A 56,335-nucleotide genomic window follows, 5' to 3' on the forward strand; every position below is an offset into this window, starting at 1 on the left:
CGCGACGCCCAGGAGCATAGCGCCCATCTCGAGGGCGGCCCCATAGGCGATCCAAGCGTATCCGGCGCCGTTGAAGTGGAGTCCGTCCCGGAGGCCGAGATACCCGGGCGTCGCCATGAATGCTGCGGCGTCACCATGCTCGGCGACCCAGTCCTTCTTGGCCTGCTCGATTGCGAGACCGGATTCGTATCCATCTTTCCCGGGACCGGCCACGCCGTTGTTCGGCGGAGTGCCCATGATGAGGGTTTGAAAAGATCCGACATCCTTCCCCAGTCGGGACATCAGGAGATCCAATCCAGCTTTGTACTCGGAATAGGTGCGATTGGAGGTACTGTCCGCCTCGCCCTGGTTCCAGAGAACGATCTCGGCACGGCCTCCGGCGGTGCCTTGCAGGGTTCTGATCGCTTTGTCGTACAAGCCGTTTTTCTTGAAGCTGTCCCAGTAATCCTGGCCGTTATTCCTATCGGCCAGTGCGGTCCCCCCCACCGCAGCGTTGGTGTACCCGATCGGAATGTCACCAATTCTTTCCCTGAGGTACGCCGTGAACGCCGTCGCCCCCAGGTGCGGGGCGCCCGTATTGAGCAGATAAGTCCCGTCCGCCATGGTCCTGGCGCTAGGCTGCCACAGCCAGCCGACCATATTGGATTGGCCGATGGCCAGAACCGAAATGCCGACGGCGAGCGGTTCGGTTTGCACGGTCGAGCCGGTCGCAACCGAGATCTCGTAATGATCGCCCTGCGGGACCGTGATGGAGCCGCCGAGCCTGCACGTGCCGATGATCCTGCCGTCGGCGTCGCGGATCGTCGCGACCGAGGAGGCGTTCGCGCCGAGATAGCCCGACTTTAGCGTGAACGTGCCCACATAGGAGCCATCGGCCAGCTTCTCACGCTGGATGAACTGGCCACGTCCGCCCTGAAACTTTACGTCGTCGGGCGTCAGCTCGGTGAGCTTGGTGTTCTGGAGCGTGATCTTGTCCCCGCTCGGCATCGTGATCACCACCGCGGATCCAACCTGCCGCGAGCAGGACAGGAACGTGTCCCAGTCGGCGATCTGCGAGCGGTCGAACTGCAGAATGTCGTGCGCCTCGCCCTTGGCGGCGAAGTCCGTGATCACGTCCCGCCCGAACCGGTCCTTGAAGTTGAAGATATCGGAGCCCGCGCCGCCCGACAGCGTGTCGTTCCCCCGGCCACCTTCCAGAAGATCGTCGCCGCCGCCGCCCTTCAGCCAGTTGTTCCCGGTGGAGCCCACGAGGGTGTCGGCTCCGTTACCGCCTGTGACGTTCTCGATGCCGACGATCCGCGTTCCGTTAACCTGTAGTTCGACCCGCAAATCGACGCTAACGCCGGTCCCCGACCGATTGGATAGCGTGTCGACGCCAGCGCCGCCGTCATAAACATCGCCCAGAAGGTCGCCGTATAGGGAATCGTTGCCGTCGCCGCCCAGCAGCGTGTCGCGTCCGCCGCCGGCGTCGAGCACATCGTTACCGGTTCCGCCGTCCAGCAGGTCGTCGCCGAGGCCGCCGCCCAGGCGATCATTTCCTCCATTTCCGAAAATGACATCGTCGCCGTCCCAGCCAAGAATCCGGTTGGCAGCGTCCGATCCGACGATCGTGTCGGCATAGCGCGTGCCGCCGACATCTTCGATGTTCCTAACGATCATTCCGCCGGCCTGCAGGGCGACGTTCAGGTCTATGCGCAAGGCGGACGTGGACTGGTGGAGGTCGAGCCGGTCGACTCCCGCGCCGCCGTCGACAGTGTCAATCCCTTGGCCAGCGACGATCCGATCGTCGTCGCTGCCGCCGTCGAGACTGTCGTTCCCTTTTCCGCCGATCAGGACGTCATTGCCGGCCTCGCCGCGGAGAACGTCGTCGCCTGCGCCACCGTCGAGACGATCCGCGCCCGATCCGCCCGTCAGATGGTCGTTCCCGCCGCCGCCCTTGAGGGTGTCGCCGGCATCGGGCTGAGTCACGATGCCGACGCGGGCCGCGGCGTTCAGCCCGTCGCCGATCGCAAGAGCCGAACGCAGCAGCTTGGGTGCGTGCAGGACGGCGATCTCGATCCCGTCGTCCTGAGGATCGGCAGTCGCCCGTTCGGCCTTACGGGCTCCCACAACGCTGCCCGCATCGATGATCGTCGGAGTGGACGCGGTTACGGCGGTCCACGGGGTGTCTTGTTCAAAGGCAGGGCTAACTGAATGAATTGGTGACTTCGCGATCTGCGCATTCGGCAGAGACATAATTTCCTCCCATGTGCTCTTTTTTTGTTCAGACATCATTTCATGGGCAGTCGATTTAGCTAGATAGGACTGACCTATACTTCCGTTTCATATCGAACTACGAGCATGTCAAAAGATCATCATCTCAGGTTGCGGTCACGGGAACCCAGCCAACACTGCAACTGCGCAAGCGCCATAGATCGTTCGAGCAACGCCTCCGTAACGGCGGCGCCGCCGCCGACACCTCCTTGGGCGCCCGCTCACATCATCAGGTTCGACGCGGTCACACCCGCGCCCGTAACCTTGATGCTGAGGTCGGCCTTTCCGTCGGACGTCCAGTCCACGGAGAGCATCCCGGTGGAGGCGTCGAACGCGACGGAGCCGTGGCCGGCAACCAGGGACCGGCCGTCGAAATGAAGCGCGACGCCGGTTTCGACGGCGATGCGCGACAGGTCGATGCGGTCGCCGGCCTCGAAGTCCCGGATCCAGTCGCGCCCGCCGGCGGCCGGTCCGGCGGCGTCGTCGGCGCGGAACACGAAGACGTCCTCGCCCGCACCGCCCCAGAGCTGGTCGGCGCCGCGTCCGCCCCAGATCGTGTCCGCCCCGGCGCCGCCCCGCAGCGTATCGTCGCCGTCGAGACCGAACAGCGTATCGGCCCCACCGCCGCCCGTGATCTCGTTGGCGAGGTCGTTGCCGGTTCCGGCGAAATCGCCCTGCCCCGCATAGGCTAGCCGCTCGACCGCGTATCCGAGCGTGTAGGCGCCCAGGCTGGTCCGCACCGTGTCGACGCCTTCCCCGGCTGTCTCCCGCACGACGTCACCGACATTGTCGACGAAGTAGCTGTCGTTGCCGGCGGCGCCCACCAGGGTGTCGGCGTCCAGCCCGCCGTCCAGCGTATCGTCGCCGCTGAGCCCGAAGAGTTGCTGGCCGCCGCTGATACCGGTGAGCTGGTAGTGGATGGACGCGCCGTCGAGCTTGGAGAGGTCGTAGTTGCGTACCCGGATGATCACGATGTCGCCCACCGTGGCGTCCGTGACGTCGCCAAGGTCGTCGATCACGAACACGTCTTTTCCGGCGCCGCCGGTCATGAAATCGGCGCCCGCGCCGCCGTCGAGGTAATCGTCGCCGGCGTCGTCCTGAAGAATGTCGACGCCGGCGCCGCCCAACAGCGTGTCGTCGCCATCCAGGCCATACAGGAAGTCGTTGCCCGCGCCGCCCGTAATGCGATTGTTCAGCGCGTTGCCGACGCCGAGGAACTGCCCCGAGCCGGTGGAGACAAGGTTCTCAAGATTGTCGCCGAGCACGTAGGTGCGTGCGGCGGTGCGCACGGTGTCGACGCCTGCGCCGGCCGCCTCCACGATCACGATGTTCTCATCCACCACGTAGGTGTCGTTTCCAGCGCCGCCGTGAAGAGTTCCACTTCCGGCGGCCGTCAGCGTGTCGGCGCCGCCACCGCCCGCCAGGGATGTCTGGCCCTGCTGCAGCGCAAGGTCGAAGACGTAGCGCACGCCGGAGGCGCGCAAGGCGGCGAGATCATAGTTCGCCACCGAGATGACGACGAGATCCTCGGCTGTCGCGTCCGCGACGACGTCGCCTAGGTTGTCGACATAGAAGGTGTCGCGTCCGGCGCCGCCCCGCATGGTGTCGGCTCCGAGGCCGCCATTCAGCACGTCCGCGCCGTCGCCACCGTCGAGGCTGTCATCGCCGGCGCCGCCCTTGAGCGTGTCCGCGCCTGCGAGGCCGATCAGCGTATCCGCGCCCGCGCCGCCCGTGATGGCGTTGCCGAGCTCGTTGCCGGTTCCCGCAAAGGCGCCCTTGCCCGTGAAGGCGAGGTTCTCCAACGCCGCGCCCAACCGATAGGCTGCGAGCGAGGTGACGACTTTGTCGCGACCGCCATTGGCGGTTTCGATGATCACGTCGCCGAGGTCGTCGACCACGTAGATGTCGTCGCCCGCACCGCCCAGCATCGTGTCGGCTCCGACACCGCCGTCCAGGAAGTCTGCGCCGCCGCCGCCGTCCAGTCTGTCCGCTCCCGCGCCACCGTAAAGCGAGTCCGCGCCAGCCAAGCCAACCAAAGTATCGGCCCCGGAGGAGCCGGCCAGGCGGTCCTCCTCGGCCGTGCCGGTGAGCAGGCCCGGCGTCTTAGTCGTCTCGGACCCGGCGACATTATCGACCAGCAGGCGGATGGCCTTGTCGACATAAAGCCCGGCGTGATCGGTGACTCGGACCACGAGGTCGTAGAAGCGGCGGTTTTCGTAGTCGAGCGTCGCATTCCCGGCCACCCGGATCGCGCCCGTGGCGGGATCGATCACGAAAGGGCCGTCATAGGGCAGGCCCTGGCTGGTGCGCAGCGCATACGCGAAGGTCTCGCCCTTGTCGGCGTCGACGCCCGCCGCCGTGGCGACCAGCGTTCCGGCGACGCTGTTTTCGGCCACGCGTCCGCCCGTCAGCGCGATGTCGGTCGGAATGGCGTCGTCGCCGTCGGCGAAACGCAGGACCTCAATGTTGCTGAGCCGGTCCGTGCCGTCCGAGGAGGCTCCGGCGCGCAGGTCGCGGACGATCCACTCCTTGTTGAAGGCGTCGTAGCGGATGTCGTAATTGGCGCGCGCGCCGGAGAACACCGCCATGTCAATGCCGCCGCGGCCATCGATGACGTCGTCGCCCTTGTCGCCGTAGAAGCGGTTGTCGGAGTCGTCGCCGCGAAGCTTATCGCCGTAGATGGACCCGTTGACGCGGGAGAAATTCGTGATGACGTCTTCGCCCTGTCCCAGCGCGTATCCGCCCGCGAGATCCACGATGACACCCTGCGTGGCGTTGCCGTAGCTCACCGTGTTGCGGCCGGCGCCGCCGTCAAGGGTGTCGTCGCCGCTGTTGCCGCGGATGGAATCGTCGCCATCGCCGCCGCGGATGACGTCGTTCCCGGCGCCGCCATACAGCGAGTCATTGCCGGCGGCCCCGTCCAGCGTGTCGTCGCCATAGGCTCCCCAGATGATATCGGCCTCGTCAGTGCCTGTTATGCTGTCGTTGTTGGCGGAGCCCAACAGGATCGACTGCTTGCGGTCGTCGAACTGCAGCACACTGACATGCGAAACGATGTCGACCGCACCGGCGTTGTCCGTCACCTCGATCCAGCCGTCGCCTGTGCTGTTGCTGTTCAGCGACCAGGTGAAATCGCTGTAGCGGCCGTCGAACACCACGGTGTTGTTGCCCGAGCCGCCGTCGATGGTGTCGGCGCCCTTGCCTCCCGCGAGCGTGTCGTTCCCGTCCAGACCCTTAAGTATGTTGGCTTCATCGTCGCCGCGAAGCTGGTCGTTGAAGGCGGTGCCTTCGACGATTTTGAAGTTGAACAGCCTATCCGCGCCCTGACCGGTGGCGACGCCAGCCCCGAGATCAAGCGTAATGGCCTGCTCGGCCGTCGCATAGCTCACGGTGTTGTCGCCCGCACCGCCGTCGAGGGTATCGTCGCCCGCATTGCCGCGCAGGTAATCGTCGCCGTCGCCGCCGCGTAGAACATCGTCGCCGCCGCCGCCGTACAGTGAATCGTCACCGCCACCGCCGTCGAGCGTGTCGTCGCCATAGGCGCCCCAAAGAAGGTCCGCGGCGCCGGCGCCAGTGAGCACGTTTGCGTCCTGGGTACCCAGGAATACGCGGAGGTCGCGATCCGCAAAGCGCAACAGCTCGACGTTGGACAGCCTCGCCGAGGCTTGCGCGTCGGACCGATCGATCACGTCGATCCACCCGGGGAGATCCAAGGCGCTGTTGAGGGTCCAGCGGTAGTCAGCGAAGTTTTTGGAGAACACGGCCGTGTCGAACCCGGCGTCTCCAGATATTTTGCTCGCCCCTGAGGCGACCTCGAAGACATCGTCCCCGTCGCCTCCCGACAACGTGTCGCGTCCGCCTCCACCAGCGATCCGGTCGCGACCGGCCGTGCCGACATGGTTTTCCGCGTCCGTTGTTCCGGTCCAGACCGTTGCGGGCGTCCAGCCGAAGGTGGAGGCGCTCACGACGCCATCCGCAAAAACCAGCGAGCCGACGTCGACCAATCGGTCGGTCCCGTCGCCGGCCGCCAGCCCGAGACCCTTCACCGAGAGGCTGCCGTCCAGGTTCAGCGTGACCAGATAGTTGCTTCTAGCGAAGCCATAGCGGGCCGTGTTGAAGCCGGAACCGCCATCCAGGAGGTCGTCCCCGGCGCCGCCGTCCAGTACGTCATCGCCGGCTTCGCCCACGAGAGTGTCGGCCCCATCACCTCCTGTCAGAGTGTCCGCGCCATCGGCTCCGCTCAACCAGTCGTCGCCACCGCCGCCGCTGATGACGTTGGCGACCTGATTGCCGACAATCGTGTCGGCGCCAGCGCCCCCGATGGCGTTTTCGACCAGCGATCGCAGATCTCCCTGGTAGAGATCAGCGTTGTAGACGTTGGCTGAAGCCGATGCCGGGTTCAGCTTGCTGGCGTCCAGAACGGCAAGCAAAGCCGTGTCGACTATGGAGCCTTCGCCGGCGCGCAGGTCTACCCGTGCGCTCTTGCTGAAATTCGAGAAGTCGTAGGTGTCGTTGCCGCCGCCGTCCCAGATGGTGCGGAAGATGCGCGGCCCCGCGAGGCTGTCCTGGGCGACGCCGTTGATGGACATCACGCCCGTCGTCTCGTCGAACCTGTAGAACGTGTCGCTCGATTGAGCGGAGAAGTTCGCGCCGTAGATGTGTTGGAGCGCCGCGATGTCATCGCGCATCAGACTCTGCGGAGAGCTGGACGCCTCGAGGGTGGAGGAATGGGCGGAGCCGTTCACTTTGGAACGGTAGGTCATCACCGACCATTCCTGGCTGTCATGCGCCGACGGCAGCCCCGCAAAGCCGTTCTTTGGCTCGTGGCCATGCTTCAACCCCAGAGCGTGGCCGATCTCGTGCAGAACGGTCTTGTAGTCTGCCGCGCCCGCAAGGGCCTCGCCGAAGCGATCCGGCGCGAACCAGACGTCCCCGGCGCTGCCCAGCGGCCCGGGATAGAAGCCCCAGCCCGTGCTCGGCCGCCCGTCATCGAGCGGCGGCATCGCTCCGCTGAGCCCAAACAGCATCGTGGCGTCGCCCTGGTGGGCGCCCGTGACCTCGGTGAAGGAAAGGTCGACCACCGAGGATACGCTTGCCAGCGCTTTGCGGACCATCGCCTGCTCGGCCGCATCGAGCGGCGCGAAGGCCGTTGGCTCCGGATTGGAGCCGTAATCCTTGAACGCTGTCGCCGACAAAGGGAACGCGAACGTCATGGCGTGCGCCGCCCAGCCATAGCCGCTCAACAGACCATTGATGTCGTCCATCAAGCCCGGTTGCGTTGAAGCCGGCACGGTGACGAAGGCTGTCATGGCGAAAGATCCTGAAAGATACTGGATCTATTCCAAGGCCATTCACCGCCGAGACGCCATCGACGAGAAGTTGCAAAATTCAAGACTGCCGTGCGTCGTTAATTCGATGAACGCATGCAGCATTCCGCCGGGTTAAATTTATTCGATTGCGCTCGCGGAGGTCGTGGCCATGAGCATCCGTCGATCTGTCTGACCTGTTCGCCAAGCTGCGCGAACTGCTCACGGGGAGAGCCGCGCGAACCTCTGTTCGGTTCATGGTCGGGGCGCAGCCCACTGCGCTCTGGCGCTGTCTGTCCAAACGGGCGGCCAACGATGCGCGAATCCGGCCGTTTCCAGCCTGCGGCCGAGCGAAATCAACCCTGGTTCAGAGCCCGGGCGACCGATCAGCTGGACGCCGAACGGGAGTTCGCCGGCTTGGCGGGGCGTCGGCAACGTGAGCACCGGGTAGCCCACCAGCGAGGGCAGGAAAGTGATCGCCAGGTAGTCCACGATGCTGTTCAGCGAAACGCCGTCGATGGCGAGCACGTCCGCCTCGGCGTTAGGCCAGGGCTGGACGGCGGCGGCCGGGACGACCAGCACGTCGTGCTCGGCGAAAAAGGCCGCGAACCGGCGATAAAGTAGCGCGCGCGTGGCTTCGGCCTCGAGATAGTCCTGCGCCGCGATCCCGTCGCCGGCGGCGATGTTCCATGCCGCCGTCGGGCTGAGCTGGTCGGCGAAGCGCTCCCGCAGTCCCCCGAACGCGTGGCGTATGTGCGCGGCGCGCAAGGTCTTGAAGGCCGCCACGCCGCCGGAGCAATCCGGCGAGGCCGTTGAGATGGAACGGTTCAGCGCCTCCTCCAGCGCCGAAACCGCTTCCCCAAACAGCGTTCGAACCTCTTGCGAAACCGGCGCCGCGCCGCCCAGATCAGCAGTTGCGGCGAGGTGTGGCGGTTGCGCAAAAGCCGCCTCCGAGACGCGCAGGGAGGTCGGATCGCGCGAATCCGGGCCGGCGACGGCGGCCAGCATCAGGGCGCAGTCCTCGACGGTGCGCGCCATCACGCCGTGGGTCGCCAGCGTGTCCCAGGCGAGCGCCCGGCCGGGCGACGGGATGCGGCCCGGCGTCGGCCGGATCGACGCGACGCCGCAAAAGCTCGCCGGCGTGCGCACCGAACCGCCGAAATCCGTGCCATGCGCCAGCGGCGCGAGGCCGGCCGACACCGCGACGGCCGAGCCGCCCGACGAGCCGCCGGATGTCAGGCGCTCATCCCAGGGATTGCGGGTCGGGCCGCACAGGGCGTTGCGGCACAGCGCGCCGAAGCCGAACTCCGGCGTGTTCGTCTTGCCCAGGATCACCGCGCCGGCGGCCCTCAGCCGCGCGACCACGAGATCGTCCTGAGCCGGAACATGCTCGGCGAAGAGGGCCGAACCATAGGTGGTGCGCAGCCCGGCCGTATCGGTGAGGTCCTTGATGGCGACCGGCACGCCGTGCAGCGGTCCACGCGCGTCGGCCGGGGTCGCGTCTCGCATCGCCGCTTCGGCCAGCGCCAGCTCGGCGTCCACCGTGATGAAGGCCGCCAGCGAGGCGTCGATCCCGGCGATGCGATCGAGATGGGCGCGCGTGACCTCGACGGATCCGATCGCGCCCGCGCGCAAGGCCCGGGCGAGCGTCGCCGCGGAGGCGAAGGGCGAATCTGCCGCTTTCATGCGCAACGTCGAGCCATCGCGCGGCGGGGCGCCTTCAGGACAGGCGCCGAACCTGGGAAGCAGTAGCCAAACAACCCACAAGTCGCTGTCATTGTTAGGCTACTCCCCAATCGGCATGCAATTTGCTGAGCCCCGTGCAAGCCCGATGCCGGATCTAACGCCATGTCCGCCGCTCTCCAAAGTCCCGCTCCCACCGCCGGCCGCTCGCTGGTGCTGGACGCCATTACGCACCGCTATGGCGACAGTTTCGCCGTCAAGGACATCAACCTCGACATCCGCGGCGGCGAGCTCGTGTCGCTGCTCGGCCCGTCCGGCTGCGGCAAGACCACGCTGCTGCGCATCATCGCGGGTTTCGTCGCCCAGACGGAAGGTCGCGTCATCGTGGGCGACGAGATCATCGATGATCTGCCGCCGAGCCGGCGCGCCGTCGGGATCGTGTTCCAGAACTACGCCCTGTTTCCCCACATGACGATCGCCGAAAACGTCGCCTACGGGCTCGCGGCGCGGGGCGTCGACAAGGCCACGCAGCGCGCCGAGGCGCAGCGCATGCTGGACCTCGTGCAGCTCGGCGCGATGGCGGAGCGGCTGCCGCGGCAGCTCTCGGGCGGCCAGCAGCAACGCGTGGCGCTGGCGCGGGCGCTCGCCATCAAGCCGTCGATCCTGCTGCTGGACGAGCCCTTCGCTGCGCTCGACAAGAACCTGCGGCTCGACATGCAGATCGAGGTCAAGCGGCTGCAGCGCCTGTCCGGCATCACCACCGTGCTGGTCACGCACGACCAGGAGGAAGCGCTGTCGCTGTCGGACCGCGTCGCCGTGCTGAGCCAGGGCCGGCTGGAGCAGTTTGCATCTCCGACCGCGATATACGACACGCCCGAAACCCTGTTCGTGAACACCTTCGTGGGCAGCGCCAACCTGCTGCCGGGCGTCGTTCTCGGCCCGGACGACGGGGGCACCCGCGTGCGTCTCGACGCCGGCGCGGACCTGATCGCGCGGGCGAGCCGCATCGCGCCCGGCGAGCGCGTGGTCGCCTGCCTGCGGCCCGAGCACCTGCGCATCGAGGCCGGCGAGGAGGGCTTCGCGGGCGTGGTCGAGATGGCGCTGCCGCTCGGCTCGCACGTGGTGCACGACGTGCGCACCGCCGGCGGCGCCTCCGTCAAGGTTTCGGAGCTCCGCCAGGCTGGCGGCGCGCTGCTCGCCACGGGCGCACCCGTTCGCATCCGCGTGCCCGCGCCCGGCCTCGCCAGCATCTTTCCCCAAGCCGCCTGATCCCACCCGCATCCGAGGACAGCCACGATGTTCACCAGACGCCATCTCCTGCAAACCGCGCTCACCGTCGGGGCCATGAAGGCCTTCCCGGGCATCAGCTACGCCCAGGCCCGGCCGCTCGTCTTCGCCACCTTCACGGGAAGCTGGGAGGAGGCGCACAAGGCCGTGCTCGTGCCGGCTTTCCGCAAGGCCAACGGCGACGCGAACATCGTGCTCGACCCGATGCTCTCGGTGGACCAGATCGCCAAGGTCAACGCCGCGCGCGCCAATCCGCCGATCGACGTCATGCTGCACGATCCGGGGCCGGCGCTGGTCGCCATCGGGCAGGACCTCGTCGAGCCCTACCCCGTCGAGAAGAGCGCCTACTTCAAGGACCTGATCGGCGAGGCGCAGGAGGCGACGGGCCCTGCCCCGTTCTTCCAGGTCGTGGGCCTCACCTACAATCCCGAGACCGTGAAGACGGCTCCGACGAGCTGGGCCGACCTCTGGAAGCCCGAGTTCAAGAGCCGCGTCGGCATCACCAACCTGAACTCGACGCTGGGCACGGGCTGGCTGGTCGAGATCGCGAAGATGAACGGCGGCTCCGAGACCAACATCGACCCGGGCTTCGCCGCGCTGGAGAAGCTGAAGCCGAACCTCGCCGCCGTGGCCGCCAACCCGGGCGCGCTCGCGACGCTGTTCCAGCAGGGCCAGGTAGACATCTCGCCCGGCAACTTCAACGCCATCCAGATCCTCAAGGCGCGCGGCGTGCCGGTGGAGTTCGTGGCCCCCAAGGAAGGCGCCATCGCGTTCAAGACCACGATCCACGTGGTCAAGAACTCGCCCAACCGGGACCTCGCCTTCAAGCTCATCGAGGCGGCGCTGTCGCCCGAGGTGCAGGCGACCCTGATGGCCCCGCCCTATCTGATCGTGCCCACCAACACCAAGGTGAAGATGGAGGGCGAGATCGCCAAGGTGCTGGCCAAGGACATGGCCGAGCTGAAGGCGAAGTTCGTGTTCCAGGACTGGGCCGCCATCAACAAGCAGCGCTCCGCCTGGATCGAGCGGTTCAACCGCGACATCAAGATCTGACGCGCCACGATGGCGCCCGTCCGGGGAAAGCCGGACGGGCGCCTCGCCATCGAGAGATCGCCCATGAAGCCCGCGCGCAAGCCCATCGACATTGCGGCCTACGACCTGCGGCTCGCGCTGCCGCTGGGCGCGTTTTTTCTCGTCTTCTTCGTCTCGCCGCTGGCCGTGCTCGCCGTGCTCAGCCTGCAGGCGGACCCCAAGGGCAGCGCCTACGGGCTCACGCAATACGCGGCGTTCCTGGGCGACCGTTTCAGCTTGGGCGTGCTGGTCGCGACGCTGTGGCTGGGCGTCAAGGTGACGCTGCTGTGCCTGGTCTTCGGATTTCCTGTCGCGTGGCTTCACGCGCGGACGCGCAGTGGCGGTTTGCGCGGCGCGATCATGCTGGTGGTGCTGCTGCCGCTGCTTACCAGCGTTGTGGTGCGCACCTTTGCTTGGATCGTCATTCTGGGCCGGCAGGGCATCGTTAATGCGACGCTGTTGTCGCTTGGCGTGATCGATGCGCCGCTGCGGCTTCTCTACACGGATGTGGGCGTCGTCACCGCGCTCGCGCAGGTGCAGATGCCCTTGATGGTGCTGCCGCTCACGGCCGCGCTGGCGCGCATCGACCCGAACCTCGCCGATGCGTCTGCGGCGCTCGGCGCCGGCGCGTGGCGCACTTTCTTTCGCGTCACCCTGCCGCTGTGCCTGCCCGGGATCATCGCCGGCTGCATGCTGACTTATGCCGCGTCGATCACGGCCTTCATCACGCAATCACTGATCGGCGGTGGGCAGATGCTGTTCATGCCGATGTACATCTACCAGCAATCCTCGACGCTGCAGAACTGGCCGTTCGCGTCCGCGATCTCGATCATCTTCCTGGTGGCGGTGCTCGTGGTGGTCTCCCTGTTCAACACGCTTGGTCGCCTGTCGCGCGGCTACGCCAACGCCTGAGGCCGGGATGGCTCGCCGCCGCGTCACCGCCGAAGCCATGAGCTTCAACCTCGTGATGGCCGCTTTCGCGCTGGTCTCGCTGATCGTGCTCGCCGCGCCCACGCTGGTGGTGCTGATCGTCTCATTCACGAGCGGATTTTCGCTGCGCTTCCCGCCACAGGGCTATTCGCTGCGCTGGTATGTGGCGCTGGCCGACGCATGGCAACTGCACTTCGCGGCCCGCAACAGCCTGTTCGTGGCCGCCTGGGCGACAGCGCTGTCGGTGGTCCTCGGCGTCGCGGCCGCGCTGGGCGTGGCGCGTTCCAAGACCCTGACGGCGCGGCTTCTGGATAGCGTGTTCATGTCGCCGCTGGTGCTCCCGGCGCTCGCCTTCGGGCTCGCCGGGCTCATGTTCTTCAGCCTCATCGGTTTGCCCGTGTCGCCATTGACGCTGGTGATCGGCCACACGGTGGTGTGCGTTCCCTTCGTGGTCCGAAACACCGTCGCGGCCTTGGCCCAGATGGAGCCGTCACTGCTGGAATGCTCGGCCAGCCTGGGCGCCGGCAAGATCTACACGTTCCGGCGCATCACGCTGCCGCTGATCCGGCCCGGGATCATGGCGGGCGGGTTCATCGCGTTCATGTCGTCCTTCGACAACGTTCCGGTGTCGTTGTTCCTGCGCGACGCCGCCACCGACATGCTGCCGATCCGCATGTGGCAGGATCTGGAAGGCAAGCTCGACGTCACGATCGCAGCCCTCTCTGGCGTGCTGATCGTCCTCACGGTGGCGGTGATGATCGCCATGGAGCGGTTGACCGGCCTCTCGCGCCGCCTCGCCTCGTGATCAGACGCCCCGAAACAGCGACACGCCCCAGGGCGTGAACTTCAGGGGAAGATGGTAGTGCTCCTCCACCCGCGTCACCACGAACCGGAACGGCACGACGTCCAGGAAGGAACCCTGCTCGGCCGGGTAGCCGTTTTCGCGCATCCAGTCGCCGACATGGAAAACGCACTCGTGCGGGCCGGCCTCCACGCCTTCTCCGCGCATGACGGGATGATCCAGTGCGCCATTGGCGCCGAGCCGGCCCTCGGCGATCCTGCGGCGCTCGGGCTGGAGAGCGTAGAGCTCCACGAAAAGCCCCGTCGCGGGCGCCCCCTTGGCGATGTCGACTCCATGCAGGGAAATTCCACCAGCCATTGCGCCCTCACTCGTCGCCGCGAGGCCGCATGATAGCCGCCCGGGATGGCGCCACGCTACGGCCAAGCCTCGGCCCGGCTCTGGTGGCGATGACCTTGCTGCAGGCCATCATCGCGCTCGCGGTGTTTGCGCCGGGCGTGGTCGCGCCGCGCACGGGCCTGGCTCCCGAGGCGCTGGGCGCCTTCGTGGCGGCCGTGTTCGGGGTCGGCATGGTGTCGTCGTGGCATGCCGGATCGCTGGTGGCGCGTTGGGGGCCGATGCGCCTCGGCGCGCTATGCTGCCTCGCGGTGGCGCTCGGCATGGCGGCCTGCGCCGGTCCGGGCGTCGCGGCGCTCATGTGCGGCGGCGTGCTGGTAGGCCTCGCATTCGGCCCCGACACGCCGGCGAGTTCGGCCCTGCTGGGGGAGCTCACGCCGCCGTCACGCCGCCCGCTGGTGTTTTCCGTGCGCCAGACCGGCAACCAGATCGGCGCCATCGCGGGTTCGCTCACCCTGCCGACCCTCGCCATCGCGGTGGACCCCCGCTGGTGCTACGCGCTGGTCGCGGCCGTTGCGCTCGGCGTCTTCGGGGTGTTCGCGGCGCTCGGCCCGCGCTATGCGATCGCCGCCAGGGCGACGCCGCGTCTCTCGATGAGGTCGGCCTGGGAGCTTCTTTCCGCAAAGCCGCTGCTGCTGCGCCTCGCGATCGCCGCGATGGCGTTCGGCGCGCTGCAACTCTGCCTCAACGCCTTTTTCGTCACCATGGCGGTTCGCGAATGGGGCGTCGAACACGTCACGGCCGGCGCGACCCTGGCGGTGGCCCAGTTCGGCGGCCTTCTCGGCCGGCTGGGCTGGGGATGGGCGGCGTCAAACATCTGGTCGCCGCGTATCGTGCTGGTCGGCGTCGGCGCCGCCATGGCGGCGTTGGCCATCGCGCTCGGGATGGCGGGCGCTTTGCTGCACCCCATCGCGCTGGCCGCACTGGCGGCCGCGCTAGGCCTCACGGCGAGCGGCTGGAACGGTGTATTCGTGGCGGAAGTCGCCCGGCTGGCTCCGCGTGGGCGAATCGCCGAAACCACCGGGGCCGCCATGACGGCGGCCTATGCGGGGCTGCTGGCGGGCCCGTTCCTGATCGCCGCCATCGCGCAGATCGCGAGCGTGGCGGCGGCCTTCGCGACGCTGGGAGCGCTCTGCCTGATGGCCGCCATCTCGATCCTGGGAGTTCGCGAATGACGCCGATTTCGGCTTGCGCCACCGTGGCGGCCGTCCGCTCCGGCCAACGCTCCGCCATCGCGGTGGCCGAGGAGGCGAACGCGTCCATCCTGGCAAAGGCGGCGCTGAACGCCGTGGTGGACTTCGACCCCGCCGAGGGTCTGCGCCGCGCTGCGGCCGTCGATGCGCGCCTCGCCGCCGGCGAGGACTTGCCGTTGGCTGGCCTGCCCGTGGTGGTGAAGGACAACATCTGGGTGGCGGGCCGCCGGGTCACGCAAGGTTCGTTGCTCTTCCGGGATTTCACCCCTAGCCGTGACGCCATCGTGGTCAAGCGGTTGGTCCGCGCCGGCGCGGTGGTGGTCGGCATGGGCAACACGCCCGAATTCGCCTGCAAGGGGCAAACCACCAACCGCCTCTATGGCGCGACGCGCCACCCCGCCGATCCGGCGCTCACGCCCGGCGGATCGTCCGGCGGCTGTGCGGCCGCGGTGGCGGCCCACCTCGTCCCGGCCGCCATCGGCACCGATGGGGGCGGCTCCGGCCGGCGCCCACCCGCGCATTGCGGCGTCGTGGGGTTCAAGCCGTCTTTCGGCGCCATACCGTATGGCCCGGGTTTTCCCGAACCCTTCACCGGCATCGCCGTGATCGCGCCGATCGCCCGGGACGTGGCGGACGCGGCGCTGCTGTTTCGAGCCCTGGCAGGTGAGGACCCGCGCGACCCGCAATCGGTCCCCATCGCGCCGGACGGCCCCGTGGATGCCGGCGCCCTGCGCATCGGCGTGTCGCGGCGGTTCGGCTTCGACGCGCCGATCGACGCGGCCGTGCTGGACAGCCTCAAGGCCGCCGTGGAGGCGTTCGCCGCCGCGGGGCTGCGCGTCGAGCCGCATGACCCGACCTGGCCCGCCGGCGCAACAGAGGATGCGCTGATGCCGTTGCAGTTCGCCGGGCTGGCGGCCATTCACGGCGAGGCTTACCGTCGCTCGCCGGAGCTGTTCGACCCGGACGTGGCGGCGCAGATCGAGCGCGGGTTTGCGTTCGACGGCGTCGCGGTGGCGCGGGCGCGGTGGCTGAGCCACGACATCGCGGCGGCCGCCGCTGCGAGCTTTGCCTCCGTGGACATCCTGATCGGCCCCACGGTTCCGTGCGCGGCCTGGCCAATCGACCGGCTCGGGCCGGAATTCATCGGCGGCGTGCCGGTGGCGCCGCGCGCCCATGCGGTCTTCACGCCGTTCTTCAATCATGCGCTAACGCCGGCCTTGTCGATCCCGCTTGGCAGGACGCCCGAGGGGCTGCCGCTCGGCCTGCAGATCGTCGGCCCGCGTGGCGGCGATTGGCGGGTGCTGCGCGTCGCCGCCGTGCTGGAGCGCGCGCTGGCCGAAGCCGGCCGGTGGAGCGGGCTGAGGCCATGAGCGCAGCTTTGGACCGCGTGCGCCGGCCGGCCGCGGAGGCGTCGCTGACGCATCAGGCCGTGCTGGAACTGCGCCGGCTCATCGTCGGCAACGTGCTGGCGCCCGGCTCCATCCTGAACGAAACGCAGCTGGTGGAGCGCCTCGGGGCCTCGCGGACGCCGGTGCGCGAAGCGCTCAAGCTCCTGGCCAGCGAAGGGCTGGTGGTGCTGCGCCGCAACCGCGCCGCCATGGTGGCCCCGCTGGACGGCGACGCCCTACGGCACCTTTTCGAGGTGGAGAGCGCCATCGAGGCGTTCGCGGCCGGGCTGGCGGCTGAACGGCGCTCGGGCGCGGCGGTGCAGAGGCTGGAGCGCCTGCAGGCACGCATGGAAGCCGCGGAGGCGGCCGGCGACCGCGACGGCTACATCACGCTGAACCAGCAGATCCATGCCGCCATCGTGGCGGCGAGCGGCAATCCGGCGCTCGCCGAAACGCATGGGCGGCTGATCGGACGACTGCAGCGCGCGCGCAATCTCGCGCTGGCGCAACAGGGCCGGGTCGAGGAGTCCATTCTCGAACACCGTGACATCCTCAAGGCGCTGCGCGCGTCGGACGCGCGCGCGGCGCGCGAGCTCATGGGCCGCCATGTGGCGCGAACCGGCGACATCGTGGCCATCATCTGCGGCGGAGCTCGCCTCGCGCCCGTATCTGCGGAGCGCACGTGACCATGCTTCTGCTGAACCCGAACACCACCGAGGCGCTGACGGACCGCATGCTGCGCGTCGCCGAAGCGGCGGCCGCCCCCGGCGCGCGGATCGAAGCCGCCACAGCCCCGCGCGGCGTGCCCTACATCTCGACGCGGGCCGAGGCCCAGATCGCCGGCGCGGTCGCGCTCGAAATGCTGGCGGAGAAACGGGATAGCGTCGACGGCGTCATCATGGCGGCTTTTGGCGACCCCGGGCTGCGTGCCGCACGCGAGATGCTGACGGTTCCAATCGTCGGCATGGCGGAAGCCGCGATGCTGACCGCCTGCATGCTGGGACGGCGTTTCGCGATCGTGACCTTCGCGCAGGCGCTCGAGCCCTGGTTCGAGGAATGCGTCGCCGACCACGGCCTGTCCGCTCGCTGCGCCGGCATCCAGTGCGCCGATGGGGTCTTCTCGAGCATTGACGCAGTCCAGGCCGAGATGGAGGAGAGGCTGGTCGCCACGGCGCGCGCCTGCCTGGATCGGCTAAGGCCGGACGCCATCATCCTCGCCGGCGCGCCTCTCGCCGGCTTGGCGCCGGCGATCCGCGACCGCGTTCCGGTTCCGCTGGTGGATGGCGTGATCGCGGCCGTGAAGCAGATCGAGGGGCTGATCGCCCAGTCGCCCCGCAAGGCGCAGGCTGGGTCATACCGCAAGCCCGCCGGCAAGCAGTCCACCGGCCTTTCGCCCGCGCTGGAGAGTTGGCTGCGGGACGCGTAGCCCGTTTACGTGCCCAGGCCGCTCCGGCGTAGCCTACGCCCGCCGGAGCTTGTCCCTGTTTAGACTGCGAGTGGGCGCTTCCCGCGCGTTCCTCAGGCCACTTCCTCGAGGCCGCGACGCGCCGGCTCGATGCCCCAGAGCGCCACAACGACGATCTGGATCGCCAGCAGCGCGATCATGAAGAATGTGACGCCGCTGACCCCGTAGCCCTTGAACAGCGCCACTACGATGAACGGCGACACCACGGTCGCGCCCCGGCCCAGCATGTTGCAGATGCCGTTGGCCCGCAGCCGCACCTCGGTGGGGAACAGCTCGGGCGTGTAGACGCCGTAGAGCAGCGCCACCAGCACGTAGATGGCGAGCAGCAGCACGAAGCCGGTCGGGATCAGGAACACCGGATCCACCGCATAGGGGTACAGCGCGCCGAACAGGATCGTCACCAGCGACGCCCCGATAATGGTGGGCTTGCGGCCCAGCCGGTCCGCCAGCACGGCCCCGAGCGCGCAGCCGATCGGAGCGGCGAACGAGATCGCGACCGTGTAGTTGAACGACCGCACCAGCGTCAGTCCCTGTTGCACGAAGAAGGTCGGCAGCCAGGTCACGAAGCCGAAGATCAGCGTGTTGATGACGATCAGCACCACCGACCCCACGACCATGCGGGGCAGCAGCTTGGGGCCAAACAGATCGCTGGCCGCGACGGGCGCAACCGGAGGCGAGGCCGGGAGGACGGGGCGCTCGGTGACGCCCGATTCACGCTCGATGGCTGTGACGAGCGCCTCGGCCTCTTCGGCCCGGCCGCGCGACTCCAGCCAGCGGGGCGATTCAGGCATCGACTTGCGCATCTGCCAGACCACCAGCGCGCCGATACCGGCGAGCGCGAACATCGGCCGCCAGCCCACAAGCGGGATGATCACGGCGCCGAGCAGCGTGGTGACCGGCAGGCCGGACACCACCACCATGGCCATCAGCGACAGCCATCGCCCGCGCCGCGACGGCGGCACGAACTCCGACAGGGTCGAATAGCCGACCACGATCTCGGCTCCGAGGCCGAGCCCCATCAGGAAGCGAGCCGCGATCAACCAGTCCATGGTGGGGGCCAGCGCGGCCGCAAAGGACGCGATGCCGAAGATCAGCAGGTTGGTCTGGTAGGTGAAGCGGCGGCCATAGCGGTCGCCCAGGAAGCCGGCCACGAAGGCGCCGATCGTCATGCCCAGGAACGTCATGGAGACGAACTGGGCGTTCTGCGCCAGCGTCGAGAAGCCGCTCGACACCGTGGAGCCAAGCACGCTGGTGCCGACATAAAGGTCGTAGCCGTCGAAGAACATCCCGGCGCCGATCAGCGCGAAGATGCGCTTGTGAAAACTCGAAATCGGCAGGCGGTCGAGCCTTGGGCCCGACTGCACGGACGCCAGTGGCGGATGCGGCGCAATGGTCATTGTGATTCCCTCCCCTCGCCCCGGCGGATCTCCGCCGCCTGGTGCGTCGTTTTCGGCGTTAGTCGAGCATCGCCACGATGTCCTGCGGCGAGATTGGATGATGGGCGACGAAGGGCGCCGCCGGTCCGAGCGCATCCTGGATGGCCGAGATCACGCAGGCGGCGGCCGGAATGGTCCCGCCCTCCCCGGCGCCCTTGACGCCGAGCGGATTGCGCGGCGACGGCGTCTCGATGTGGTGGACTTCGATGCGCGGCATCTCAGTGGCGATCGGCAGCAGGTAGTCCGCGTAGGTGGTGGTCAGCGGCTGCCCCTCGGGATCGTGCAGCATGCGCTCGAACAGCGCGTTGCCGATGCCGTGCACGACGCCGCCGATGATCTGGCCATCCACGATCTGCGGGTTGATCAGCCGGCCGCAGTCGTGAACCACCACGTAGCGCACCACGCGGGCGTCGCCGGTGTCGGGGTCGATCTCGACCTCGCAGGCGTTGGACCCATACGCGAAGGTGAGCCCCTGCGACTCGAAATAGGCGGTGGCGGCGAGGTCCGGCTCCATGCCGTAGGGGGTGCTCATGCCGGCATTGCCCGCAAGCGCGCGCGACACCTCCGCGAGCGTCACCGACATGCCCGGCACGCCTTTCACCTGGATCGCGCCGTCGATGATCTCGAGGTCCTGCTCGCCCGCCTCCAGGCGGTTGGAGGCGAAGCGCAGCGCCTTGGCGCGCACCTGCCGGGCCGCCATCTCGACCGACGACCCGGCCGTCACCGCGATGCGGCTCGCGATGGTGGAGATGCCGAGCGGAAACTTGTCGGTGTCGGCCGCATCCACGATCACGTCGTTGATGTCGACGCCGAGCGCGTCGGCGGCGATCTGGGCGAAGACGGTGCGGTGGCCCTGGCCCTGGCTCGACGCGCCGGTCGCGATCACGACCTTGCCGGCCGGCGTCACGCGCACGGTTGCGCCCTCGAAGGGGCCGAGCCCGGTGTCTTCCACGCAGGACGCCATCCCGAGGCCTAGCAGCTTGCCCCGACGGCGGGCGGCTTCGCGTCTCGCCGGAAAGCCGTCCGCGTCGATCTTGGCGAGTGCGAGATCGAGCGCCTGGCGGTAGTCGCCGCTGTCATACGAGATGGGCGAGCCATCCCGCGCCTTGCCGCCGGTCTCGTACGGCATCTGGTCGGCGCGCACGAAGCTGCGGCGGCGAACCTCCTCGCGCGGGAGCCCGAGATGGGCCGCGACCCGGTCCGCCATGCGCTCCAGCACGAACGCCACGATGGGCCGCGACGCGCCGCGCACCGGGCTGGTCGGCACCATGTTGGTGAGCGCCACGTCCAGCGTGACGTCCAGGGCTTCCAGCGCATAGGGGCCCGGAAAACAGCCGAGCGCATTGATGGGCAGGATGAGCCCGTAGGGCGCATAGGCGCCGTTGTCGTGCACGCCGCGCCCACGCAGGCCGAGCATGCGGCCCTCGGCCGTGAACGCGACTTCCACGGTCCAGATCTGGTCGCGCTGCTGGGTCGTGGTGAGGAAGTGCTCCTGGCGGTCCTCGATCCACTTCACCGGCCGACCGAGCTTCAGCGCCGCCAGCGCGACCGCGAACTCTTCCGGATAAACATTGGCCTTGGGACCGAAGCCGCCGCCGACATCCGGCGCGACCACGCGGACATGGCGCTCGTCGCGCCCCAGATAGGCGGCGAGAATGCGCCGGACAAGAAAGGGCGACTGCGACGACGTGTAGACGGTCAGGTCCTCGCCCATCGGATCCGGTACCGCGACCACGCCGCGGCATTCCATGGCGTGGCAGCCGCCGCGATGCGTCACGATCGTTTCGGCCACGACATGGTCAGCCCTGGCGAACACCGCATCGGCGTCGCCGAACTTGGCCGCGAGGCGAGCAGCGAGGTTGGACTCGCGGTCCGAATGGGCGCGGGGCGCATCGGCGGCCAGCGCCGCGACGGCGTCCGCGACCACCGGCAGCGGCTCGAGGTCGATCTCGACGGCCGCGGCCGCGTCTTCGGCGGCATGGCGGCTGTCAGCCACCACCATCGCGATGGCTTCGCCGACATGGCGAACCTCGGTGGCGGCGAGCGGCCAATAGGTGATGGGGGTCTTGATGAGAGGATGGGGCGCCAGCGGCGGCATCGGCCCGGTGGCCAATCCGGCAAAGTCCGCCATGATCAGCACCGCGACCACGCCGGGCATGCGGGCGGCCGCGGACGCTTCGACGCCGCGGATGAGGCCATGCGCGCGCTGCGAGCGCACGAACGCTACGTGCAAAAGCCCGGCGGGATGCAGGTCGTCCACATAGCGGCCCGCGCCCGAAACGAGCCTCGGGTCTTCCAGCCGGTTCACGGCGGCTCCGAAGTAGCGCGCGCTCATGCGGGCTCTCCTTGCCGGTCCCTGGCGGTCGCGAGCGCGGCCTCGACGATGCCCTGGTAGCCGGTGCAACGGCAGATGTTGCCCGAGATGGCGTCGCGGACCTCCGCTTCGGTGGGGTTCGGCGTGTCGCGCAACAGGGATTCAAGCGTCATCAGCATGCCGGGCGTGCAAAAGCCGCACTGGAGCGCGTGATAATCCGAAAAGGCCTGCTGCAGCCGCGACAGCGCACCGTCGGGGCCGGCGAGCCCTTCCACGGTCTCCACCGTAGCGCCGTCGACCTGTACGGCCAGCATCAGGCAGGACCGCACCGGGCGGCCGTCCACGATCACCGTGCAGCTGCCGCAGACGCCATGCTCGCAGCCCACATGCGTGCCCGTGAGCCCCACCTCGTGGCGCAGGAAATCCGCGAGGTGCAGGCGCGGGTCGACCGCGCGCTCCACGCGGCGACCGTTGATCGTCACCGCGATGGCGAGGGGGTTCTGCATGGGCTCGCTCATGCGCGGGCTCCCGTGGCGCGGGCCGCCGCATCGGCCAGCGCACGGCCGATCATCACCCGGGCCAGACGGCGCCTGTAGGCGGCCGTGACGTGGATGTCTTCCATGACGTCCAACGTGTCGATTTCGCCAAGATGAGCCGCAGGATCGAGGCCGCCGGCGGCCTGGCCCAGCAGGGCGGCTTCCAATCCGGGCAGGCGCGTCGGCGAGGGCTCGACGCCGAACAGCACGGCGGCGGCCCGGCCGATCGATCCTGCCGCATCCACGGACAAAAGCGCCGCGCAGCCCACGATGGCGTAATCGCCATGGCGACGGGCGTATTCGGCGAAGCCGTAGCCGCAGCGCGCGTCCGGCCCCTCTCGCCATGGCGTGAAGCGGATCGCCTCCAGATACTCGTCGTCGGCCAGCGCCGACTGGAGCATGCCGACGCTCCACTCCGCAGCCGCGACGACGCGTTTTCCGCCCGCGCCCGCCACATGGAAGCGGGCGTCATACAGCGCCGCCATGGCGGGCTGCTCCGACGAAGGATCGAGATGGCAGCAGCTGCCGCCATAGGTGCCGCGCGAGCGCGTCTGGATATGGCCCACGTGGCGCAGCGCCTCGGCCAGAACGGGCAGACGCTCGGCCACGATCGGCGACGCGAGCACGTCGGCCTGGCGCGACATCGCGCCAATCACCACGTCCTCGCCATCCACCGTGATGCCGGCGAGACCCTCGACGCGGTTGATGTCGATGAGGTGATCCGGAAAGGCGAGCCGCAGGTTCAGCATCGGCATCAGCGACTGGCCGCCGGCCAGCACCTTGGCGTTCTCCAGCGTGCTCAGCAGCCCAGCGAGCTCCTCGCCGGTGCGTGGACGGTGGTAGGTAAACGGGGGAGCTTTCATGACGGGCGCCTATGGGACGACGGCGAGGCGCGACAGCGCGGCGAGAACGCGCTTGCGGGCTTTGGCGACATGGTCGGCGAGCAGGCGTCCGGCCTGCCGGCCGTCGCGCGCCTGCAAGGCGTCGATGATCGCGCCGTGCTCGGCCAGGAGCTTATCGGGTCCTTGCGCGGCGGGCTGGCTGACGCTCATGATCACGAGCCGGTCGAACTGCTCGATCAACTCCACGGTGGCGTCGCGCAGCCGCCGGTTGGCCGAGAGGCCCGCCAGCGTGATGTGGAAATCGCGGTTGTAGGCCACGAAGGCCGGCTGCTCGGCGGCGTCACGAAGCTGCGCATAGGCTTCGAGGCTGCGGAACGCGTCCAGCCGCGAGAGCTCGGCCTCGGGGGCGCGCGCCACGGCGTCACGCGCGCAGGCTGGCTCCAGAATGGCGCGCAGGTCGAACAGGTCCGCGGCGTCCGCGAGCGAGATGGCGGCGGCTTGGTATCCCCGGCGCGGATGCACCACCACGAGCCGCTCGGTCTCGAGCTTCAGCAGCGCGTCGCGGATCGGCGACTTGGACACCCCGTAGCGGTCCGCAAGCTCGCTTTCGCGCAGCTCGGCCCCCGGCGCAATGGTGCAGTCGAGAATCTGCCGCCGCAGCTCGCGGTGGACTTCGTCACGCATCAGGTTGGACGTTTGCACGGACATGTGGAATATCATACGGCGTGTTTCGGCGAAAACAAGCGCCTGAAACGTGGCGTTCTCTCGAGTTTCCACACGCTCAATGCTTGGCTCTTGACGTGCAGGCCAATGTTGGTGAGATATCACAGGCTGGAGAAAATCGTTCATGATGGATGTCAGGCAGATTGAACTGGGCGACTCGGGCCTCACCGCCGCACGGGCGGGGTCCGGGCCGGATCTGGTTGTCATTCATTCGCTTCTGGCGGACCGCACGGCCTTCGACGCCGTGCTGCCCTGGCTGGCTGAGCGCTTCACCGTGACGCTCGTGAACCTGCCGGGCTTCCACGGCTCGCGCGTGATCGAGCCCGGCATCGAGCGCTATGCGGACCACGTCGCCGAGGCGATGCGGGAGGCGGGCGTGCGCGAAGGCGCGACCGTGCTGGCGAACGGCTTCGGCGGAACCGTGGCGCTGGCGATCGCCCTGCGCCATCCGGCCGCTTTTGGACGCATGCTGCTGTCGGACGCCGCGGCGGGCTTTCCGCCCGCCGGCGCCGACGCGTTCCGGGTCATGGCCGATAAGGTCACGGCCGAAGGCATCGGCTCGGTGGCGACGATTTCGGCCAACCGCGTATTCCACGCGGCCTATCTGGCGGCGCACCCCGAGGCCGTGGAGGAGCGTCGCAGCGTGTTGATGGCGATGGACCCGGCCGCCTTCGTGGCTGCCTGCCAGACCTTGATGGGAACCAACCTCGTTCCCGAGCTATGGCGCATCCAGGTCCCCACGCTCGTGGTGTGCGGCGAACTCGACGCCGCGACCCCGCCGGCCCTCTGCCGGCAGGTCGCGCAGAGCATTCCTGGCGCGGAGTACCGCGAGTTGCCGGGCTGCGGGCATTGCCCGCCGCTGGAGCAGCCCGACGCGTTCATCGCCGCCGTGGAAGGGTTCCTGGCGAACTGAGGCCGCTGCAAGCAGCGGCCAACATCGTTCTCAGATGAACTTCTGACGGGCGCTCTGAAGCAGTTCGAGGTTGTGAAGAACGATCGGGTTGTCGGGCTCGATGCGCAGGGCGCGGTCGAACATCAGGCGGGCGTTGCGGAAGTCGCCGCGCAGCAGATAGGAATAGCCGCGGTTGTTGAGCACCTTGACGTTCACCTTCATCGCCATCGCGCGCGTATAGGCGCGGTCGGCCAGGTCGAAGCGCTTCAGGTTGTCGTAGGACGCCGCCAGCCCAACCCAGGAATCGAAGTCGCCCGGCGTCCGCTCCACGGCGGCTTTGTAGTACCTTTCCGCCAGGGCGAAATTGCCGCGCGAGAACTGCACTTCGCCGACCCGCGCGGGCTCGTTCGTCTCGATGAACTCCTCCGGAACGCTGACCGCGGAGGCCTCCGGGGCGGCTCCGTCGGGCGTCTGGCAACCGGCGAGCGCAAGCGGCAGCAGGCCTGCGGCGATCAAAATGGCGAGGCGCATCGATAAGCTCCGTCCGGTCAATGGACCATGGCCTTGAACATGCTGCTGATACGGATCCCGACCGGCGTGAGCACGATGATCAGGATGCAGGGGAAGATGAACGCCCCAAGAGGAAGCGTCAGCTTGACGGGAAGTGCCATGGCGGTCTCCTCTGCCCGCGACATGCGTTTTTCCCGCATCTCGTCGCTGTAGGTCCGTAGCGCCTGCGAGACGTCGGAGCCCAACTCCAGAGACTGCTTCAAGAGCACGCAGAAAGCCTGCGCCTCGGGAAGGCCGATCCGCTCTCCAAAGCCATGCAGCGCCTCGATGGTGCTGCGGCCCGCCCGCATCTCGGCGGTCGCGATCGCCAGATTGGTGCGCATCTCCGGCAGCGCGACGCTGCGCGCGCCGGCGAGGCGTTCCAGCGCGGCCTCGAGGCTGAGGCCAGCGTCCACGCACACCATCAGGAGGTCCAGAAAATCCGGAAATGCGTTGCGGTACATGAGCCGCAGCGCGTCCTGGCGACGACGGACATAGGCTTCGGGCATGTAGTAGGCGAGCAGCAGGCAACCGGCCAGGGCGCCGAACTTCATCGGCAGCCCCCAATGGCCGAAGCGGCTGATCACGAGGAGGTACATCACCACGGGCAGAAAGATGACCAGCGCGATCCGGGCGACCAGGAAGCCGAACACGGCGTCCTGGCTGAAGAACCCCGCTCGGATCAATTCCATGCGCTGGCGGCTACGCTCGGTGGCGTCCGCGCCGAACTGGCCGTTCTCGATGCGCTCCTTCATGCCGCGAGGCAGGAAAGCCGTGCTGGCGAGGCCCACGGCGGCGCGCCCCTCAACGAGGTCGAGCCGCTGGCGCGCGGAGGCGCGGCGATTGAGCTGCGCGCCGGCCCACACCGTCGCCAGGGCGACGGACAAAAACGCGAACGCTATCGCGGTGGTCAGCAGCAGCTGCTCGGACATGGCTCAGACCTTGAAGTTGACCATCTTGTACATGACGATGTTGCCGACGATCAGCAGCAACGCGCAGCACATCAGGGCGAGGTTGAAGGCCGGCTGGCCCCAGACTTGGCCGTAATAGGTTGGTGAAAGCACGTTCAGCATGCCGAACATGATCACCGGGAACGAGCTCAACGCCACCGCCGAGAAGCGCCCCTCGGACGAGAGCGCCCTCGCCTTGCGGCGCATCTTGAACCGCTCGCGGATCAGGCTCGAGAGGCGCGACAGGATCTCGCCGAGGTTGCCCCCCGTCTGCACCTGCACGGAAACGGCCGCGCTCAGAAACACCAGGTCCTCCACGGCGACCCGCTCGCACAGGTTCTCGAGCGCGGTCGGTATGTCGCGGCCATACGTGATCTCATCCATCATGGCCCCGAATTCGGAGCCGGCGGGATCGGGCATCTCGCGGGCGACAAGGCCGATCGAGACCGGGAAGGGATGGCCCGCGCGCAAGCTGCGGACGATCACGTCGAGTACGTCGGGCAGCTGTTCGGCAAAGCGCGCGGTCCGTCTGGCGCGCATGATCCTGAGCGTGGCGAACAGGCCGGCTGCGGAACCAAATACGCCAAGCGGGACAGCCACGCCGAGCCGAAAGAACAGCGAGGCAAGCGCAACAGAGCCCAGGCAGGCCCCGGCCGCGATCAGGAGCAGCTTGCTCAAGGGCGCCTTCACGCCGGCTTGCCGGGCCAGCGTCTCGACGCCCGCCGCCAGCGCGCCACGCCCGCCGCCCGGCGCACGGCGAATGCCGTTCGCCAGCCCAGGGTCGTAGGCGCCGCTTTCAATCTCGGCCAGCCGGCGATTGACGTGCCGCCGCACGCCCACGTCGCGCGCCAGGAACTGGTAGGAGAACTGCACCCCCAGGAACACGGCCGCAAAGATGAAGAAGTAGATGAGCCAGGGTTCTGTCATGGCGCGATCCCCCTAAAGCGTCTGGCCGGGATCAAAGGCGCTGCTCGGGATTTCGAGACCGATCGCCTTCAACTCGGCCAAAAACCTTGGCCGCACGCCCGTCGCCCGAAACGAGCCCAAGATGCCGCCGTTGGCGTCCAGGCCCTCGCGCTGGAACTTGAAGATCTCCTGCATCTGGATCACGTCGCCTTCCATGCCGGTGATCTCGGTGACGCTGACCAGCCGGCGCTTGCCGTCGCTCAGACGCTGCAGCTGGATGATCAACTGCACCGCGGACGCGATCTGGGAGCGGATCGAGCCCAGCGACATCGGCATGCTGGCCATGCCGACCATCTGCTCCAGGCGCTTCACGCCGTCTCGGGGCGTGTTAGCGTGCACCGTCGTCATTGAGCCTTCGTGGCCGGTGTTCATGGCCTGCAGCATGTCGAAGGCTTCCTCGCCGCGACACTCGCCGATGATGATGCGGTCCGGCCGCATGCGCAGGGCGTTCTTCACCAGCTCGCGCTGGCGGATTTCGCCCTTGCCCTCGGCATTGGGCGGCCGGGTCTCCAGCCGGCTCACATGCGGCTGCTGCAGCTGCAGTTCGGCTGCGTCCTCGATGGTGAGAAGCCGCTCCTTGGGCGAGATATAGCTTGAGAGCGCGTTCAGCATGGTGGTCTTGCCGCTGCCGGTGCCGCCCGAGACCACGATCGAGATCCGCCCCTGCACGGCGACCTTCAGCACCTCAGCGATAGCGGGGCGAAGCGCGCCAATCTCGACGAGCTTGTCGAGCGAGAACGGCTTCTTGGAGAACTTGCGGATCGAGACCTGCGGGCCGTCCACCGCCACCGGGCGAACCGCCACATTGACGCGCGAGCCATCCGGCAGGCGGGCGTCCACCATCGGCGAGGATTCATCGACGCGGCGACCCACGCCGGCCACGATCTTGCCGACGATGCGCAACAGGTGCGCCTCGTCCTTGAACCGGACGGCCGTGGGCTCGAGCTGGCCGAAGCGCTCGACGTAAACCGAGTTGTGGGTGTTAATCAGGATGTCGTTGACGGTCGGGTCCTTCAGCAGCGGCTCGATCGGCCCCAGCCCGACCATCTCGTCGAAGACCTCCTCGGTGAAGATCTCCAGTTCTTTCTGGTTCAGCGCGATGCGCTCGGCCCGGACATAATCGGTGACGAACGCCTTCACCTCGCGGGCGAGCTCGCTGCTCGAGACCTTGTCGAGCAGCGCCAGGCTGAATTCATCGATGATCTTGCCGTGCAGCTTCACCTTTTCGTCGACGAGGTTGGGCTTCAGGCTGCGCAGGTCCTCGAAAAACTTGTCCTCGCCGGATTGGTGCGCGGCCGGCGTTGCGGGAACCTCCGCGTCCTTGCCCTGGCGGCGCCAACGGTCCGAGATGATCCCTGCCATCGTCATCGTCCTTTCAGGCCGGCGGTCATGCGGCGACCTCCGGCCGGGCCTTCTCGATCCACCGGACCAGAAGGGCGATGTCCTTGCGGATGCGCCGGCTACGGCGGCTGCGCAGGATCGACTGGCCGGTGTTCACGGCTTCGGAGGCGGCGGCGTCATCGCGGTGGATAAAGTGGATCGCCGGGCCTTGCAGCGCGCCGGTCACATCCGAGCGCTCGATGGTGCCGCCGAACCAGGACCGCTCGAAGCGGTTCACCACCACAGCGAGCTTCTCAGCGGCGACGCCAAGTTCCTCGACCTGCTTCAGGATGCGCGCGGAGCGCTTCACGGACGGGATGCTGAAGCCGCACACGAGGCACACCAGATCGGACCCGACCAGGATGTTGTCGCGCCACGAGAACCAGACCGCCGGCAAATCGAGAATGATGATGTCGTAGCGCTTGGCGATTTCGTCCAGCACGCGAAACAGCACGGCGTCGTCGATCGCCGCGAAGTCGAACCTGCTGGGCGGAGCGCAGAAGATGTGCACGCCCGACGCATGCTTGCTGGCGAAGAGATCGATGAGCTGCCCGTCCAGGCGTTCGGGATGACCGATCACCTCATTGATGTCGAACCGCGCATCGATATCGAGATATTCCGGGTAGGCGCTCTGCTGCAGGTTCAGGTCCAGGATCGCCGTGCGGGGCGCGCCCCTGCCCTTCTGCTTCGTGGACGCCAGCAGCACGGCGGTTTCCAACGCAATCGTGGACGCGCCAACGCCGCCCGCCACGGGCAGCACGCTGACAATGGCGGCGTGTGGCGTCGCCTCAGCCCCTCCCCCGCCGCGACGGCGGCGAAGCACCTCGATCAGCTCGATCGTGAGCGTCTGCCACTTGATCCAGTCCGCCGCACCGGTGCGGATGAGGCGCTTGTAGCCGTCCGCCGTCATGTCGTCGGCGACATACACGAAGAACAGGTTGGGCCATTGCTCGGCGAGAGCGATCATCCAATCGGCCAGCGCCGGATCGGCGTAGATGTCCGGCACGAACACGATCGATTGGCTCGCCGCGTGGGCGTTCGCGTCGAGCGTCGGCGCAACGGTCGAGCGGACGCCGACTTCGCCGAGCAGCCGGCGCAGCAGCCGCACCTGATCGTTCTCGCCGTCGGCGCTGATGATGATCGCGCTCATCGGTCGTGCGCGCCTTCAAGCCCGGAAGCCAGGCTTTTTCGACCACTCCTGCGCCAAGCTTGCCGGGACATCGCGAGGCTCAACGGGTCGCCGCCGCGGAGGCGCCCGGCGCAGCCTTGGCCGCGCTCGCGCCGACCCTCGGTTCGATGATCTCGCCCGTGCGATAACGCTCCACGGCGCCTTGCACGCGGGATCCGTCGGCCGGGATGCTGGTGTCGAAGGCGCGGCGCGGCCAGGGGTCGATCACGTGGGTGGCGATGTTGGTCTCCACTGCGTTGCCGGAGGACGACGCGATCGTGTCGCGGCGGTCGAGATAATCCTCGGCGCAGCCGGCCAGCAGGGTCGCGACAGCGCTGAGAAGCAGGCCGGTGCGGAGCGGGAAACGGGGCATGAGCTTGGCCATCTCAGTTGGCCTGGTACGGCGCGGCGCCGCCGACGATGTGGCCATGGGCCCCGATCGCGGCGCCGTTGGACACGACGTATTCGCGGATCACGTCGTGGCGGCTTTTGGTGACGTCGAGCTTGCCGGCGGCGAAGAAGTCGACGTCGTTGGGCGGGATCGTGGAATCGGTGGGACCCGCGATGACGTCGCCCGGCTTCGCGGGCTTCACCAGATGGGGCGTCACGATCACGACGAGTTCCGTTTCCTTCTGGTTGTAGTTGCTGCTGCGAAACAGTGCGCCCAGGATCGGCACCGAGCCCAGCCATGGGATCTGGTTGACCAGCCGCTCGTTCTGGTTCTGCAGCAGGCCCGCAATCGCGAAACTCTGGCCATCGCGCATTTCCACTGTGGTCTTGGCGCGGCGCTTCACCAGCCCGGGCACCGCGACGCCGCCGACCTGCACGGCCGTGGTCGGGTCGAGCTCGCTCACGGACTGTTCGAGCTTCAGGTTGATGACGCCGTTGCGCAGCACCGTGGGGGTGAACGCCAGGCCGACGCCGAACTCCTTGTAGGCGATCGTCACCGTCGGGAAGCCGTTCGAGGTCTGCGAGTTCACCGGCACCGGGAACTCGCCGCCGGCCAGGAAGTCGGCGGTGTCGCCCGACATGGCGACGAGATTGGGCTCGGCGAGGCGCCGCGCCAGGCCACGGCTCTCCAGCGCGCTCACGAAGACGTCGAGCTGGTAGGTGGAGCCCGAGAAACGCTGGATCGCGGTTCCGAACGGCGTCGCGTTGCTGATGGCCGCGTTGATGGCCTGGTTCACGGCCGCGACCAGCGGCACGCCGGTGGTGCTCGTGGGATTGATCGAGCTCGACACCTGGCTCGGAGGCTGGCCGAAGACGCCGCTGGTGGCGAGGCCGTTGCGGCCGGCATATTCGAAGCGCACGCCAAGATCGCGACCGGCGTTGCGGCTCACCTCGAGGAAGCGGACCTTCAGCATCACCTGCTGCGGCGACGACACCTGCGTGGCGTTGACGACGCCCCCCGGGGCCATCTTGGTGGCGATGTTGAGCGCGCGGTCAACGGTCACGGCGTCCTCGGCGGTGCCGCTGATCACCACCTGGTCGCCCTGGCTGCGGACGCGGATGCTGCCCGAGCCGGTGCCCTGCGACACGCGCGACTGCACCGCGGAGGCGTCGACGCCGACGTCCACGTCGATCACCCCGACGAGTTTCTTGTTTTCGTCGAACACCGACACGTTCGTGGTGCCGATCTTCTTGCCCAGCACGTAGAGGGTGCGGTCGCTGAGCGGCACGACATCGGCGATCTCCGAGGAGCCGACGAGCACGTCCTGGAAGGCGTAGCCGAGGCGCGTGGTCTGCGATTTGTTCACCGCGACCGTCATGCGGGTGGTGGCGGCCTCGCGGCGCGCCTGCGCGGAGGCCGCAATGGGCGCCGCCAGGGCGCCACCCAGCACAACCGCGAATGCCCCCGACGCCAATAGGCGCCAGGAGCCCCGCTCCCTCCCTCGGCGAAAACCGACCTGATGAACCATGCCCGCCCCCACTACCGGCCTCGCGGCCAATAATGCCCCATTACAACTTACGGTTGTGTCGACAATCGTTGTTAATTTATCGTGCTTCGGAAGTCACACTGTACTGCTCGCGTTTCGCGCCGTTACGTACAACATTGACAATCACGTTCACGTCACGTGGCTGGACCGGCGCCCTCGCGGACGTGACGCGCGGGGCCGGCTCGGCCGGCGCCACAGGCGGCGGCGCCAAGATTTCGCTTTTGCCGAGGTCGCCCACCGTGATGCGGCGCACGTCCTCCTCGAGGCCCTCCCCGGCCTGACGCAACATGAGAGACAAGCGGCCTACGCCCTGGGCGAGAATGATCTTCTGAGCCTGCGGCGAGCTGAGCTCCAGCGTCACCGCGCGGGCGACGGTGGGCTTGTCCTGCTGGTCGCCGATGACCTGGTCGACGGCCAGGACCTTCACGTTCTGCAGCAGGATGTCGGCAAAGCCTTGGTCCTTGATGGCTCCGGTTTCATCGCGCGTCAGCACGACATCCACCCGGTCGCCTGGAAGAACGAAGCCGGCCACGCCGCGCACCTCGTCCACTCGCACCGCCACGGCGCGCATGCCCTGCTCGATCATGGTGGAGAGGGTGGCGCGTTGGCCGGGCCCGGTGATCTTGGTGGTCAGAATGGGTTCGTTGCGCTGGATCGGCGCAAGCACGAGACGCTTGCCGTCCTTGAGCAACTCTTCCTTGCTCAGGAAGGCGCCGTCGATCGCGGAGTCGTTGGGCCACGCGATTTCGGCGACGTTGTCGGCCGTCAGTTGAGCCCCGAACGCCAGAGGCTGCGTGGCGACTACCACCACCTTGCCGGCAGGCGTCGGCGCCATTGCGCGACCGTTAAGATAAGTGCGGGCCGTCATGGCCGCGAGTCCCCCGAGGGCCAGCGCGAGCAGGAGCAGCGCCAAAGATCCGAAACGCATGTACGCCCCCCAGCTATACTTTCTACAGACGATGAGCTTGGGACGCGCCCAAGCTCATCTTCAAGGGGCTGCCACCCGAGCGCGGCAGCTCAGCCGGCGACGGCGCCCGTGTAGGTCTTCACGTTGGTGAAGATGGTGTTGACGTCAGTTCCGATGCCGGTCAGCGTCGCAGCGGTTACGGCCAGCAGCAGACCGAGAAGAACGGCGTATTCAACCAAGGAAGCGCCTTCTTCATCACGGCGCAGACGGCTCACGATTGACTTGATCATCATAGTACCCCTTCCAATAAACGCCAGAACGGCCCGGCGTCGATCACTGGGAACTTGCGACGGCGTCACGCTATACATCGCGCTACACCTGCCTCTACAACCTTCCCGTGTTTCTTAATGAACTGTTAAACGTTCAAATTGTCAATGATGGGTGCATGATTCTGACATATTGAAAGACCCATGGTTACCATGCCGCCACATCGGGTAAGAAACCTACACTTTCCTGATAGGGATTTGGACTTTCGCGTGCGTGTTTTTACGCACGCCGTTTCCATAACCTTCGATGTAACGCCAAAAGCATTAGGTCGATCGACCATCGCCGGATCGGCGCAAGTTCGCCCCCCGCCGCCTTAACGGTTAAACTTTATTAACGCTCAGGCGTTTTAATGCCGACATGCGGAACGCCTCCTCGATCCAGACATTTGGCTCGCTCCTCGTTGCGGGGTCGTTCGTTGCGGCGGAAGCCGCCGCGCAGCTGCTCGCGATCAGCCCCGGCAACGCCTTGTTGTGGCGCCTGAACACCGGAGTGTTCAGCCCCTTTGAATTCGTCAGGGTGCGGTCGCCGCTCACCGAGCATCTGTTCGGCCCGGCATCGCTGGCGGTCGGCTGCGTGATCCTCGCGGCCATCATCGCCGCCCACCTGTTCCGGGTCCGGCTGTTGGTGGCGTGCTTTGCGAACATGGCCTTCGCGGCCGCGGCCACGCTCGCGGTCACCATGGTGGCGGGCTTCAAGTCCAGCCTGTCGGTGTCGCTTGTTCCCAGCGGCTACATCAACAACCCGGATACTTACCTGGTCTATGTTCTCGCGGCCGCGTCCCTGGCGGGCTTCTGCGTGAGCCACTGGACGTTCATCCAGAATGTGAGAAGCGAATGGCGCTCGCAGTCGGCGGCGCGCCCGAGTGGGCCGTCCTCATCGTCCTGACGGGGACGCTCGCTTACGTCGCAATCGAGGATTGGCGACACTACCGCATCGCCAATGGCGTCGTGCTTGGCCTCGCGGTTCTGTTCCTGGCGTGGTGCCTCGTGCGAGCGGATCTGTCGCTGCTGCTCTGGCACGGTGTTTTCGCCGCCGCGATCGGCGCGGTGCTGATCGGGCTCTACGCGGCCAACATGCTGGGCGGCGGCGACGTTAAGCTGCTGGCGGTTGCGTTTCTCTGGATCGGAGCCGCCGGCGCAACACTGTTCTCTTTGCTGCTGTCAGTCTTCGCGGCCGTTTACGTGCTCGGCGCTCGCTTGCGGATATTCCCGTCTCGCCAGATCGGGCCGCGGCGCCAAATCCCGTTCGGACCTGCGATTTGCGCCGCCTGGGCGGTGGCTCTGCTCGCCACCGTCCGATAAGGCCCGCCTGGGCGGCGTCAGGGTGCGATCTCGGCCGCCGCCACGAGCGGCTTGCGCAATCCGGGCCAGTAGCGCGGCACGCGCGCCGCATAGGCCGCGTATTCCGGAAAGGTCTCGCGCAGCAACTGCTCTTCGGCGGCGGCTCGCCGCGTCTGGAACACCCAGTGCACCGCGGCCAGCAGCAAGGCCGTGGGCGACAGGCACGACAGCATCGCGCCGATCACGGCGATCTCCTCGCAGAGGTAGAGCGGATGCCGCACCACCGCGTAGGGGCCCGTTGTCACGAGCTGGCGCGCCTGCGGCATGATGCTGAAGGAACGCCCCAGATGCGTGATCGTCCAGAACGACAGCAGGCTACCGGCCAGGATCATCACGATCGCCAGCGCCTCCACGGCCGGCGGCAGATGCGCGGGCGGCATCGCGACCATCAGTAGCGGCAGGAAGCTGCCCGCCCCCGCCTTGAAAGCGTTGCCAAGGCCGCCCCCTGCCCGCAGCGGCTTCCAGCGAAACACCGTGAGAACAAACATCGTGGTGGCGAACAGCAGGCTCGCCGAGATGGTGGCGAGCGTAAGCCAGGAGGCGGTTGGGTCGCGGGCGACTTCCACCCACCCGATCAGCTTGCTGGCCGCCACATAACCGAACAACGCCACCAGCGGCAGGCGCAGCACGTAGTCGTGGCGCGTCAGGCGCGAGATGCTGGCAGGGAGAATGTTGGCTGGCATCGGGCGATCCTCACCGGCGCAGTTGAACGATGTGGTGCAGCCGATCGTCCGGCGCTTTGATGACCCGGACAAACTCGGCGTAGATCTGGCCGTCCAGCGACGGCTCCGTGAGAAAGAACTCGGCGAGCTTGGCGCTGGCCATGGAAGTTTGCGTGCCGTTGCCGGTCACCTGCTGGGCCTGGGCCGAGCAATCCACGAGCGCGACGTAGATCAGGCGCCGATCCAGCCCGCCGGGCGCGATGCCCTTGCTGGCCGCGCAGGCGGGCGCGGGGTTCTCCACGGCGGCGCTGCCGTTTCCATTCCCGTTGCCATTGCCGTTGCCATTTCCGTTGCCGTTGCTGGCGGTCTTCCACTCGTAGCCTGCCTGCGGGATTCCGGTGCAGATGCCCGTGCTGGCGTCACATCCGGTCTCGCGCAGATAGAGCTCGTAGCGCGACATCCCGCCATTGTTTGGCCCAAGCCCGAGATTGGCCGGCATCGTCTTGGAGTGGTGATTGTTCCAGTAGGTCTGCGCCTTGCTGGACCAGACCCCGTCGCCGATCTCCAGCGCCGACGACGATCCGCTCTGGGGCACGCTCTGGGAGCATGTTCCCACCGCGCTCGCGGCGGCGCCGGGCTGCGGCAGGCAGGTGTCGCGCGGCAGCTGCTCGGCCGCAGTCGCATTGGCGGTGTTCACGCAGGCGCCGGTCTTGGGGATCAATCCTTTGATCACGTTGGGGGCCGGCGACATGGAGGCGACGAGCGAGTTGCCGCTCGGGTAGATGTCGAACCGCACCTGCGTGCCGTCCTGGATGGGGCCGTTGGTGCCGCCGGTCTTCACCGAGACGTTGTTGATGTAGCAAAAGTTCGGCTTGCTGCTGGCGAGGTTCACGGTCTGCTGCGGGCCGCCGGAGGTGTTCAGGTTGGGGGGATCCAGCAGGCCGAAGTCGCCCGGCAGCAGGTTCCCGGCGCCGCTCTTTGGCTTCAGCCGCAGCATCTGCCCGGCTTTCACATGGTTCTCGAAAGCATCCTGCCCAAAGGGCGTGCACAGCATCAGCGGCTGCACCGCGCAGGCGATGTAAAGCGACTCCGCTTCGGCCTGCGCGGAGGTCGGCAGATTGGCCGCCACCCCCACCACCGTGGCGAACCAAACCGTGAGCGAACGGTCCACCGTCTGCACGCGGGCGGCGTTCGCCTCGGACGGGATGGTGGTCACCGCGCAGTTCACCTGCCCGCAATTCAGGAAAACGGGCGCGTTCACCTGCACGCCCTTGGCGTCCTTGGCGAAGCGCATGTCGTTGGTCATCGCCAGGGCGGCCGCTGAGGCGGCCTGCATCCCCGCCGCCGTGCCGTCGAGCTTGGAGGCTGCCGCCAGCGCCGCGGCGTCGGCGATGTCCTGCAGCTCGCTATGGAGGATCTGGTAGCGCGTCAGGTCGACGCTGAGGCCGACGATGCCCAGCATGGCGGGAAGCAGGACGCCGAACATCGCGATCGCGTAACCGCGCCGGTCGCGAATGAGGCGTCGCAGCAGGTGTCTTGGCTGGAAGAAAATCATCGCCACAGGCCGCCCTATTGATTGGCCACGAGATCTTCGCTCGGCAGCGTGGCCGACGCCCGAATGGGGAGGGTCTGCCCCATGGCGGCGACGATCTTGTCGAGGATGATGAAGTCGTAGCTCAGGTTCTGGAGGCTGACGGTGACGTCGGCCGGCACGGCCCCGGGCCGCCCAACGAAGCCAAGCCGATTGCTCTCATAGGTGACGCTGACGTTCTGCGCCGTGAGCTGCGGCAGCAGCGGCTTCATAACGTCGACCAGTTCGGCCAGGACCTGCTTGCGCGTTCCGTCGTAGAGAGGGTCGGATTTGGCCAGCTTGGAGCGGTCGTAAAGCGCGTAGCCGCCCGTGCAGCCCGTGCCCGTGCAGCCGCAACCCGCGCTGGTGCACACGACCTTCAGGGTGGGGCAGCCGCTGGCCGCGACAAAGCAGGATTGGCCGAGTTTGGTCGGGTCCCAGATCGTGTCCACGGCCGTGAGGCCGCTGCCGGAGGCCACCGGATCCCATACGATCGCGCGCCGCGCGCCCGCATGCACGGCCTTGTCGGCGGCATTCCACTGCCAGAAGAACAGCCCGAGATCCAGAAGGCCCACGATGATGAGAACGAACAGCGGCAGCACGACCGCGCCCTCGACGAGCGCGGCCCCTGACGTGTCGTGGAGAAGCTTATTCGCCGATATAGGGCTGGTCATGCCGCACCGTCAGCGTAATGGGGCTGGCGATTCCGAAGATCGACAGGGTGTTCACCGGCATGGAGACTTGCGCCTGCAAGCAACGATTCGCGCCGCCGCACACCGACGTCACCACCGCGCTGCTCGCGCCGGACTTGTTGATCTCCGCCGTGGCGATATCGATCGCGTGCTGGGCGCCCCAGGCATTGCCGGGCTGGACCCGCGCGAGGTACCGCGCACCGCCGCGAACGGCCTTCTCGACGGCGAGGTAGCCGTAGAGCAACTCGCCGCATCCGATGATCCCGAGCACAAGCGCCGCCAGGATCGGCAACACGAACGCGAACTCGGGAAGCACGGCTCCCGACGTGCAGCGCAGAAGGCTACGCAGTCCCCTCATCGATCGAAGCGCCCCCCGGCCCTTGCGTTTCCGCCGCCGTCAGCGCGCCCAAGGCGGCTCTCGGCTCGATCGATCATCAGCTAAACACACGCACTCCACAACCAAGTCTTGTGGATAATCAAAATACTACCTTAAGTAATATAGCTTACGTCAGGGGCGCAGGGTGAGAACCTGGTTGGCGATTTCAAATCCGCCCAGGCGATTCAAGAAAGACATGCCCAGCAAGCTGACGCCGAGGCGCTTGGGCGGCAGCACAAGGGCGTCGACGTCTTCCAACGCGATCGTGCCCGCCGTCACGAGCTTCAGTCGCACCGGGGCCGCCTCGATCGGGCCGTTCGCGGTTTCCACCTTGCGCGTGAAGTCCGCCTTGGAGACGTTCAGGCCGACTGCCAGCGCGTCTTCGTGCGACAGCGCGATGGCGCTCGCGCCGGTGTCGACCACCATGCGGATCGGCTGGCCGCCGATGCTGATCTGCAGCTGATAATGGCCGTAGCGATCGGCCGGGATCGTCACCGCATCCTGGTTCTCGGCGGAACGGAAAACCTGCCCGTTCTTGCGCGCCTCGAACTCTGCGGCGGTTTCGCCAAGGTAGGGGCGCAACGTCTGGGCGCCGGCCGCGCACTGGCCGCCTCCGCCAGCAAGCACAGCCACGATGACGAGCGCCGCCATGGGCAGGGTGCTCAGGACGCGCATCGTGTTCATCCCTGCTCCTTCCCGCCCGCTCGGGAGCGGCCGTCGCCCATCCGAGATTTTGATCCGCTTAACGCGCGAATGCCTCGGCGGGCACCGGCGCGGCGATCGACTGGAGCAGCATGGTTGCAGGCTGCATCGTCTCGAGCAAGCCGTCGGAGGAGGACGATCCATTTTTGCGCGCCGCCGCGATCACGGCCGCCGGATCAGCGCTGTTGCGCCAGGTCGGCCGGGCCGCGCGCAGGCGTTCCGCCAAATCCACGTCGCCCGCACGGCAGGAGCCGATCGCAAAGGTGAGCGTGTTGAGCCGATAGCGGCACTGCAGGCTGCGCCAGCGCACCTGGAGTTCGAGTTGCGTCCTGGCGCGGTCCGCGCAGGTGGCGAGCTGGCCGCTCGGAAGCTTGCAGATCTCGGACGGGTCTTCGAGCTCGACGCCCTCGAGTTGCAGGCGCAGCGCGCCGATCGCCAGCGTGCGGGAGTCCAGCACGGCCGGTGAGGACACCTGCATCATGTGTTCGCGCCCGTCGCCCGCGCTGAACACCGCCTGCAGGTCGGCGTCGGCTGGCGGCGCAGGCGGCACGGCTCCGGCCGAACGTTCACCGGTAGGCGCCGGGGGTGGCTGTGTCTGGAGGACGCTGCGTTCGAAATTAAGCGGCGGAATGGCCTGGCGGTTAGACTGCGCGTAAGATTGAAACGGAAAGGTTTGAGGCTGGCTGGCCCGCATGCCGGAGATCGCCCAGAGCGCCGCGAGCGCCAGGCAGGTCACCATGCCGGTACGCAGCGCAGCTTCGATGCGCACGCTCTTTCGGTCCCGACCATGTCGACGAAAGAGAGGGTCCATCGCGCAGCGTCGCCCCACGGTTCGCCCGATCGCGCGCGCAAGACGCGTAGTCGGCAGCGTTAAGCAAGTAACGTTTAGCGCGCAATTACTAGGATGACATTAATCTTCTTACGAGCAGGCCGGACACCGGCGGCCCGCAGGCGGGCGCCCTCGCGAGCGAGGGCTCGCCACATGAACCTCGGCTGCAATCAACCCTGACTGCGCTCCACCTTGACCGGGATGGACTTCGCGGCTGGCGTCTTCGCCTGTTTGTCGTGGTGGAACAACGGCAGCAGGACGTTGAGTTCCGGATAGTAGCCGGCGCAGTTGCCGGCCGGGATGTCATACGTCACGACCTTCAGCTCCATCGACCGGCGCTCGACGCCGTCGTGGGACACCGTCGAGAGCACGATGGCGGCGCCCTCCTCCAGGCCGAGCCGCGCGATGTCGTCGGCATTCATGAACAGGATCTTGCGCGTGCCCTTGATCCCGCGAAACCTGTCGTCCTCCCGGTAGATGGTGGTGTTGAACTGGCCGTTGGAGCGGATCGTGATGAGCCGCAGCGCGTCGTGCGTCTCGATCGGCATGTCCGGATCGGGCTCGAGACCGGGCGGGGTCGCGAACTCCGCCTTGCCCGACGGCGTCTTCCAGATCCTGTTGCGCGCGCCGAGCGGCCGCACCATCCCGCCGGGCTCGAACAGACGGGCGTTGAAGTCCTTGAAGATCTCCGGATAGGTCGCCTCGATGGCGTCGCGGATCCTAGCGTAGTCTGCCGTCCAGCCGTCCCAATCCATGCGCGGGTTGGGCGGCAGGATGGCCTTCGCCAATTGGGCCACGATCCATGGCTCGGAGCGCACGTGCTCGCTGACCGGGTCGGCCATGCCGCGTGACCCGTGGAAGCAGCCCGTCGAGTCCTCCATCGAGACCGCCTGGGGCCCTGTCTCCTGCACGTCCACCTCGATCCTGCCCAGGCACGGCAGGATATACGAGACCGCGCCCGGAACGAGGTGGGAGCGGTTCAGCTTGGTCGACACGTTCACGGTGAGCCGCAGGGTGCGCCACGCGGGCTCGATGCGGGCCGTGTCCGGCACGGCGCGGATGAGGTTGCCGCCGAGGCTGATCATGGCCTTCACGCCGCCCGACAGCACGGCCTCGCATGCCTCCACGATCGGCATCCCCTTCTTGGTCGGGGGCTCGAAGCCGTAGAGTTCGCGATACTTGTCGTTGGGAGCCAGCTCGGGCTTCTCGGTGATGCCGACGGTGCGCTGGCCCTGCACGTTGGAGTGGCCGCGGACGGGGCAGATCCCAGCCCCCGGCTTGCCGATGTTGCCGCGCAGCAGCAGCAGGTTGGCCAGCATCCGCACGGTCTCGACGCCTAGCCGATGCTGCGTCAGGCCCATCCCGTAGATGCCGATCACCTTCTCGGCCTTGGCGTACACGGCCGCGACCGCCTCCAGCGCTTCGCGGGTCAGGCCGCTGCGCCGCTCGATGTTGGCCCACTCGGTCGCGTCGCAGAAAGCGGCCAGCGCCTCGAAGCCATTGGTGTGTTCCTCGATGAACGCATGGTCGAGCGCCGGCGGCTCGCCCGCCGCACGCGCCGCTTGATCGAGCGCGATCAGCGCCTTGCAGATCCCCGTTAACGCCGCAAGGTCGCCGCCGGCGTGGAGTTGGTGGTAGGCGGTGGAGATCTGCGTCGACATGAGCGTCGCCATCTCGGTCGGCGACTGCGGGTTGATGAAGCGCTCCAGGCCGCGCTCGCGCAGCGGGTTGAAGGTGATGATCGGAACGTCGCGCTTCCGGGCTTCCTGGAGCTGGTGCAGCATCCGGGGCGCGTTGGAGCCGACATTGTGTCCGAAGAACAGGATCAGGTCGGTCTCGTCGAAGTCCTTCAGCAGCACGGTGCCGACAGGAACGCCGATCGATTGGGGCAGCGCCACGGACGTGGTCTCGTGGCACATATTGGAGCTGTCCGGCAGGTTGTTGGTGCCGAACGCCCGCGCCATCAGGGCGTACATGTAGGACGTCTCGAGCGAGGCCCGGCCGGAGCTGTAGAACACCGCCTCGTCGGGCTGCATAGCCCGCAGCTCGCGGCCGATTTCCGCGAAGGCGTCCTCCCACGACACGGGCTTGTAGCGGTCGGACGCGGCGTCGTAGCGGAGCGGATGCGTCAGCCGGCCGACCTCCTCGAGCTGGTGATCCGACCAGCCCAGCAGCTCATCGACCGGGTGGGCCTCGAAGAACTCCGGGCCGACGCGCTTCGATGTCTGCTCCCAGACGGTCGCCTTGGCGCCGTTCTCGCAAAACTCGAACGGATGCGGCGGATGAGGCTTGGCCCAGGCGCAGCTCACGCACATGAAGCCGTCGACCTTGTTCTGCTTGCGCAGCAGCAGCGGTCCGGCGATGGGGATGTGCTCCTGGCCCAGGATTGTCGCCAGCGATTTCACCGAGCCCCAGCCCCCCGCGGGGAAAAGATACGAGTCGACGCTGTTCTTGGTCATGGTCGTGCGCCCGGGTCGTGCGGTTTTGTCCACAACGGCTGCCCCGCGCCCGCGTTCCTGCGCTGTCCGGTACGAACTCCGCCCGCCGAGGCAACCGATACGCCTCGCCGGTGTTGATTTTCCGTCCAACCGTGCCGCTTGCGGGGGCAAAGAAAACCGTGGCCGAGTTTCTGTTGAGTTCGTCGCGTCCGGCTGCAGCGCGGTGGCGCCCGTATCGCCGACCAGCCCGCATCCATGCGGCAATCGGCCTCGCCGCCGCCCTCGTCTGCGCGGCGCTTACCACCACGGCGCGCGCCGAAGACGTCCCTCGGGACGGCATGTGGTTCTCAACCCTCGCGGGCATCAATCCCGAGACCGTCGGCCGCCTCGATCGAGCGAAGGAGGCGTTCCTCGGCAGCCCCGACGGCCAGGCCGGAGCGCCCGCGGTCATTGGTGACCTCGTGATCGCCCAGACGCCGTTCCCCCACGCGGTCGTGGCTCACCAGCCCTTTTCGGCGGATCCCAATCCGCGCTGGCGCTATGCGCCGCCGGCGGACCGTATGGCGAAGGGCCTCGCGTTCAGCATGCCGGGAGGACAACCCGCGGCCGCCGGCGAACGGACATTCGTGGCGACGCTGGACGGGCATGTCGTCGCCCTGGACACGGCCTCCGGCTCGGTCTTGTGGGACCGCGTCGTCGCCGACCTCCGGGCCGGCGAAGGCCTCACGGCAAGTCCCGTCCTGGCCGGCGGTGTGGTCATGGTCGGCAACTCCGGCGAGGACAACGGCGCCCGCGGGTGGATCGCGGCCCTGGACACGGCCGACGGCCATGAGATTTGGCGCCGCTTCAACACGGGCCCTGACGCGGATGTCGGCATTGGGCCTGACTTCCATCCGCCGCTGGCCCGCGACGAAGGGCGTGACCTCGGCGTCGCCACATGGCCGCCCGGCGCATTCGAGCATGGCGGCGGGACGGTGGCGGGTCCGATCGTGGTCGACGAAGCCGCCGGCGTGCTGGTGCACGGGACGGGACGCCCTGCTCCCGCCAACCCGCTCCAGCGGCCAGGCGAGAACCTTTGGACGTCCGGCCTGATGGCGCGTCGCCTGGTCGACGGCGCGGCGCTCTGGTTCGTCGGGCTCAACCGCAACGATCGCTTCGGCTACGGCGGCGCCGGACCCATCATGCTCGTGGAGCGCGACTGGCAGGGATCGCGTCGCGCTCTCGTGCTGCACGCGAATGTCGACGGCCTGTTCTGGGTGATCGACAGGCGCACCGGCGAGACGCTGGCGGCCGACGCCTACACGGACATTACCGCCCATGGCGGCTACGATCCGGCCGCCGGAACGCTGCGCGAGCGCCCCGACAAGGCGCCGCGTGAAAACAGGGTGGCGCGCGGGATCTGCCCGGCCGCCGCGCCCGCACTGCAGGGCGGCGGCGCGTATTCGCCGGAAACCGGTTTCGCCTATCTGGGCGTGAACCGGACGTGCATGGACCTGGAGGCGCGGCGCACCGGCTTCATCGCGGGGACGCCCTATAGCGGTGTCAACCTGCGGCTGACGCCTCCGCCCAGCGGCCCGCGTGGCGAACTCGTCGCCTGGGACGTTGGCGCCCGGCGGCGCGCGTGGTCCGTGCCTGAGGATTTTCCGGTCGCTGGCGGAGTGCTGGCGACGGCCGGCGGGCTCGTGTTCTACGGCACTCTCGACGGCGCTCTCAAGGCGCTCGACGCCCGAACGGGTGCGCTGCTCTGGAGCCATCGCCTGCCGGCCGGCACGGTCGCCCAGCCGATCGCGCTGCGCGATCCCGAAGGGCGCGACGCCATCGCGATCCTGTCCGGCCTGCCCGGCCCGTTCGGCGTCCCCGGCGATCGCGAGACCGACAGCCGCGATGGCACGGCGGCGTCCGGCGTCGCCCATTTGCTGGCGGACCTCCCCGAGCGGACCGGCCAGGGCGCCGCGCTGACAGTGTTCCGGCTCCGGTGATGCGGTCCCTCGTCATCATGGTTCTTGCGGCAACCCTCGTGGCCGGCTGTCGGCGCGAGGAACGGGAATACCGCCTCGATCCTCCGGCGCTGGAAGGGTTGGACGCGGTCGCGCTGATGCCCGGCCTTATCGGGGGCGCCCCGCCGGACGTGTACGTCGCCATGGGCAGGCCCTACGAGACCAACGCGTTCGCGCTCGCCCAGGGCAAGCGGCTCTATGACGCCTTCAACTGCCGCGGCTGCCACGCCGATGGCGGCGGGGCGTCCGGCCCCGCCTTTCTGGACGGAAGCTGGCGCTACGGCGCTGATCCCGCCTCGGTCTACGGGTCGATCCGCGACGGGCGGGACAACGGCATGCCGCCGTTTCGCGACCGGCTGACCCCGGAGCAGATCTGGCAGCTCGCCGGCTACGTCCGCAGCGTCGGCAGCTACAAGGCCGTGACCGGGGCGACCAGCCGCAATGACCAGATGCAGCCGCGCCCGGCCGAGAACCGCGCCCCGGCGGCGTTCGAGCCGCGTCGTCCGGGGAGTTCCTGACTTGGTCGCGCGCGCGCTGCGGCACGTCCGCATCCTGCTTGCGCCGGCTACCGCGGCGGGGCTCTCCGGCTGCGCCGGGTGGCAGTCCGCGCTCGATCCGCAGGGGCCGCAGGCCGGCGGACTGCGCGACCACTTCCTGCTGTTTCTCACGGTCTGCAGCGTGGTTTGGCTTCTCGTGGCGGCCATCCTGGCCGCCGCCCTGCTGCGCCGGCGCGGTTCCGCCGCGGACGGGCCGGACCTGCGGCCCGATCCCAGCTCCGAGCGCCGCATGGGCCGCGTCGTGGCGGCCGGCGCGGTCATCACCGTGCTCACCCTGGTCGGGCTCACGGCGGCGAGTTTCTTCGCCAGCCGCCACTATGAGGCCCAGGCCGCGGACGCGCTCCCGATCCGGGTCACCGGCTTCCAGTGGTGGTGGGAGATCACCTATCCCGACCCGCGGCCCGACCGCACGGTGGTCACCGCCAACGAGATCCACGTGCCGGTCGGCCGCCCGGTGCGCATCGAGCTCGCCGCCAGCGACGTGATCCACTCGTTCTGGATCCCGAGCCTCGCCGGAAAGCGCGACATGATCCCGGGCCGCGACACCACGCTCGTATTCACGGCGCAGCGCGAGGGCGTCTATCGCGGCCAATGCGCCGAGTTCTGCGGTCTCCAGCACGCACACATGTCCCTGATCGTCGTCGCTCAAGCGCCCGAAGCCTTCGAGCGTTGGCGCGCCGAGCAGGCCGCTCCAGCCGCCGCGCCCGCGAGCGACGAGGCGCGCGAAGGCCTGGCCGTGCTCACGCGGCGCAACTGTGCGTCGTGCCACGCCGTGCGCGGAACCCCCGCCGCGGGCACGGTCGGCCCGGACCTCACCCATGTGGCCGGACGCGCCACCATCGCGGCCGGATTGCTGCCGGTGACGCGGGGCTCGCTGGCCGCCTGGATCGCCGATCCGCAGACCATCAAGCCCGGGAACCTGATGCCGATGACGCCCCTCGCGCCCGATGAGCTGCGCGCCGTCTCCGCCTATCTGGCGGGCCTGCGATGAGCGCCCAAGCCGACCTGGCCGCCGCAATCCGCCGCGACCAGCGCGACCGCGAGACCGAGCGCGGGCTGCTGGAGCGGCAGCTCGACGCCCTTTGGCGGTCGCGCGGCGGCGTGTGGGGCGCGCTCACCACGGTGGACCACAAGATCATCGGCCGGCGCTACGTGGTCACGGCCTTCGTGTTCCTGGCCCTGGGCGGCGTGCTGGCGATGCTGATGCGGCTGCAACTGGCCTGGCCGGAAGCGCGCATCCTCTCGGCGGACCTCTACGCGCAGGTCTTCACCATGCACGGCTCGAACATGATGTTCCTGTTCGCCGTTCCGGTGATGGAGGCCATGGCGATCTACCTGGTCCCCCTGATGGTGGGCACGCGCAACATCGCGTTCCCCCGCCTCAACGCCTTCTCCTACTGGACGTACCTGTGCGGTGGGCTGCTGCTGTGGACGGCCTTCCTGGTCGACATGGGTCCGGACGTCGGGTGGTTCGCCTACGTGCCGTTGTCGGGTCCGCAGTTCGCGCCGGGCAAGCGCGCCGACATCTGGGCGCAGATGATCACCTTCACGGAGATCGCCGCGCTGGCGGTGGCCATCGAGATCGTCGTGACCGTGTTCAAGCAGCGGGCGCCCGGAATGTCGCTCGACCGGATCCCGATTTTCGCCTGGTCGATGCTGGTGACCTCGTTCCTGGTCATCATGGCCATGCCGGCCATCATGGTGGCGAGCACGACGCTGATCCTGGATCGCCTCGTCGGCACGCATTTCTACAATCCGGCCGAAGGCGGCGACGCGCTGCTGTGGCAGCACCTGTTCTGGTTTTTCGGGCACCCCGAGGTCTACATCATCTTCCTGCCGGCGACCGGCATGGTGTCCGCCATCCTGCCAACCTTCTGCCGGCGGCCGGTCTTCGGCTATCTGGCGATCGTGCTGTCGATCATCGCCATCGGCGTCATGTCGTTCGGCCTTTGGGTACACCACATGTTCGTCACCGGCCTGCCTGCGGTCGGCGCGAGCGTGTTCACGGCCACCAGCATGGCGATCGCCATCCCGGCCGGCGTGCAGATGTTCTGCTGGCTGGCGACGATCTGGAGCGGCCGGCCGGTGTGGCGCCCGCCATTGCTGTTCGTCGTGGCCTTCATCATCACCTTCGTGGCGGGCGGCCTCACGGGCGTGATGGTGGCTTCCGTGCCGCTCGACGCGCAGGTGCACGACACCTATTTCGTGGTGGCTCATTTCCACTACGTGCTCGTCGGCGGCGCCGTGTTCCCGCTCATCGGCGCGGTCTATTACTGGTTCCCGAAGTTCACCGGGCGGATGATGAGCGATCGCCTCGGCCGCTGGGTGGCCGGGCTGCTCTTCGTCGGTTTCAACCTGACGTTCTTTCCCATGCACATCCTCGGCCTGCAGGGCATGCCGCGGCGGATCTACACGTACCAGCCCGAGATGGGCTGGGGCGGGCTCAACTTCTTTGCGAGCCTCTGCTCGGTCGTGCTGGCGGCCGGCTTCCTGCTGTTCTTCGTCGACGTTGTCCGCAGCCTGCTCAGGGGGCCGCCCGCTGGGGAAAACCCCTGGGACGCGCCGACGCTCGAATGGGCGACAGCCTCGCCGCCTCCGCCCTACAACTTCGCGCATCTCCCCGTCTGCACGGATGCGGCCCCGCTATGGGCCGAGCCGAATGCGCTTCCGGTCGTCACGGGCCTGCGCGTGGAGCGCCGCGAACTCCTGGTGACATCGGTCGGCGCCGCGAAGCCGGAGGCGCGGGAATCGTCGCCGGGCGACTCGATCTGGCCCCTGCTGGCGGCCATCGCCACCGCGATCATGCTGATCGCCTCCATCTTCACGCCTTGGGCGGTCGTGTGGGGATCTGTGCCGATGGCCGTGGCGCTGATCGGCTGGTTCTGGCCCAAGGGCATCGCCGAGGATGAAGGATGAAGGAGCGCCCTGCCCTCGACGTTTCCGCGCTGCCCCTGCACGGCTGGGGCGTCGCTTCGCCGACCTGGTGGGGCACGCTGGCGTTCATGCTCATCGAGGGCACGGGCTTCGCCCTCGTGATCGCGATGTATTTCTACCTGCAGAGCCTCGCGACCGAATGGCCGCCGGGAGCCCCGCCGCCGCGGCTCGCGGCCGGAACGCTGGTGACTATCCTGCTCGTCGCCAGCGTGGCTCCCAACATCCTGGTGTCGCGCTGGGCTCGCAGCCGCGACTTGCGCAAGGTGCGGATCGGGATGGTGACGATGAGCGTCCTCGGCGTCGCGCCGCTGGTCCCTCGCGTCTACGAGTTCATGGCGCTCGGCGTGAACTGGGACACAAACGCCTACGGGTCGATCGTCTGGACGCTGCTCGGCCTGCACACCACGCACATCGTCACTGACCTTGCCGACACACTCGTGCTCACCGTGCTGATGTTTACGCGGCACGGCGACAATCCCCGCCGCGTCGGCGACGTGCAGGACAACGCGCTTTACTGGAACTTCGTTGTCGCCACCTGGCTGCCGCTCTACGCCTGCCTGTATTGGGCGCCGCGGCTATGAGCCCGCGCGCCATCCTTGTCGCGGCGCTGGGCGCCGCCGTGTTCGTCGCCGCCGCGCCCGCCTGCGCCCATGGCGGACCGCACGCCGATGATCCGGGCTGGACGTTCAACCCCCTGGTCGTCGCAACGCTCGTCGCCGCCGCCGCGCTCGTCGGGCGTGGAACGCTGCGCCTGCGCGGCCAAACGCGGCGGTGTTCGCACGGCCGCGCGTTGCGCACGGGCGCCTTCGCGGCCGGCTGGCTGGCCCTGGCGCTGGCGCTCGTCTCGCCCCTCCATGCCTGGGGTGAGCGGCTCTTCACCGCCCATATGGTGGAGCACGAGATCGTCATGGCGGTCGCCGCGCCGCTGCTGGTCCTGGGCAGGCCGCTCGGCCCGGCGCTATGGGCGTTCCCCGCCACCGCGCGCCACGCCATAGGCGCCGCCCTGCGCAGCCGCGCCGCCCGGGCGGCCTGGTCGTCTTTCGTTCATCCGGTCAGCGCGACGGCGCTTCATGCCGTCGTGCTCTGGGCGTGGCACGCGCCCGCCCTGTTCGAGACGTCGCTGGATTCCACGGCCGTGCATCTTCTGCAGCACGCCAGCTTCCTGGCCGCCGGGTTGATCTTCTGGTGGTCGATGTTCTACCGCGCCTCGACTGGGGAGGCCTTTGGCCATGTGACGCTCACGATGATCCACATGAGCGTGCTGGGCGCCCTGATCGCACTCGCCCCGCGCGTGCTCTATCTGCGCCAGACGGCCGGGGCCGAGCGCGCCGGGCTGACCCCGCTGGAGGACCAGCAGATCGCCGGGCTGGTGATGTGGGCCCCCGTCGGCACGATCTACGCCGTGGCGGCGCTCTGCTTCGCGGCGCTATGGATCCGCGGCTCGGGCCGGACCTGGACGCCAATCCCTCTGGAGGCCGATCCATGACGAGGGCAAGGGCGCTTCTCTCCCTGACCGCGCTGGCCGCCTTGGCGGGCTTTGCCGGCGGACGGCTGCTTGGCGGCTCCCTGACCGGGCCTGACGCGACCGACGACCCAGCGCGCGACCTCGCCCCTGCGCAGTCGCAGCACGGAGCGTTGCTGGTCGTGGGCGCGTGCCTCGCTTTGGGCCTGCTTGCGGGCGCCGGCCTGCTGGGCTGGAAGGCCCTGCAGCACCGCCAGCAGACCACCGCCGTCGCAGCCGCGCTAACCCATGGCGACGCCGCACGCGCCCCCGCGCTGATGATCCGCTACGGCTGCGCCGGTTGCCACACCATCCCGGGCGTGCCCGGCGCGGACGGCAAGGTTGCGCCGTCTCTGGAGGGTCTGCGCGAGCGGGTGTTCGTCGGCGGCGTGTTGCGCAACACCGGCGAGAACCTGGTGCGCTGGATCGTCGACCCGCAAAGCGTTTCGCCCCGCTCCGCCATGCCGGCGACCGGCCTCACCGAGGCGGAGGCGCGCGACGTCGCCGCCTGGCTTTACGCTCACTGAAGGCGGCGACGCTCATCAGGGCTTGGGTGTGGGCCGCGCCGGCAAGCTGCGGATATAGCTCGCGATGGCGGCCCGGTCCTCTACGGGCAACTGGCTCGCATTATGGACTACGTCCGCCATGGTGGAGCCGACATACGCTCCCGCAGGGGTGCGCCCGCTGGTCAGCAGCTCTACGAGGTCGGCCTCGCTCCAGTCGCCGATGGCGGCCGGCGTGATGTTGGGCGCGAAGCCGGCGCCCTCCGGGTCGGGCCCGCCGGCGAACCGCGTCTCTTCCCGGATCGCGCCCGCGACGTTGCGGCTGGAGTGGCACTCGGCGCAGTGGGCCACGGCCTCCACCAGGTAGCGCCCGCGGTTCCAGGCGTCGCTGCGCCCCGGATCGGGCTCGATCGGACGACGATCCAGGTAGAGCAGCTTCCAAAGCCCGATCGCCCGCCGCACCGTGAATGGGAAACCGACCTCATGCGCGTGCGGCGCGCCCGCGACCGGCGGAAGCGTTCGCAAATAGGCCATCAGGTCTCGTACGTCCTGCGGGCGCATATGCGCGTAGCTGGTGTAGGGAAACGCCGGGTAGTAGTGCCGTCCGTCCGGGGACACGCCGGACAACAGGGCGTTGGCCAGGTCCGCATCGGTCCAGCGGCCGATCCCATGGTCCGGGTCCGGCGAGATGTTGGGCGTGCGAAACACCCCGTGGGGTGATCCGAGCGCCATGCCGCCGCCGAGCCGCAGGCGGTCCTCCTGGCCCGGAGACGCGTGGCAGGACGCGCAGTCGCCGGCCAGAAACACCAGCCGCCCGCGCTCGGCGTCGCCGCCCGGTTCGGCCTGCGCGCTCGCGGCGACCGCCGGGCGCGGGGCCGACAGAATCCAGGCCGCTGCGCCGGCGGCCGCCAATGCGAGCGCCAGAACGGCGCCTCCGCGTAAAAGCCCGATACGGGCGAGCGATAGGGCACACTCAAGCCTAACGCACGAAGGCGAGATGATTTCCTTGAAGCTCGGTTCGGTCTGCTGCCGAACTGCGACCGCGCTACCACGAGGCGCAGCCCACCGCGGCCGGCGCAGATCCAGCTCCGGGAAAGATCCGAGGAGGTCGGCCGCAGCTCACGGTGCGTGGACGGCTTCAATCCCCAGTGCGGCGATGACGTCATTCACCGCGAAGGCTGGACTGGCCAGCACCTTCGCTCGGGCGGCGGGCGACAGCGCCGCGGCGACGCGGGCCATGGAGGCCTGGGCGAGGACGACCACGTCGTTGCGGTCGGCCGCGCCCGTGAGCGCCGCCAGGATGCGACTGTCGTGGTCGGCGGCGTCGCCGCGCAGCAGCGCCTCGTAGGCGCCGTTTACCAGGATGGACTCGACCGCGACTTCACGCCCGGCCTCGCGCGCCGCGTCGCCGATCACCCCGGCGGTCGGACGCAGCGTGGTGGGCAGGGTCGCCACAACGGCGATCCGGGCCCCGCGGCCAACCGCCTCGCGGGCCATGCCGGCGTCGACGCGGACGATCCGCACCCCCACCTCAGGCTCCACCTGGGCGCAGAGTTCGCCGATCGACGAACAAGCGTTGAGAATGAGGTGGGCCCCCTGCTCGCGCATGGTGCGGGCGTAGCCGGACCAGCGCGGCGCAACCGCCGACAGGTCGCCGCCGTTGTCGCGCAGCTCGGGCAGGATGGTGTCGTCGAGCAGGTTTAGAATGCGCAGCCCCGGCGAACGCTCGCGCAGCATGCGGCCGAACAGGTCCACGGTAGCGGGAGCGGTGTGCAGGATGGCGACGGTGGGGGTGCTCATAGGGCGGGCTCCTGGAGCCGGAGTTGGCATAACTGCACCTTGGCGCCGGCCGCTTCCAGCCAGGCCACGGCGTCGGGCGGCGCATCAGCGGTGGTGACGACATGGCCGACGTCGCCGGCCTGCGCGAACGTCGCGAAGCGGCGGGAGCCAAATTTGGTGGCGTCCGCCAGAATGGCGGTCTGGGCCGCGGCCGCGATCATGGCCCGTTTGATCTCGGCCTCGAACGGGTCGGCGCTGGTGAAGCCGCGCTCGACGTCCACGGCCGCCGCGCCCAGAAAGGCCCAGTCGGCGCTGAACTGGCTGAGCTCGCGCTGCGCCTGCGGGCCGATCATGCTCATGGAGCCGGGCACGAGCTTGCCGCCGATCACGTAGGTGACGGAATCCGGAATGCTGGCGCAGACCTGCGCGACCGGAATGGCGTTGGTGATCACGGTCAGCCCGCGCAGCTGACGCAGGCGCTGCGCCAGCGCGAGCGTGGTGGTGCCGGCGTCGATGATGACGGTCTGGCCGGGCTCCACCATGGCGGCCGCGGCCGCGCCGATCGCCGCCTTGGCGTGCTCCTGAACCTGCCCGCGCCTGTCCACGGGCGGGATGCCGAGCGCCTCCAGGGTGGTGGCGGGGCGCAGCACGGCGCCGCCGAACACCGCATCCGCCACGCCCTCGGCCGCCATCGCCTTGATGTCGCGCCGAATGGTTTCTTCCGAAACGCCGAACGCCCTCGCCTCCTCGGAGACCCGGATGCTGCCGCGCTCGAAGAGGCGGCGCCGCAGCTGGCGGTTCCTCTCGGCGCTCAACATGGGGCGTTCTCCCGCTCGGCGAGCCCGGATGGGCGCGCGACTCGGATCAGACCTTGCCTGCGCTGAGCAGATAAGTCTCGATCTTGTCGGTCACGGTGCGCTCCACCGCGTCCTGCGCCAACTTCATCTGCTCGGCCGGCAGCGCCCGGCAAGCCTCGTCGCTCATGCGCTCGGTGCGCCCGAGCGCCGTCAGCATGGCGTGCTCGAGGTCGGTCGCGATGTTGACCTTGCTGACGCCGCCGCCCGGGATGCGGATGGCGTCGTGAATCATGTGCGGCGGCACGCCGGAGCCGCCATGCAGCACCAGGTGCACGGGCGTCAGCGCCCGGATGGCCGCCAGGCGGGCGAGGTCGACGCGGGGCTGGCGGGTGATGTAATGGCCGTGCAGCGTGCCCACCGCCACCGCGAGCGCGTCCACGCCCGTCTCGTTGACGAAGCGAAGCGCCTCCTGCGGGTCGGTGAAGTGCTCCTCGTCCTCGTCCGTCTCAATGAAGTCGGTGGTTCCGATCTTGCCGAGCTCCGCCTCCACGGAGACGCCGCGCGCATGGGCGGCGCGCACAACCTCGGCGCTGACGGCGATGTTTTCCTCCAGCGGCTTGGCCGACTGGTCGATCATCACCGAGGTGAAACCCGCATCCATGGCGGCCTCGATGACCCGCATCTCGAAGGTGTGGTCGAGGTGCAGCACGACGGGCACGTCCAGCCCCTCGGCCTCCACGGCGGCAAAGAACGCGTCCGCGAACTGGCGTGGCACGGTGCCGTAGCGCTCGAACTCGCGCTGTGAGATCTGCACGATCAGGGGCGATCGCGCCTTCATGGCGGCGCGCAGCACGGGGGCGATCATGCTGGTGTAGCGCGGCGCGAAGGAGCCCAGCGCGTAGCCGCCGGCCTCCGCGTCCCGCAAGGCGGGCGCGAGAGGGCGGAGGGTCGAGGAGGTCGAGACGGTCATCGGCAGGTCCAATGCGGGTCACATCAGGAGGCGCGGCACGATCAGCACCAGCGCGGGGAAGAACAGCAGCAGCACGTCCACGGCGAGCAGCGGGATGATGAAGGGCGCGACCGCCACGACGATGCGGTGCAGGCTGATGCCGGTGATCCGGTTCAGCACGAACAGCACCATGCCGAAGGGCGGCGTCAGCAGCCCGATCATCATCGTGAGCACGATCACGACGCCCATGTGCATCGGGTCGAGCCCGCTCACCTGCATGATCGGCAGCAGCACCGGCGTCAGGATGATGATGGCGGCGGTCGCCTCCAGGAAGCAGCCGACGATCAGCAGGAAGCCGATGATCATCAGGCCGACGACGTGCGGGTCGGTCGAGATGCTCGCCATGCCGGCCACCATGGCGTCCGTCAGCCCCGCCCTGGTGACGAGGTAGCCGTAGATCATCGCCATCGCGACCACGAGCATGATCACGCCGGTGTCGACCACGGTCGAGCGTGCGATCTCGATGAGCTCGCGCAGGCCCACCGCCCGATACACGAACACCGACAGGATGGTGGCGTAGAGCGCCGCGATGGCGGCGGCCTCGGTGGGCGTGAACACGCCCGACACGATGCCGCCGATCAGGATCACGGGCGTCATCAGCGGCAGGAAGCCGTCCTTGAAGGTGGCCCACACGGTGGCGAGCCGGAAGCGCTCGCCGCGCGGCAGGTTTGTGCGGCGCGCCAGCACGGCGATCCACACCATCAGGGACAGACCCATGAGCAGGCCCGGCACCACGCCGGCCAGCAGCATGCCGCCGACGGAGACATTCGCCATCAGCGCATAGATCACCAGCGGCACGCTGGGCGGGATGATCGGCCCGATGGTCGAGGACGCCGCCACGATCGCAACCGCGAGATCGGGCTTGTAGCCCTCCTCGCGCATGGACTTCATCACCACGGTGCCAAGGCCGGCCGCCTCCGACACGGCGGTGCCGGTCATGCCCGCGAAGATGATGCTCGCGATGACGTTGACCTGCGCGAGGCCGCCCTGCACGGAGCCGACCAGCGACTTGGCGAAGGCGTAGATGCGGTGGGTGACGCCGCCGACATTCATCACCTTGCCGGCGTAGATGAAGAACGGCACCGAGAGCAGCATGAAGTTGTCGATGCCGGACACCGCCTTCTGCACCATGAAGGCCGGGCTGAAGCCGACGCCGCGCTCCAGGATGGTGATGACGATGGATGTCCCGGCCAGCGAGAACGCCACCGGCACGGCGGCGATGAACATCGCGAGCAGCACGAACACATAGGCGCCGGCCATCAGCGTGTTCCTCCGAGGAGCCGTCGCGCGTCGAGCACCAGCGGGGCCATGGCGTAGAGGGCCATGAGGCCGAAGCTCGCCGTGAACGCCAGGTAGGCCCAGCCGTTGGAGATCCAGTCCACCGTCGCGAGCGTGGTCGGCCATACCGACATCACCAGCGGGATGCTGCCCACGAACAGGAACAGGATGATCGCCAGGCTGACGATCCGCACCAGCGGCCCCATCACGACCGTCCAGCGCGCGCCGATGAGCTCGGGCAGCGTATCGATCACGATCAGCGAGCCCTCCCGTGCGCCGATCGCCGCGCCCACGAAGGCGAGCCAGATAAACACGAGGCGGCTCACCTCCTCGGTCCATGGCGCAGAGATCGAGAGCACGAAACGGCAGACGATCTGCAGGTTCACGAGAAACAGGGCGGCGGCGAACAGCAGCGCCGCGAAGACGTCGAGATACCGGTTCAGCCGGGCCATGCGGGAGGGTTCCTGCGAGGGGCGGACGGGCGCGTGGCCCGTCCGGCGCTGACGGTTACTGGATGGCGGCGATTTCGCCCGCGCTCGTCACGGACCAGAGATCCGCGAAAAGCTTGTCCATGGCGGGCTTGGCCTTGGCCATGAAGGGCGCGTAGTCCGGCTTGGTGAAGGTCATGCCGGCGGCCTGCAGCTTGTCGCCCAGCTCCTTCTCGCTCTTGCCCGAGAGCTCGTCCCCATAGGCGAGCGCCTCCTTGGCGGCCGCATCCACGATCTGCTTCTGGTCGGCGCTCAGCCCCTTGTAGAAGCGATCGTTCATCAGCCAGAGCGAGGTGGCGTAGAGGTGGCCGGTGACGGCGATGTACTTCTGCGCTTCCTGCAGCTTGAACGTGTAGATCTGGTCGAACGGCCCATCCGAGCCCTGAACGACGCCGAGCTTGAGCGAGGTGAACAGTTCGGGCAGCGCGATCGGCACCACGATGGCCCCGACCGACGTGAACGCGTCGATGAAGGGACGGGACTGCCCCATGCGCATCTTCATGCCCTTGAGGTCGTCGACGCTGTTGATGGCCGTGTTGGAGGTGAGGTGCCGATATCCGCGGCCCATCATCCCGACCGTGTGCAGCCCGTGCTGCTTTTCGAAGATGTCGCGCACCTGGGCCCCGAGCTTGCCTTCCCAGGTCTTGTAGACATGGGCCTTGTCGCGGAACACGAAGGGCGCGTCGAAGAACGAATACTTCGGCGCCAGCGAGACGATCGGGTAGGTGCCGAACACCGCCATCTCGAGTTCGCCGAGCTTCAGCGCCTCGACATTGTCCTTCTCGCCGCCCATTTGGCCGCCGGCGAAGAGCTTGACGTCGATCGAGCCCTTGCTGCGCTCGCGCGCGAGGTCGGCGAATTTCTGCGCCGCCTTCATCATGTCGGTGCCTTGGTCAAAAGCGCTCGCGACGCGGATGGTGACAGGCTTGTCCTGAGCGAGAACGGGCGTCGCAACCGCGAGGGCGATGCCGCCCATCAGGCCGAGCATGGAACGGCGCAGCATGGTGTTTCCTCCTGGATGGCAACTTCTACGAGCTGCTCACTACAACGTAACACCACATTTCAATCTCACACAATCCCACATATGATGCGGGAATTGGGGCGGGTTGGCGCAACGCGAGGCGCCCTTCTACGCTCGTGCCGAGAAGCGCAGGGAAGCGCGAACAACGATGCCGCGCAAAGCGGCGCGAACTGCCGGAGGATGTGGTGGCGGCCAAGCAGGGCGAGGAAGGCGACGGACGGAATACGCCGTCGGTGTTGTGCGTCGGTATCGCGGTTTTCGACGAGATCTTCGCGCTCAAGGAGATCCCGAAGCGGGCGACCAAGATTTATGCGTCCGATTTCGCCTGCTCGGTCGGGGGCCCCGCCGCGAACGCCGCCCTGACGGTGGCCCGCCAAGGCGGCCGGGCCACGCTCTGGGCCCGCATCGGGGCCGACCTCCAGGGCGACCGCATCATCGATGACCTGGTCCGAAGCGGCGTGGATGTCGGGCGTGTCCGCCGTTGCGCCGACACCCGCTCCGGAATCTCCTCTGTAGGCGTAACGCCCGACGGCGAGCGCGTGATCTTCGTGTTCACCGACCCGAACCTCGACGCCGACGCGAGCTGGCTTCCGCTCGACGAAGTCGGCCGCCACCATGCGGTGCTGGCCGACCTGCGCTGGCCCGACGCGGCGGAGCGCGTCCTGCTGCGCGCCCGCGCGCTTGGGCTGCCGTCCGTTCTGGACGCCGACGTCACGCCCGACCCCGCCGCTCTGGCGCGGCTCGCGCCGCTGGCCTCGCACGTCGTCTTTTCCGCGCCCGCGCTCGAGCTTCTGGCCGGGCCGGGCGACGAGATCCGCCGCTTGGCCGCGATCCGGGACGCCGGCGGGCAGCAGCTTGTCGCGGTCACGCTGGGCGATGGTGGAGTCACCTGGGTGGACGCCGACGGCGCACATCACGAACCCGCGCTCCGGATCGTGGCGATCGACACCCTCGCGGCCGGCGACGTGTTCCACGGCGCCTTCGCGTTGGCGCTCGCGCGCTGCCTGCCCGCTCACGACGCGATGCGCTTCGCCAGCCTCGTCGCCGGTGTGAAATGCACGCGATGGGGCGGCGGCGCCAGCATCCCGACCGCCCAGGACGTCGATGATTTCGTCCGTTCGCAACCCGGTGCGGAGTGAGAGGCGCGGAGCCGGTCCCGGACCG

At 68.2% G+C, this 56,335-nt stretch carries 51 protein-coding genes (1 of these 51 cut by a window edge); 19 read left to right on the plus strand and 32 right to left on the minus strand.

Annotated features, from left to right (window positions below; translation table 11 throughout):
* The 3 genes from AC1DSZ_RS17050 to AC1DSZ_RS17060 form a co-directional block, all read right to left on the minus strand.
* Positions 1-2,235, minus strand: the 5' portion of a protein-coding gene (locus AC1DSZ_RS17050) for a sialate O-acetylesterase (protein ID WP_476839543.1). It extends 876 nt beyond the left edge of the window; only the first 2,235 of its 3,111 coding nucleotides appear in the window; the start codon lies at positions 2,233-2,235; its stop codon lies off the left edge, out of view.
* 239 nt (positions 2,236-2,474) lie between these two features.
* Positions 2,475-7,562, minus strand: coding sequence for a M10 family metallopeptidase C-terminal domain-containing protein (locus AC1DSZ_RS17055; protein ID WP_476839544.1), 5,088 nt, complete (start codon positions 7,560-7,562; stop codon positions 2,475-2,477).
* A gap of 252 nt (positions 7,563-7,814) precedes the next feature.
* Positions 7,815-9,245, minus strand: coding sequence for an amidase (locus AC1DSZ_RS17060; protein ID WP_476839545.1), 1,431 nt, complete (start codon positions 9,243-9,245; stop codon positions 7,815-7,817).
* Between the two features lie 162 nt (positions 9,246-9,407).
* On the opposite strand from AC1DSZ_RS17060, the gene AC1DSZ_RS17065 reads away from it, so the two are divergent.
* The 4 genes from AC1DSZ_RS17065 to AC1DSZ_RS17080 all read left to right on the plus strand — a co-directional run bounded on the left by AC1DSZ_RS17065 (position 9,408) and on the right by AC1DSZ_RS17080 (position 13,335).
* Positions 9,408-10,511 (plus strand): ABC transporter ATP-binding protein, encoded by a 1,104-nt coding sequence (locus AC1DSZ_RS17065; protein ID WP_476839546.1) that lies wholly within the window; start codon positions 9,408-9,410, stop codon positions 10,509-10,511.
* Between the two features lie 27 nt (positions 10,512-10,538).
* Positions 10,539-11,582: an ABC transporter substrate-binding protein gene (locus tag AC1DSZ_RS17070; protein ID WP_476839547.1), complete on the plus strand. Its 1,044-nt coding sequence runs from the start codon at positions 10,539-10,541 to the stop codon at positions 11,580-11,582.
* Between the two features lie 63 nt (positions 11,583-11,645).
* Positions 11,646-12,512 (plus strand): ABC transporter permease, encoded by an 867-nt coding sequence (locus AC1DSZ_RS17075; protein WP_476839548.1) that lies wholly within the window; start codon positions 11,646-11,648, stop codon positions 12,510-12,512.
* Positions 12,513-12,519: 7 nt separating this feature from the next.
* Positions 12,520-13,335: an ABC transporter permease gene (locus tag AC1DSZ_RS17080; protein ID WP_476839549.1), complete on the plus strand. Its 816-nt coding sequence runs from the start codon at positions 12,520-12,522 to the stop codon at positions 13,333-13,335.
* Here the strand turns inward: AC1DSZ_RS17080 and AC1DSZ_RS17085 are convergent, their stop codons facing one another.
* Entirely contained in the window at positions 13,336-13,689 is a 354-nt protein-coding gene (locus AC1DSZ_RS17085) for a hydroxyisourate hydrolase (RefSeq protein WP_476839550.1), read from the minus strand.
* Positions 13,690-13,718: 29 nt separating this feature from the next.
* Here AC1DSZ_RS17085 and AC1DSZ_RS17090 point away from each other — a divergent pair, with 29 nt between their 5' ends.
* From AC1DSZ_RS17090 to AC1DSZ_RS17105, 4 genes are read left to right on the plus strand one after another with little or no spacing between them, the layout of a single operon-like run.
* Positions 13,719-14,900: an MFS transporter gene (locus AC1DSZ_RS17090; RefSeq protein WP_476839551.1), complete on the plus strand. Its 1,182-nt coding sequence runs from the start codon at positions 13,719-13,721 to the stop codon at positions 14,898-14,900.
* Complete coding sequence (locus AC1DSZ_RS17095; protein WP_476839552.1) at positions 14,897-16,288, plus strand: amidase; 1,392 nt, start codon at positions 14,897-14,899, stop codon at positions 16,286-16,288. Before AC1DSZ_RS17090 ends, AC1DSZ_RS17095 begins: the two co-directional genes overlap by 4 nt.
* Positions 16,285-16,992, plus strand: coding sequence for a GntR family transcriptional regulator (locus tag AC1DSZ_RS17100; RefSeq protein ID WP_476839553.1), 708 nt, complete (start codon positions 16,285-16,287; stop codon positions 16,990-16,992). Before AC1DSZ_RS17095 ends, AC1DSZ_RS17100 begins: the two co-directional genes overlap by 4 nt.
* Positions 16,989-17,732 (plus strand): aspartate/glutamate racemase family protein, encoded by a 744-nt coding sequence (locus AC1DSZ_RS17105; protein ID WP_476839554.1) that lies wholly within the window; start codon positions 16,989-16,991, stop codon positions 17,730-17,732. Before AC1DSZ_RS17100 ends, AC1DSZ_RS17105 begins: the two co-directional genes overlap by 4 nt.
* Positions 17,733-17,824: 92 nt before the next feature.
* On the opposite strand, the gene AC1DSZ_RS17110 is transcribed toward AC1DSZ_RS17105, so the two are convergent.
* The 5 genes from AC1DSZ_RS17110 to AC1DSZ_RS17130 are packed head-to-tail and all read right to left on the minus strand — an operon-like array spanning position 17,825 to position 23,607.
* On the minus strand, positions 17,825-19,168 hold the full coding sequence (locus AC1DSZ_RS17110; RefSeq protein ID WP_476839555.1) for an MFS transporter: 1,344 nt from the start codon (positions 19,166-19,168) through the stop codon (positions 17,825-17,827).
* Between the two features lie 58 nt (positions 19,169-19,226).
* Positions 19,227-21,542: a molybdopterin cofactor-binding domain-containing protein gene (locus tag AC1DSZ_RS17115; RefSeq protein WP_476839556.1), complete on the minus strand. Its 2,316-nt coding sequence runs from the start codon at positions 21,540-21,542 to the stop codon at positions 19,227-19,229.
* On the minus strand, positions 21,539-22,039 hold the full coding sequence (locus AC1DSZ_RS17120) for a (2Fe-2S)-binding protein (RefSeq protein ID WP_476839557.1): 501 nt from the start codon (positions 22,037-22,039) through the stop codon (positions 21,539-21,541). The genes AC1DSZ_RS17115 and AC1DSZ_RS17120 overlap by 4 nt, the downstream gene beginning before the upstream one ends.
* Positions 22,036-22,920: an FAD binding domain-containing protein gene (locus tag AC1DSZ_RS17125; protein ID WP_476839558.1), complete on the minus strand. Its 885-nt coding sequence runs from the start codon at positions 22,918-22,920 to the stop codon at positions 22,036-22,038. Before AC1DSZ_RS17125 ends, AC1DSZ_RS17120 begins: the two co-directional genes overlap by 4 nt.
* Before the next feature lie 9 nt (positions 22,921-22,929).
* The gene (locus AC1DSZ_RS17130; protein ID WP_476839559.1) at positions 22,930-23,607 is read right to left on the minus strand and encodes a GntR family transcriptional regulator; all 678 of its coding nucleotides are present in this window, start codon (positions 23,605-23,607) and stop codon (positions 22,930-22,932) included.
* 139 nt (positions 23,608-23,746) lie between these two features.
* Here AC1DSZ_RS17130 and AC1DSZ_RS17135 point away from each other — a divergent pair, with 139 nt between their 5' ends.
* Positions 23,747-24,535, plus strand: a complete 789-nt coding sequence (locus AC1DSZ_RS17135) for an alpha/beta fold hydrolase (protein ID WP_476839560.1) — start codon at positions 23,747-23,749, stop codon at positions 24,533-24,535.
* Between the two features lie 30 nt (positions 24,536-24,565).
* Here the strand turns inward: AC1DSZ_RS17135 and AC1DSZ_RS17140 are convergent, their stop codons facing one another.
* The 9 genes from AC1DSZ_RS17140 to AC1DSZ_RS17180 form a co-directional block, all read right to left on the minus strand.
* Positions 24,566-25,045 carry a tetratricopeptide repeat protein gene (locus tag AC1DSZ_RS17140; protein ID WP_476839561.1) on the minus strand — a complete coding sequence of 160 codons (480 nt, stop codon included), beginning with the start codon at positions 25,043-25,045 and terminating at the stop codon, positions 24,566-24,568.
* Positions 25,046-25,062: 17 nt separating this feature from the next.
* On the minus strand, positions 25,063-25,995 hold the full coding sequence (locus AC1DSZ_RS17145; protein WP_476839562.1) for a type II secretion system F family protein: 933 nt from the start codon (positions 25,993-25,995) through the stop codon (positions 25,063-25,065).
* A 3-nt stretch (positions 25,996-25,998) separates the two neighbouring features.
* Positions 25,999-26,940, minus strand: coding sequence for a type II secretion system F family protein (locus AC1DSZ_RS17150; protein ID WP_476839563.1), 942 nt, complete (start codon positions 26,938-26,940; stop codon positions 25,999-26,001).
* A 12-nt stretch (positions 26,941-26,952) separates the two neighbouring features.
* The gene (locus AC1DSZ_RS17155; protein ID WP_476839564.1) at positions 26,953-28,341 is read right to left on the minus strand and encodes a CpaF family protein; all 1,389 of its coding nucleotides are present in this window, start codon (positions 28,339-28,341) and stop codon (positions 26,953-26,955) included.
* A 25-nt stretch (positions 28,342-28,366) separates the two neighbouring features.
* Positions 28,367-29,509: a CpaE/TadZ family protein gene (locus AC1DSZ_RS17160; RefSeq protein ID WP_476839565.1), complete on the minus strand. Its 1,143-nt coding sequence runs from the start codon at positions 29,507-29,509 to the stop codon at positions 28,367-28,369.
* Positions 29,510-29,588: 79 nt separating this feature from the next.
* Entirely contained in the window at positions 29,589-29,912 is a 324-nt protein-coding gene (locus AC1DSZ_RS17165; protein ID WP_476839566.1) for a hypothetical protein, read from the minus strand.
* 1 nt (position 29,913) lies between these two features.
* On the minus strand, positions 29,914-31,368 hold the full coding sequence (locus AC1DSZ_RS17170; protein WP_476839567.1) for a type II and III secretion system protein family protein: 1,455 nt from the start codon (positions 31,366-31,368) through the stop codon (positions 29,914-29,916).
* 154 nt (positions 31,369-31,522) lie between these two features.
* Positions 31,523-32,392 carry a Flp pilus assembly protein CpaB gene (cpaB, locus tag AC1DSZ_RS17175; RefSeq protein WP_476839568.1) on the minus strand — a complete coding sequence of 290 codons (870 nt, stop codon included), beginning with the start codon at positions 32,390-32,392 and terminating at the stop codon, positions 31,523-31,525.
* Positions 32,393-32,481: 89 nt separating this feature from the next.
* Complete coding sequence (locus AC1DSZ_RS17180; protein ID WP_476839569.1) at positions 32,482-32,661, minus strand: Flp family type IVb pilin; 180 nt, start codon at positions 32,659-32,661, stop codon at positions 32,482-32,484.
* Between the two features lie 394 nt (positions 32,662-33,055).
* Here AC1DSZ_RS17180 and AC1DSZ_RS17185 point away from each other — a divergent pair, with 394 nt between their 5' ends.
* Both AC1DSZ_RS17185 and AC1DSZ_RS17190 read left to right on the plus strand, forming a co-directional pair.
* The gene (locus AC1DSZ_RS17185; protein ID WP_476839570.1) at positions 33,056-33,583 is read left to right on the plus strand and encodes a hypothetical protein; all 528 of its coding nucleotides are present in this window, start codon (positions 33,056-33,058) and stop codon (positions 33,581-33,583) included.
* Positions 33,532-33,999 carry an A24 family peptidase gene (locus AC1DSZ_RS17190; protein WP_476839571.1) on the plus strand — a complete coding sequence of 156 codons (468 nt, stop codon included), beginning with the start codon at positions 33,532-33,534 and terminating at the stop codon, positions 33,997-33,999. The genes AC1DSZ_RS17185 and AC1DSZ_RS17190 overlap by 52 nt, the downstream gene beginning before the upstream one ends.
* 17 nt (positions 34,000-34,016) lie before the next feature.
* Here the strand turns inward: AC1DSZ_RS17190 and AC1DSZ_RS17195 are convergent, their stop codons facing one another.
* The 7 genes from AC1DSZ_RS17195 to AC1DSZ_RS17225 form a co-directional block, all read right to left on the minus strand.
* Positions 34,017-34,721 carry a methyltransferase family protein gene (locus AC1DSZ_RS17195; protein WP_476839572.1) on the minus strand — a complete coding sequence of 235 codons (705 nt, stop codon included), beginning with the start codon at positions 34,719-34,721 and terminating at the stop codon, positions 34,017-34,019.
* A 10-nt stretch (positions 34,722-34,731) separates the two neighbouring features.
* Positions 34,732-36,255: a pilus assembly protein TadG-related protein gene (locus AC1DSZ_RS17200; RefSeq protein WP_476839647.1), complete on the minus strand. Its 1,524-nt coding sequence runs from the start codon at positions 36,253-36,255 to the stop codon at positions 34,732-34,734.
* A 14-nt stretch (positions 36,256-36,269) separates the two neighbouring features.
* The gene (locus AC1DSZ_RS17205; protein WP_476839573.1) at positions 36,270-36,944 is read right to left on the minus strand and encodes a TadE/TadG family type IV pilus assembly protein; all 675 of its coding nucleotides are present in this window, start codon (positions 36,942-36,944) and stop codon (positions 36,270-36,272) included.
* On the minus strand, positions 36,919-37,278 hold the full coding sequence (locus AC1DSZ_RS17210; protein WP_476839574.1) for a TadE/TadG family type IV pilus assembly protein: 360 nt from the start codon (positions 37,276-37,278) through the stop codon (positions 36,919-36,921). Before AC1DSZ_RS17210 ends, AC1DSZ_RS17205 begins: the two co-directional genes overlap by 26 nt.
* Before the next feature lie 192 nt (positions 37,279-37,470).
* Positions 37,471-38,022 (minus strand): retropepsin-like aspartic protease family protein, encoded by a 552-nt coding sequence (locus tag AC1DSZ_RS17215; protein ID WP_476839575.1) that lies wholly within the window; start codon positions 38,020-38,022, stop codon positions 37,471-37,473.
* 58 nt (positions 38,023-38,080) lie between these two features.
* On the minus strand, positions 38,081-38,809 hold the full coding sequence (locus AC1DSZ_RS17220; RefSeq protein WP_476839576.1) for a hypothetical protein: 729 nt from the start codon (positions 38,807-38,809) through the stop codon (positions 38,081-38,083).
* Between the two features lie 230 nt (positions 38,810-39,039).
* Positions 39,040-41,328 carry an FdhF/YdeP family oxidoreductase gene (locus tag AC1DSZ_RS17225; protein WP_476839577.1) on the minus strand — a complete coding sequence of 763 codons (2,289 nt, stop codon included), beginning with the start codon at positions 41,326-41,328 and terminating at the stop codon, positions 39,040-39,042.
* Between the two features lie 158 nt (positions 41,329-41,486).
* Between AC1DSZ_RS17225 and AC1DSZ_RS17230 the strand changes: the two genes are divergently transcribed.
* From AC1DSZ_RS17230 to AC1DSZ_RS17260, 7 genes are all read left to right on the plus strand, one after another.
* The gene (locus tag AC1DSZ_RS17230; protein ID WP_476839578.1) at positions 41,487-43,286 is read left to right on the plus strand and encodes an outer membrane protein assembly factor BamB family protein; all 1,800 of its coding nucleotides are present in this window, start codon (positions 41,487-41,489) and stop codon (positions 43,284-43,286) included.
* Positions 43,286-43,822, plus strand: a complete 537-nt coding sequence (locus AC1DSZ_RS17235; RefSeq protein WP_476839579.1) for a c-type cytochrome — start codon at positions 43,286-43,288, stop codon at positions 43,820-43,822. The genes AC1DSZ_RS17230 and AC1DSZ_RS17235 overlap by 1 nt, the downstream gene beginning before the upstream one ends.
* Position 43,823: 1 nt before the next feature.
* Positions 43,824-44,852 (plus strand): cytochrome c oxidase subunit II, encoded by a 1,029-nt coding sequence (coxB, locus tag AC1DSZ_RS17240; RefSeq protein WP_476839580.1) that lies wholly within the window; start codon positions 43,824-43,826, stop codon positions 44,850-44,852.
* Positions 44,849-46,777, plus strand: a complete 1,929-nt coding sequence (ctaD, locus tag AC1DSZ_RS17245; RefSeq protein ID WP_476839581.1) for a cytochrome c oxidase subunit I — start codon at positions 44,849-44,851, stop codon at positions 46,775-46,777. The genes coxB and ctaD overlap by 4 nt, the downstream gene beginning before the upstream one ends.
* The gene (locus AC1DSZ_RS17250) at positions 46,774-47,376 is read left to right on the plus strand and encodes a cytochrome c oxidase subunit 3 (protein ID WP_476839582.1); all 603 of its coding nucleotides are present in this window, start codon (positions 46,774-46,776) and stop codon (positions 47,374-47,376) included. Before ctaD ends, AC1DSZ_RS17250 begins: the two co-directional genes overlap by 4 nt.
* Positions 47,373-48,281 carry a cytochrome c oxidase assembly protein gene (locus AC1DSZ_RS17255; protein ID WP_476839583.1) on the plus strand — a complete coding sequence of 303 codons (909 nt, stop codon included), beginning with the start codon at positions 47,373-47,375 and terminating at the stop codon, positions 48,279-48,281. The genes AC1DSZ_RS17250 and AC1DSZ_RS17255 overlap by 4 nt, the downstream gene beginning before the upstream one ends.
* 200 nt (positions 48,282-48,481) lie before the next feature.
* Complete coding sequence (locus tag AC1DSZ_RS17260; protein ID WP_476839648.1) at positions 48,482-48,823, plus strand: c-type cytochrome; 342 nt, start codon at positions 48,482-48,484, stop codon at positions 48,821-48,823.
* A gap of 15 nt (positions 48,824-48,838) precedes the next feature.
* On the opposite strand, the gene AC1DSZ_RS17265 is transcribed toward AC1DSZ_RS17260, so the two are convergent.
* The 7 genes from AC1DSZ_RS17265 to AC1DSZ_RS17295 all read right to left on the minus strand — a co-directional run bounded on the left by AC1DSZ_RS17265 (position 48,839) and on the right by AC1DSZ_RS17295 (position 55,153).
* A complete protein-coding gene (locus AC1DSZ_RS17265; protein ID WP_476839584.1) occupies positions 48,839-49,711 on the minus strand; it encodes a c-type cytochrome in 873 nt (290 codons plus the stop codon).
* Positions 49,712-49,918: 207 nt separating this feature from the next.
* A complete protein-coding gene (locus tag AC1DSZ_RS17270) occupies positions 49,919-50,599 on the minus strand; it encodes a hypothetical protein (RefSeq protein ID WP_476839585.1) in 681 nt (226 codons plus the stop codon).
* A complete protein-coding gene (locus AC1DSZ_RS17275; RefSeq protein WP_476839586.1) occupies positions 50,596-51,396 on the minus strand; it encodes a DeoR/GlpR family DNA-binding transcription regulator in 801 nt (266 codons plus the stop codon). The genes AC1DSZ_RS17270 and AC1DSZ_RS17275 overlap by 4 nt, the downstream gene beginning before the upstream one ends.
* A 46-nt stretch (positions 51,397-51,442) precedes the next feature.
* Positions 51,443-52,345: a class II fructose-bisphosphate aldolase gene (locus AC1DSZ_RS17280; RefSeq protein ID WP_476839587.1), complete on the minus strand. Its 903-nt coding sequence runs from the start codon at positions 52,343-52,345 to the stop codon at positions 51,443-51,445.
* An 18-nt stretch (positions 52,346-52,363) separates the two neighbouring features.
* On the minus strand, positions 52,364-53,644 hold the full coding sequence (locus AC1DSZ_RS17285) for a TRAP transporter large permease (RefSeq protein ID WP_476839588.1): 1,281 nt from the start codon (positions 53,642-53,644) through the stop codon (positions 52,364-52,366).
* Positions 53,644-54,114, minus strand: a complete 471-nt coding sequence (locus AC1DSZ_RS17290; protein ID WP_476839589.1) for a TRAP transporter small permease — start codon at positions 54,112-54,114, stop codon at positions 53,644-53,646. Before AC1DSZ_RS17290 ends, AC1DSZ_RS17285 begins: the two co-directional genes overlap by 1 nt.
* 55 nt (positions 54,115-54,169) lie before the next feature.
* A complete protein-coding gene (locus AC1DSZ_RS17295; RefSeq protein ID WP_476839590.1) occupies positions 54,170-55,153 on the minus strand; it encodes a TRAP transporter substrate-binding protein in 984 nt (327 codons plus the stop codon).
* 203 nt (positions 55,154-55,356) lie between these two features.
* Here AC1DSZ_RS17295 and AC1DSZ_RS17300 point away from each other — a divergent pair, with 203 nt between their 5' ends.
* Positions 55,357-56,310, plus strand: a complete 954-nt coding sequence (locus AC1DSZ_RS17300) for a PfkB family carbohydrate kinase (protein WP_476839591.1) — start codon at positions 55,357-55,359, stop codon at positions 56,308-56,310.
* Positions 56,311-56,335: the final 25 nt, after the last annotated feature.

This window comes from Alsobacter sp. P4_H11, assembly GCF_056400925.1.

What these genes read in the sequence shown, in the direction of transcription:
- AC1DSZ_RS17075 (WP_476839548.1), top strand. Translation starts at nt 11,646, where the DNA reads ATGAAGCCCGCGCGCAAGCCCATCGACATTGCGGCCTACGACCTGCGG.
- AC1DSZ_RS17200 (WP_476839647.1), bottom strand. Translation starts at nt 36,255, where the DNA reads ATGATTTTCTTCCAGCCAAGACACCTGCTGCGACGCCTCATTCGCGAC.
- AC1DSZ_RS17225 (WP_476839577.1), bottom strand. Translation starts at nt 41,328, where the DNA reads ATGACCAAGAACAGCGTCGACTCGTATCTTTTCCCCGCGGGGGGCTGG.
- AC1DSZ_RS17065 (WP_476839546.1), top strand. Translation starts at nt 9,408, where the DNA reads ATGTCCGCCGCTCTCCAAAGTCCCGCTCCCACCGCCGGCCGCTCGCTG.
- AC1DSZ_RS17055 (WP_476839544.1), bottom strand. Translation starts at nt 7,562, where the DNA reads ATGACAGCCTTCGTCACCGTGCCGGCTTCAACGCAACCGGGCTTGATG.
- AC1DSZ_RS17090 (WP_476839551.1), top strand. Translation starts at nt 13,719, where the DNA reads ATGATAGCCGCCCGGGATGGCGCCACGCTACGGCCAAGCCTCGGCCCG.
- ctaD (WP_476839581.1), top strand. Translation starts at nt 44,849, where the DNA reads ATGAGCGCCCAAGCCGACCTGGCCGCCGCAATCCGCCGCGACCAGCGC.
- AC1DSZ_RS17195 (WP_476839572.1), bottom strand. Translation starts at nt 34,721, where the DNA reads ATGCCAGCCAACATTCTCCCTGCCAGCATCTCGCGCCTGACGCGCCAC.
- AC1DSZ_RS17215 (WP_476839575.1), bottom strand. Translation starts at nt 38,022, where the DNA reads ATGAACACGATGCGCGTCCTGAGCACCCTGCCCATGGCGGCGCTCGTC.
- AC1DSZ_RS17185 (WP_476839570.1), top strand. Translation starts at nt 33,056, where the DNA reads ATGCGGAACGCCTCCTCGATCCAGACATTTGGCTCGCTCCTCGTTGCG.
- AC1DSZ_RS17235 (WP_476839579.1), top strand. Translation starts at nt 43,286, where the DNA reads ATGCGGTCCCTCGTCATCATGGTTCTTGCGGCAACCCTCGTGGCCGGC.
- AC1DSZ_RS17165 (WP_476839566.1), bottom strand. Translation starts at nt 29,912, where the DNA reads ATGGCCAAGCTCATGCCCCGTTTCCCGCTCCGCACCGGCCTGCTTCTC.
- AC1DSZ_RS17115 (WP_476839556.1), bottom strand. Translation starts at nt 21,542, where the DNA reads ATGAGCGCGCGCTACTTCGGAGCCGCCGTGAACCGGCTGGAAGACCCG.
- AC1DSZ_RS17205 (WP_476839573.1), bottom strand. Translation starts at nt 36,944, where the DNA reads ATGACCAGCCCTATATCGGCGAATAAGCTTCTCCACGACACGTCAGGG.
- AC1DSZ_RS17095 (WP_476839552.1), top strand. Translation starts at nt 14,897, where the DNA reads ATGACGCCGATTTCGGCTTGCGCCACCGTGGCGGCCGTCCGCTCCGGC.
- AC1DSZ_RS17125 (WP_476839558.1), bottom strand. Translation starts at nt 22,920, where the DNA reads ATGAAAGCTCCCCCGTTTACCTACCACCGTCCACGCACCGGCGAGGAG.
- AC1DSZ_RS17140 (WP_476839561.1), bottom strand. Translation starts at nt 25,045, where the DNA reads ATGCGCCTCGCCATTTTGATCGCCGCAGGCCTGCTGCCGCTTGCGCTC.
- AC1DSZ_RS17145 (WP_476839562.1), bottom strand. Translation starts at nt 25,995, where the DNA reads ATGTCCGAGCAGCTGCTGCTGACCACCGCGATAGCGTTCGCGTTTTTG.
- AC1DSZ_RS17275 (WP_476839586.1), bottom strand. Translation starts at nt 51,396, where the DNA reads ATGTTGAGCGCCGAGAGGAACCGCCAGCTGCGGCGCCGCCTCTTCGAG.
- AC1DSZ_RS17280 (WP_476839587.1), bottom strand. Translation starts at nt 52,345, where the DNA reads ATGACCGTCTCGACCTCCTCGACCCTCCGCCCTCTCGCGCCCGCCTTG.
- AC1DSZ_RS17155 (WP_476839564.1), bottom strand. Translation starts at nt 28,341, where the DNA reads ATGGCAGGGATCATCTCGGACCGTTGGCGCCGCCAGGGCAAGGACGCG.
- AC1DSZ_RS17130 (WP_476839559.1), bottom strand. Translation starts at nt 23,607, where the DNA reads ATGTCCGTGCAAACGTCCAACCTGATGCGTGACGAAGTCCACCGCGAG.
- AC1DSZ_RS17255 (WP_476839583.1), top strand. Translation starts at nt 47,373, where the DNA reads ATGAGCCCGCGCGCCATCCTTGTCGCGGCGCTGGGCGCCGCCGTGTTC.
- AC1DSZ_RS17285 (WP_476839588.1), bottom strand. Translation starts at nt 53,644, where the DNA reads ATGGCCGGCGCCTATGTGTTCGTGCTGCTCGCGATGTTCATCGCCGCC.
- AC1DSZ_RS17295 (WP_476839590.1), bottom strand. Translation starts at nt 55,153, where the DNA reads ATGCTGCGCCGTTCCATGCTCGGCCTGATGGGCGGCATCGCCCTCGCG.
- AC1DSZ_RS17160 (WP_476839565.1), bottom strand. Translation starts at nt 29,509, where the DNA reads ATGAGCGCGATCATCATCAGCGCCGACGGCGAGAACGATCAGGTGCGG.
- AC1DSZ_RS17060 (WP_476839545.1), bottom strand. Translation starts at nt 9,245, where the DNA reads ATGAAAGCGGCAGATTCGCCCTTCGCCTCCGCGGCGACGCTCGCCCGG.
- AC1DSZ_RS17120 (WP_476839557.1), bottom strand. Translation starts at nt 22,039, where the DNA reads ATGAGCGAGCCCATGCAGAACCCCCTCGCCATCGCGGTGACGATCAAC.
- cpaB (WP_476839568.1), bottom strand. Translation starts at nt 32,392, where the DNA reads ATGCGTTTCGGATCTTTGGCGCTGCTCCTGCTCGCGCTGGCCCTCGGG.
- AC1DSZ_RS17290 (WP_476839589.1), bottom strand. Translation starts at nt 54,114, where the DNA reads ATGGCCCGGCTGAACCGGTATCTCGACGTCTTCGCGGCGCTGCTGTTC.
- AC1DSZ_RS17070 (WP_476839547.1), top strand. Translation starts at nt 10,539, where the DNA reads ATGTTCACCAGACGCCATCTCCTGCAAACCGCGCTCACCGTCGGGGCC.
- AC1DSZ_RS17150 (WP_476839563.1), bottom strand. Translation starts at nt 26,940, where the DNA reads ATGACAGAACCCTGGCTCATCTACTTCTTCATCTTTGCGGCCGTGTTC.
- AC1DSZ_RS17190 (WP_476839571.1), top strand. Translation starts at nt 33,532, where the DNA reads ATGGCGCTCGCAGTCGGCGGCGCGCCCGAGTGGGCCGTCCTCATCGTC.
- AC1DSZ_RS17100 (WP_476839553.1), top strand. Translation starts at nt 16,285, where the DNA reads ATGAGCGCAGCTTTGGACCGCGTGCGCCGGCCGGCCGCGGAGGCGTCG.
- AC1DSZ_RS17080 (WP_476839549.1), top strand. Translation starts at nt 12,520, where the DNA reads ATGGCTCGCCGCCGCGTCACCGCCGAAGCCATGAGCTTCAACCTCGTG.
- AC1DSZ_RS17085 (WP_476839550.1), bottom strand. Translation starts at nt 13,689, where the DNA reads ATGGCTGGTGGAATTTCCCTGCATGGAGTCGACATCGCCAAGGGGGCG.
- AC1DSZ_RS17250 (WP_476839582.1), top strand. Translation starts at nt 46,774, where the DNA reads ATGAAGGAGCGCCCTGCCCTCGACGTTTCCGCGCTGCCCCTGCACGGC.
- AC1DSZ_RS17110 (WP_476839555.1), bottom strand. Translation starts at nt 19,168, where the DNA reads ATGACCATTGCGCCGCATCCGCCACTGGCGTCCGTGCAGTCGGGCCCA.
- AC1DSZ_RS17135 (WP_476839560.1), top strand. Translation starts at nt 23,747, where the DNA reads ATGATGGATGTCAGGCAGATTGAACTGGGCGACTCGGGCCTCACCGCC.
- AC1DSZ_RS17270 (WP_476839585.1), bottom strand. Translation starts at nt 50,599, where the DNA reads ATGAGCACCCCCACCGTCGCCATCCTGCACACCGCTCCCGCTACCGTG.
- AC1DSZ_RS17180 (WP_476839569.1), bottom strand. Translation starts at nt 32,661, where the DNA reads ATGATCAAGTCAATCGTGAGCCGTCTGCGCCGTGATGAAGAAGGCGCT.